The following is a 57671-nucleotide window of genomic DNA, read 5'->3' as shown; positions in this document are numbered from 1 at the left end:
ATTATTGTCTTGGCTAAAACAATTGCAGGTTTCTCAAGTTGAGCGAGAGCAGTATTCTTACAGTCCGCTAGTAGAAATTCAAGGTCAAAGTGATGTGACGAGGAACTTGCCTTTGTTTAGTAGCATTGTTGTGTTTTAAAATTATCCAATAGATTCTTCTTTATTAGAATCTCAAGGGGGTATAGAAATTAAGAATATTGGAGCTTTTGAAAGAACAAATTATCCTTTAACTGTAGGAGTTGTGCCTGGTGATGAGTTGTCTATTCAAATTAGTTACGATGCTAACCAATTTGATAATGATACTGTCAGCCGGATTTTGGGGCATTTCCAAACTTTGTTGTCAGGAATGGTTGCTCATCCGAATGGGCACGTTGGTGAATTGCCACTGCTGACTCTAAAAGAGAAGCAGCAGCTATTAGTAGATTGGAATAATACTTGGGCTGAGTATCCGCAGAATAAGTGCATCCATCAGTTGTTTGAGGAACAAGTCGAATTAACTCCTGATGCTGTGGCAGTGGTATTTGAAAACCAACAACTAACTTATCGAGAATTGAATGCAAAAGCTAACCAACTCGCTCATTATCTGCGTTCAGCGAAGCTGTCGCGTAGCGAATCACTCGGAGTAGGGCCAGAAGTTTTGGTCGGGATTTGCGTAGAGCGATCGCTGGAAATGATAATTGGTCTGTTGGGTATCCTCAAAGCAGGTGGTGCTTATGTTCCGCTAGACCCCGCGTACCCTAGCGAACGATTGGCTTTCATGCTAGAGGATTCAGCTGTACCAGTCCTACTGACTCAACAAAGGTTAGTTGATAGACTACCCCAACATAAAGCACAGTTAGTTTGCTTGGATACACAATGGGAAGCGATCGCTCAATATAGTGAAGAAAATATTGCCTGTGGCGTACACTCAGAAAACTTAGCTTATGTAATTTATACCTCTGGCTCAACTGGAAAACCAAAGGGAGTAACGATCCAACATCAATCTTTGGTGAATTATGTCAATGCTGTCACTATTGAATATGAGATAGACAGGTGCAATAATGTTACGCATCGCTGTCGCGACCGTATTCTCCAATTCTCCTCAATTAGTTTTGATGTTAGTGCCGAAGAAATCTATACCAGCTTGACATCAGGTGCAACGCTTGTATTGCGTACCGATTCCATGTTAGATTCAATTGAGCAATTCCTGCAAAAGTGTATTGATTGGGAATTAACCGTCTTAGTATTACCAACAGCTTACTGGCATGAACTAACAGCTTTTTTAAGTCAAGAAAAATTTGTTTTTCCTCCATCATTACGCCTAGTAGTTATTGGTGGGGAAAAAGCCTTGAACGAACGATGGAAAACTTGGCTTGAGTATGTAGGACAACGAGTACGTCTGGTCAATAATTACGGCCCGACAGAAGCTACTATAGGAGCCACAATATGTGAGTTATCAGCAGATAACACGATATTAAACCAGTTGCCGATCGGTCGTCCAATTTGTAATGTGCAGACATATATTTTAGATCGCTACCTCCAAGCTGTTCCCATTGGGGTTCCGGGAGAACTACACATTGGTGGTGTGGGGCTAGCACGAGGCTACCTCAACCGTTCCGATTTGACACAAGAGAAATTTATTCCCAATCTTTTTTGCAACCAACTGGATTCGCGCCTATACAAAACTGGTGATTTGGCTCGTTATTTACCAGATGGTAACATTGAATTTCTCGGACGCATTGACAATCAAGTAAAAATTCGCGGCTTTCCCATCGAACTCGGCGAAATTGAAGCAAAATTAATCCAACACCCAGCTATACGAGAAACTGTAGTTATTGCCATTGAAAATACCACAGATACCCAACAATTAGTAGCTTATCTCGTTCCCCAAACAGAAGTATCACCCACCGTTGCTGACCTGCGCCATTTCCTCAAACAGCAACTCCCCGATTACATGATACCCAGTGCTTTTGTCACACTGGAACACCTCCCCTTAACTCCAAATGGTAAAGTAGACCGTCGTGCTTTACCCGCCCCAGAAATTCGACCCGAACTCGAATTAACTTTTGTTGCACCGCGCACTCCCTTAGAAGAAATATTAGCGAACATTTGGGCAGAGGTACTAGGAATTAAACAAATAGGAATTAATGATAATTTCTTTAGCTTCGGAGGACATTCCTTATTAGCGACTCAAATTATTTCTAGAATTGGCACAAATTTAGCTGTGGAAGTCCCGTTACGCCATCTATTTGAATCCCCTACTATTGCTTCACTAGCAGAACAAATTCAAATTTTACTAAGTAACGAAAAACCTGTACAAAGACCGCCTATATTCCCAGTTCAACGCACAACCGAAATCCCATTATCCTTTGCCCAAGCTAGATTGTGGTTCCTTGACCAATTACAACCCGAAAGTGGATTCTACAACATCCCGAACATTTTACGGTTGAACGGTCAACTCAATATCAGTGCTTTAGAGAATAGTATCAATGAGATTATTCTTCGTCACGAAGCTTTACGGACTAACTTTACTACTCAAAATGGCAAACCCGTTCAAATTATTCAGGCTAATCTCAAGCTGAAATTGCAGATTATAGACTTAGAAAGTTTATCTGAAGAAGCGAGATAAATTGAAGCGAAAAGATTAATTACTCAGTTGGCAAATCAACCTTTTAACCTCCAACAAGAACCTCTACTAAGAAGTTCTTTGCTGAAATTAGGTAAGCAAGATTATATCTTTGTATTAGTCTTCCACCATATTATTGCTGATGGCTGGTCAATTTAGGTACTCGAACGCGAACTAAGCACAATTTATACAGCATTATGTAATAATCAAACTCCAGTCTTGCCAGAATTATCTATACAATATGCCGACTTTGCTGTTTGGCAACGCAACTGGTTAACTGGTGAAGTATTTCAAACACAACTTAACTATTGGCAGGAACAATTCAAAGGAATTCCCGCTTTATTAGAATTACCCACCGACCGGAACACAAGACCAGCGATTCAAAGTTACCGAGGCGCACACCAATCTTTTCAACTTCCTGTTGAACTAAGTGAAGCTATTATTTCACTTTGCAAACGCATGGGTGTTACCCCATTTATGTTGCTTTTAACAGCATTTCAAACGTTGCTTTATCGCTTATCGGGTCAGGATGATATTGTAGTAGGTACGCCTGTCGCTAATCGTCATTATCAAGAAACAGAACAGCTAATCGGATTTTTCGTCAATACTGTAGCTCTGAGAGCTACTAATTTATCGTTAAATCCCAGTTTTGAAGAGTTAGTACGTCAAGTCAGGGAAGTGACATTGGGAGCATACGCTCATCAAGATCTGCCTTTTGAGGAATTAGTAGAAGCATTGCAACCAGAGCGTTCTTTAAGTCATTCCCCTGTATTTCAGGTCATGTTTGGGGTTGAAAATAAGTCGATATCTAACTTCTCTTTACCTGCATTAGAAGTGAGAAAATTGATAGTAGAAACTAACTACGCTAAGTTTGATTTGGATCTATCGTTTCAAAATACTAATGATGGTTTTATCGGGGAATGGGAATACAACACTGACTTGTTTGATGGGTCAACTATCGCTCGGATGACGGGGTATCTACAAACATTACTATCAGAAATTGTTGCTAATCCCAAACTGCCTATTTCAGAGTTACCTTTGCTGACCGCAACCCAACAGCATCAGTTATTAATAGAGTGGAATCATACTCAGAAAAATTATCCTCAAGATCAGTGCATCCATCAATTGTTTGAAAAACAAGTGGAATTAACTCCTGATGCTGTGGCGGTGGTTTTTGAAGAGAAAAAACTGACTTATCGAGAATTGAATGTAAAAGCCAATCAGTTAGCACATTATTTGCAAACTTTAGGGGTAAAACCTGAAGTTTTAGTAGGAATTTGTGTCAAACGTTCCCTTGAGATGATAGTAGGAATATTAGGAATTCTCAAAGCAGGTGGTGCTTACGTTCCACTCGACCCGACATATCCAAAAGAACGTTTGGCTTTCATGCTAGAAGACTCCTCAGTACGAGTGCTGCTAACTCAACAAAAGCTGGTCGAGAAACTTCCTGCTAATTCGGCTCGTGTTATCTGCTTATATTCTGATTGGGAAGAAATCTCTTTACACAGTCAAGAAAATCCTTCAAGCGAAGTACAGCCAGAAAATTTAGCTTATGTTATCTATACGTCAGGATCTACTGGAAAACCTAAAGGTGTTTTAATTGAACACAAATCGCTAGTTAATTATACGACGGTTGCGATCGCTGAATATCAAATAGAGAAGTCAGATCGCATTCTGCAATTCTCCTCAATTAGTTTTGATGTTAGTGCCGAAGAAATTTATACCAGCTTGACATCGGGTGCAACGTTAGTATTGCGTACCGATACAATGCTGGATTCTTTTGAGGGATTTTTGCAGAAGTGCCAGAACAGGGAAATAAGTGTAATGGCTTTGCCCACAGCCTACTGGCATGAATTGACTGCTTTCTTGAGCCCAAAAACTCTTGCATTACCCCCTTCTTTACGTTTGGTCATTCTTGGGGGAGAAAAAGCACTGCCAGAACGACTGAAAACCTGGTTTGAATGTGTAGGACAACAAGTACGTCTATTGAATAATTACGGCCCAACAGAGACAACTGTAGGAGCGACGATATACGAAGTATCGGCAGCCGACGCTACATTGAGAGAGTTGCCCATCGGTCGTCCTCTTGGGAATGTCTGTACCTACATCTTAGATCGCAATGGACAGCCCGTACCCATTGGTGTTCCGGGTGAGTTATACATCGGCGGCGTTGGTTTGGCACGAGGCTATCTAAACCGTCCTGATTTAACTAATGAGCGATTCATTCGCAACCCCTTTAATGACTCTCCCACCGAACGCCTTTATAAAACTGGAGACCAGGTTCGCTATCTGCCCGATGGTAATATTGAATACCTCGGTCGGATAGATGACCAAGTGAAGGTTCGTGGTTTTCGGATTGAACTTGGTGAAATTGAAGCAGCATTGAGTCAACATCCGAACTTACTCTCTGTTGCAGTCGTACTTCGAGAAGATATTCCCAGCCAAAAAAGTCTGGTCGCTTACGCTGTCCCTTTTCAGGAAGCTGCGCCCACCGTTGGTGACCTGCGGCATTTTCTGAAAGAGCGACTACCAGACTATATGGTGCCTAGTGCTTTTGTAATTTTGGAGTCCTTGCCACTGACCCCCAATGGCAAAGTAGACCGCAAATTATTACCAGCACCAGACCTCAAAAGTTTAATTGAAAAAGCAGAGTTTATAGCTCCTCGAACTCCAACAGAAGAATTAGTTGCATCTATCTGGGCTGAAGTTTTGGGAGTCGAGAAACTCAGCATCCATGACAACTTTTTTGAATTGGGTGGGCATTCCTTACTGGCAACTCAATTGCTCTCAAAACTAAGTTCCCATTTGGGGTTAAATCTGCCCTTGTCTAAGTTGTTTGAGGCTCCAAGTGTAGCAGGTTTTTCAAGCTACATTGAAGCAATTTCTTGGGCAACCCAAAATATTGAAACTAACACCAATAATCTAGAGGAGGTAGAATTTTAATGAATACCATTCAGTTTATTAATCATTTACGCAAGTTAGATATTAATCTGTTTTTGGAAGGGGAACGCCTCCGTTGCAAAGCTCCTGAAGGGATTCTTACCCCGGCTCTCAAGTCAGAAATTAGCGATCGCAAAGCAGAGATTATCTCATTTTTGCAACAAGCTAATCTTCAAGCTAAAATCACTGCGATCACTCCGATATCCAGAAAAAAAAACAATACATTCCCTCTTTCCTTCGCTCAAGAGAGACTTTGGTTTCTCTACGAACTACAGCCTAACATCCCCTTCTATAATATTCCTCTGAACTTGCATTTTAGCGGTCAAATTGATATTGCTGCTTTAGAGTCAAGCTTGCAATTATTGATCGCCCGTCATGAAATCTTACGCACCAACTTTATTACCGTTGATGGAAAACCTGGTCAAGTCATAAATGCGACTAGAGATTTTACTTTACCAGTCGTTGATTTGCGTTCTTTGTCAGCTAGTCAACGAGATTTAGAGTGTCAGAAATTAGCTTCTCTTGCGATTAGCCATGTATTTAATCTGGCTGAAGATTCTTTAATAAGGGCAGAATTAGTTCAGCTTACCCCGACAGAAAATATTTTACTGCTAACAATTCACCACATTATCTTTGATGGTTGGTCTGTCAATATTTTTATTCAGGAACTTACGACTATTTACTCAGCTTTGGTTGAACAAGGTAAACCCCATTTACCTGAAATCAATCTTCAGTATGTAGATTTTGCTGTATGGCAGAAGCAGTGGATGCAGGGAGAAGTTTTAGAGTCTCAACTCGCTTACTGGAAGCAAAAACTAACAGGAATGCCAGCCGTGTTGGAATTATCAATAGATCGTCCCCGACCTGCCGTACAATCCTTTCGCGGAGAAACTCAATTTTTTACGATTGAACCAGACATTAGTGAAGCCCTCGTAAATTTGAGTCAGCAGCAGGGAGTTACACTCTTTATCTTACTCCTTACTGCATTTAAAGTATTGCTCTATCGCTACACCAATCAACCTGATATTGTTGTTGGTTCTCCATCTGCAAACCGCCAAAACCTTCAAACTCAGGGAATGATTGGATTTTTTGTTAATAATTTGGTACTCCGCACAGATTTGTCAAATAATCCTACTTTTCTAGATTTATTACAACAAGTAAAAAAAGTTGTTTTAGAAGCGTATGAGCATCAAGATTTACCATTTGACAAGCTGGTAGAAGCATTACATCCAGAACGGAATTTAAGCTACTCACCCTTGTTTCAAGTCGTCTTCACTTTAGAACATGAACCCGCCTCTAATATTATCCTCAAAGATTTAACAATTAACACATCTGAGCCTGGAGTTAATCAAACAGCTAAGTGAGATTTAAGCTTGTCGTTGTACAAAACTGAACAGGGATTAGTAGGGGAATTTGAATATAGTACAGACCTTTTTAATGCCACAACTATTACCCGAATGATAGAACATTGGCAAACGTTGTTGGCGGGTATTGTAGCGAATCCACAACAAAGGCTATCAGATTTACCCATTTTGACAGCAATTGAGGAACACAAATTATTAGTGGAGTGGAATCAAACGCAACAAGACTATCCGAATAATCTCTGTATACATCAATTATTTGAAGCACGGGTAGAACAAACACCAGATGCCATAGCAGTAATTTTTAAAGATGAACAGCTAACCTACCGAGAACTAAACATCAAGGCTAACCAATTAGCAAGCTATTTACAAAAACTGGGGGTAAAATCAGAAACACTCGTAGGTATCTGTGTCGAACGTTCCTTTGAAATGATCGTAGGAATCTTAGGCATTCTCAAAGCTGGTGGTGCTTATGTCCCACTCGATCCAAACTATCCGTCTGAGCGCATCGCTTATATGCTTGATGATTCGCAGCTACCAGTTCTATTAACTGAGAAAAAACTGATATCATCGTTACCACATTGTCAAGTGCAGGTAATTTGCTTAGATTCTGATTGGGAAGAAATCTCTAAGGAAAGTGAACTACCTCTCATCACTTGCGTGACACCAGAAAACTTAGCTTATGTTATTTACACCTCTGGATCAACAGGTCAGCCGAAAGGAGTTATTGTTCCTCACCAAGCAGTAAACCGTTTGGTATTGAATACAAACTACATTTACTTCCAATCTTCAGATGTCGTTGCTTTTGCCTCAAATTTCTCATTCGATGCCGCCACCTTCGAGATTTGGGGAGCCTTACTTAATGGAGCCTCACTCGCTGTCATTACTAAAGATGTAGCGCTTTCTCCTCATAATTTTGCCGATCAAATTCACTCACAAGGCATCACCGTATTATTCTTAACCACTGCCTTATTCAATTTACTTGCCAGGGAAGTCCCCTCAGTTTTTGAATCAGTGCAGTATCTTCTATTTGGAGGAGAAGCTGTCGAGCCTAAATGGGTCAAAGAGGTACTCAAGAAGGGTTCTCCTCAGCGATTGCTTCACGTTTATGGGCCGACGGAAAATACAACATTTACTACCTGGTACTTGGTAGAGGATGTTTTAGAAGAAGCTACAACTATTCCGATCGGTCGTCCTATTGCCAATACTGAGGTTTATTTGTTAGATACTCAGTTGCAACCTGTTCCTATCAGTGTTCCTGGAGAAGTATACATCGGTGGTGATGGGCTAGCTAAAGGCTATCTCAACCGTCCCGATTTAACTAAAGAAAAATTTATCCCTAATCCCTTTAGCAATCAACCGAGTTCTCGCCTCTACAAAACTGGAGACTTAGCTCGTTACCTGCCAGACGGTAACATAGAATATATATCCCGCATTGACAATCAAGTTAAGATTCGTGGCTTTCGCATTGAATTAGGAGAAATTGAGGCTGTACTGGCAAGACATCCGAACGTGCGCTCAGTGACAGTCATTGACCGAGAAGATGCACCTGGAAACAAGCGCATAGTAGCTTATCTAGTTTCTAACCTGATTCCAGAACGTGTCCCCTATCGCAGTGAATGCCAACTAGAACTAAACGGTAACATCATCACAATCCACACACAGGATATCTCCACAGGGGGCGTTGGTTTGGTGGAGATGCCAGCTACCGAGCCAGGTAAGAGTGTCCGTGTCCATCTGCAACTACCTGGAGAGAACGAACTTCGCTGGCTTTCTGGGTCAGTAGTTTGGTCACGTCCACCACAAGCTGGGATTCGCTTTCATCTTACACCCAGCGAGCAGGCTGAAATTGACCGAAGCGTAGATTATCAGTTGAACACTCAAGACTTGTGGAAAACTTTACAGCGCACAGTGACTCGCAACCTGCGCCACTACCTGAAACAAAAGCTACCTGATTACATGATACCAAGCGCATTTGTGCTGATGAAAGCACTACCACTGACACCTAATGGTAAGGTTGACCGTCGTGCCTTACCCACACCAGATAATTTCCACAGCAAACAAGAAGATAAATTCGTTGCCCCTCGTACCCCCGCTGAAGCCAAGCTAGCTGCTATCTGGGCAGAAATTTTGGGATTAAAAACAATCGGCATTAATGATAATTTCTTTGAACTGGGAGGACATTCACTCCAAGCTACTTCATTGGTATCTAAGCTTTCAGCAGAGATGAACCTTAAGGTTTCAGTCAAGCTTCTGTTTGAGCATCCCACTATAGCTGAGTTAGCCGTAGCAATTGAGCAATTACCCAGCCAAATACCGTCTTTTAAGGCAGAAGTACCAATAGCAACAGTTGATAAATCAGCGATAAAATTTCAAGCACCAACTCCAGATAAATCTTCATTTTTCCAACTAGAACAGCGTTCTTTACTCTCTCTGTTTGCTGTCGGAAAACTAGCACCCGTTGATTCAGCCGCTTTAGGTTATCTTCCCCTTTCCTTAATCAAAGAAACCAGCTTGAGTCGCCATCAAATCCTTCAAGATTGGTTTGATAACCTGCCGATGTGGGATGCTGTTATGGAGACTAAATGGGGTCGAATAGCGGGCTTAACTATTCCGATATTTGAGGATGAACTATACAGCGACCAAAACAAACTCGTGCAGTTAGTTGTTGAAGCGTTGGAAATGGCAGGACGACTCGGTGCTAAAACCGTTTCCTTAACGGGTTTAATTCCCTCAGCTACTGATTATGGTCGTGCCATTACCCAAGCTATTGAGGGGCGTAACAACTTACCGAAAATCACGACAGGACACGCTACAACCTGCTCTACTGTTGTTCTAACCATTAAGAAAATTTTAGAGGTTAGTCAGCGTTCTTTAGAGCAAGAAAAAGTCGCTTTCATCGGTTTAGGTTCGATTGGAATTAATAGCCTGCGCCTGATGTTAAAATGCTTGCCGCATCCTAAGTCGATTATTTTGTGCGATATTTATAGTAAACAGGAATCCCTCCAAAATCTTCAACGCGGACTGAGCGATGATTTAGGATTTCGAGGTTCCGTCCAAATAGCAATCTCTTCGTCTTCATCTAAACTGCCATCGTCCATCTATGACACTACCTTAATCATTGGGGCTACCAACGTCCCAGACATTCTCGACATTGATCGGCTAAAACCGGGTACTCTAATTGTCGATGATTCTGGCCCCCACTGTTTTTCCCCTGAACAGGCGATTAAGCGCTTTGAGAAACACAAAGATATTCTCTTTACCGAAGGTGGAGCACTTCACGCACCTGACCCGATAGAAACAGTCATCTACCTATCACAATTAATGAAGAAAAACATAGATGAAGATTTATGGTCAGACGAGTTTAAGCCTACCAATCCCCTAAACATTATGGGGTGCGTTATGTCCAGTCTCCTCTCTTCTCGTTTTGACAATATCAAGCCCACTGTAGGATTACCAAATCTGGAAACTTGCGTGCAGCACTATCAAGGTTTAGAACGGTTAGGTTTTCAGGCAGCCGACTTACATTGTGAAGGCTATGTGTTGCCAATCGAGTCAAACCAACCTTCTGTATAGTACGAATTAGCTATTATGCGTATTCTTAAGAATCTCCGATCCTTTACAGGTAAAATGCGGGTTTTTCTTATAGTCTGGTTCGGACAACTAATATCCCTGATTGGATCGAGTTTGACAAGCTTTGCATTGGGAGTCTGGGTGTACCAACGTACAGGTTCAGTCACTCAATTCTCTCTGATTTTGCTATTTGCTTTGTTACCGAGCATCCTAATTTCTCCAGTAGCGGGTGCAATAGTAGACCGTTGGAACCGACGCAAGTGCATGATTGTATCTGACTTTGGTGCGGGGATGACAACAGTGGCGATCGCCTTATTACTCGCTACCGGAAATCTTCAAATCTGGCACATCTACCTTGCTGTCGGTTTTAGTTCCATCTGCAAAGCATTTCAGCTACCTGCTTACACCGCTTCGACCTCTTCATTAGTCCCGAAGGAATTTCTTCCCCGTGCGAGTGGAATGGTGCAATCAGCAGAAGCGTGCGCCCAACTCATTTCACCGTTGCTGGCTGGAGTCTTACTCGGCATCATCCAGCTTCAAGGGATTATTTTAATTGATTTTGCCACCTTCCTCTTTGCTGTAAGCACTCTGTTACTCGTTCGTTTTCCCCATGCTAAAACCGTTATTGTGTCCCCAGATAAGAACCTTTCACTCTGGCGCGAAGCAATTGAAGGCTGGACTTATATTTATACTCGCCCTGGACTGTTAATACTGCTGATTCTATTCGCACTGGACAACTTTGTTACCGGATTAGTTGAAGTTTTACTGACTCCCTTGGTACTTTCTTTTGCTTCCGTTGCCGTTTTGGGAACTATTCAATCTATCGGCGGTGCGGGGATGCTATTGGGTAGTCTAGCGATGAGTATTTGGGGAGGGCCGAAACCTTTAATTCGGGGTATATTTGCTTTCGATCTCCTGGCTCACCTGTGCATTTTTGCATTCGGGTTACGCACAGATGCTGCACTTTTCGCAGTTGCTAACTTTATCTTATTCTTCAGCTTACCGCTCGTGAATGGTTGGTGCAATGCTATTTATCTGCGAAAAGTTCATCCCGATATTCAAGGCCGAGTTTTTGCCACCATCCAAATGATTTGTTGGTCATGTATTCCCGTCGCTTATCTTGTTGCTGGCCCTCTTGCTGAACGAATTTTTGAACCTCTCATGGCGGCTGACGGTTTACTAGCCGAAAGCGTCGGACAAATCATTGGTGTGGGGCCGGGTCGCGGTATTGGTCTGCTATTTATTACGATGGAAATTATCGCCATAATTGTAACTGTTGCCGCTTACCGATATCCTCGCTTACGCCGTGTGGAAGATGAACTGCCTGATGCGGTTTAGTACGGGTTAAAAACGTTAATTAGCAAATATTGTTTCTTCCAACTTACTGAAGTTTAGGCTAAAGATTGAATAATAGTCAGATTGAAACCAGAATCTGATAAAAGTTGAATAAAAATCCAAGTTATTTTTTCAATTTATTCGCTGCTTTCTTTTGACTTTCAAACTTTCCTCTGCCCTTTTTGACGGAACTTCCGTGTTTCTTTTGCTTAATGTCAGGTAATCGTTATAAATAAAATAGGGCGTAGCCATACGCCCTTACAAGCTCTTTTGGATCTCCGCTCTCTGTGCTTAATCAAAGGGCATATTTCATTAGGCAAGCATCAAGTTTCGTAGCTCTAGGCTGTTGTTTACGATCTGGTCAAAATATTTTGTAGGATTAGAGCTTAACTTAGGATGAAGGTATAAATAATTCTCTAATAACTCGTATTCATCCTTAATCGAAGTCACCTCTACCCCTTGCCCATCTGTTCCCAAAACAACTTTCACTTCTGCCAATAATAAATTAGCTAAACCATGATCTTTTTGGATAAGCTCGGAGGGGTTAAGATTCCATTGTTTATTCTGTTTCTTGATTCCCTCCATGTACTTATGTCTGGCTTGTTCTTTAGAATCGGAATCTTCATCGCTTGTGCCAACTATCTGCTCTTCTAGATATGCAATCGCCCCAGTCCTCAAGTTGCTACCTAGATTAATATCGGCATAAATACCAAGTTCTCTCATCCGTACCGCTTGCTCTGGAGTAGTGTGGGTAGCATGACCAAAACGAATAAGAATTTTATCTTGCAACCAAAGTTTTTTCTTGGCTTCAATCGCTTTAATGAAAGCATTCAAGTTATTTTCGGCTCGTTTAGCAGCTTCCTCAGATTGTTTTCCCGTCTATACGCCAACACATTGTGCATCAACTTCTTCTAATATACGTCGTATATATGTTCCGTCAATTTGCACGTTATTGGACTTTAATTTTAGTATAGTCCGCAAGACCCTCTTCACAAATTCTTGTGGATTTTTTTCAATGAGTGTAGTGCCAACATCAAGTAAAGACGATCCTTCTCCAACATGGGGACGAAAAATAACCCGCTTGACTCTTTCATTGCCAGATTTATTGATATACTCTTTCAATCGTTCGAGAACTGTGTGTACTAACTGTTTAGTTAGTTCGTAGTCATATGTGTAACCTTCCGGGCCTGCCAGGTCAATGCCTACAATCTTAGAAGGAAACTCCTGCATTTTCTGAATAGCATCATCTAAATCCTTATTAAAAGCATTTTCAGGCTTGTCTTTACCTGCTAAATAGCGACGGTGTGAAGCAACTAAAGCCAGCCAGCGCAAATTGGTCTTACTGTTTAGGATATGATTAGGAATCTTATCGCTAGGTTGAGACATTTCGCAATAATCAATGTTCTCGATTTCAAGAAAAGAAACAGATGCGTTAGTAAACAAAGACTCATAAGTAGAGTCAAACATTTTCAGAAAAGCACTTCGTGCTGTATAAGCATCATCAAAGGGGCTCATTTTTGTTGCTCTGAGCATTTTATTTACAGCTCTTGTACTTGCAGACTCGATTATCTTGACATTTTCTTTAGGTAAGCCCTCCAGAATTGCTAGATAGCATTGGCGTAGAAGATTTTTTGTAAATTCCTGAGCTACCACTTCATGTTCATTCTGCACAAGCTTGAGTATTTCAGCCTCCCAATTCACATTGTTCTTATCTACATAAACAGCCATAATCATCAAAAATACAAGGGCAAACATCATGGCATGAGCACCACGTTCTGGCTCGCGGTTGCGATGAAGACAATCATATTTAAACTGGTATTTTTCAAATACACGGTATGCAAGACGGACAGCAAGACCAGTATTTGTTTTAAACAACTTTTCAGTCTCCAAACCTCCATAAGCATATACTCCTAAGTCGTGGCACTCTTTATCTAAACTAGAAGTTGTCTGCTTGAAATAAGTCAAATAAATATTAATGAGTTCTTGTGGGGGTAAGACACCACCGAAATGGTTATGGAAGTCTTAATAAGTTTTTGGATGTGTAAATTGCATGATAATTGTTTCCTTTCTTACAACATTGTGGAATCAATCTTCTTCAGTTCTATAAAGAAGACGATATTGCTAGTTAAGTTGTGAAAAATCTTTTCGGAACTTAAGTAAAGCTCGATACGATCGCTCTATCGGATATTATTCTATTAATCCTTACGGTTGAAACAATCTGCCCCAACCTGTCCCCAGACCATCTGCTGTCCAGCGATAGGTCATTTCATTTTTGCTGTAAATTGCGCCTTTGCCATTTTCTACCGCACCCGTATAACGATCATTGAGAGAACCATAAGGGTCATTAACAATGAAATCTCCATCTTCAGTTCGTCCCCGCACAACTATCATGTGACCCCCACAAGGATGTTCAGTTGTCCCCCGGTGGTAAATACCAATTACAACGGGACGGTTTGCTTCTAGTTCTCGATAAACATCCTCAAAATCAAGATCGGTGTGCCAAGTGCTATTTAAACCAAAATGTGATAAAGCTTGAGTTTGAACTTGATGATCGGTGGTATCTCCATATTGAAAAACCACTTCCACGTATTTATCATCTCCACATTCTCCCGGTAAAGTTCCCGGTCGGAAATATTCTAAACACATGGCACAGGAAGAAGAATTACAGGTTCTTTCCGCGTCTCGATAGTTATCAGTTTGAGGAAACCAAGGAACAGGAAGTAAAATTTTCTTGGGTTTGATTTCAAGCCTTGATAATAGAATTAATTCAGATATTGGGAAGTTACTCAATCGACCACAAAGTGCTTTATCGCGAGCAATGATCCAAGACACAATTCGCTGTCTCACTGATTCAAAACGTTTGGAAGCAATTCTTGTCAGATCTGCTGGCGGAGAAACTTTATTAGGCAACAAGCAAAATAAGGAATCTATTCTGAAACGTTTTGGATTGCTTTTATTAGGGGTGAGAGCTCATGTGATTGGAGATACTTGGGCACACCAAGATTGGTGTGCTGTTGATAATGTAATAAACAGTTACTGGGACATTGACAATTCCGTGATCGCAAATTATACTTGGCAAGAGATTGAGTATCAAGATATTGGTCAAAACTGGAAAAAAGCCAAGCTTTCTGCTGCGTCTCACGAAAATTTGAAAGCAGTTCCAAATCAACCCGCCTGTTATGTAGGACATGGATGGATAGGACATTTTCCTGATTACAGCTTCGTTAAATATCGCTATAAACCCTGCTGGAGTTCAAAAAGCGCACAAGCATTAGAGCGTGATAATCCTACAGAATACAATTATGCGTTTCTGGAGTTATGTAGCTTATTTTCTCAAGCAAATGGCAGTAAGTTTCAGCCTGAAAATGAAAAAAGTAAACTAGCGGCCGCACAAAAGGCAATTTCTTCACCAGTTGAAATTGCAGATACAAAGAATTGTCCCCGTGTTTACTCTGCTGATCAATGGAGAACAGAAATGAATAAGGTGGGCATTCAAGCTCCCATCGATCTAATCGATACCCAAAAAGAACCTGATGAAAAAACCGTATTGAGTGGTCAGATTGACTATATACCACACTCACTTGATCCCTTGGGAAAAAGTCGCTACGGTACATTTTATATTAACGTTGCTAGCGATCTATATCTTTTCCAAATTGCGGCTGACTACCAATTCCATTTTGTAAAAAATTGGATTAAAACTTATAAGATAGGACCCAATGATTTGTTTGAAGATAGCTGGTCTAGACAGCTAGGACCTCTCTCCAATGAGATCCTGAATATTTGGGCTTAACAGCACTATTTTATAAGGTGATCGCACAGCCCTTATCCGCCGCATCAATCACCTCATCGCTGGTAATTCGCTCAATTATGACCTCATCTATACCCAGAGAGTCAGAACTAATATAGATAGGGTTCTCTCAGCCGATACTTTCCCATTTCTGCGTATATCGCCTTCTGGTGCGATCGCTTTTTGGTTAAACTTGACCAGAAGAGAAGCGATCGCACTTAATAGAGTTTGGAGAGGATGGATGTAATTGCTCCTTTGCCGCTTCTTTGATTGTTTTATAAAGTGCATCAAGTAAAAAAAATTTCTAGTTAAAACAATTCATAAATTGCTTCTGTAAATCGTCATTAAAGAGTAAAGACGAAAAGCAAAAATAAAATTTTGCCCGATTTCAAAATTTTGACTATAGTGAAAAGAGGATATCATGTCTATCGAGGAAACAGCCTAAACTGCTCTAGAAAGCCCGAAGTTATCTGAGGCAAAACTTGACCCAAACGAAAAGCCAAGCTATGTGGATACACCTAAAAAAACTCTGATCAATGATCAAGGAAGTTATACAACAGACGACAAGCGAGTTTATTTCGTACAAAAGTGGGATAACTTAAAACCACTGCTTGATACTTTGAAATTTCCTAAAGCTTTGAAGCTCACTTCGCAAGGGCTGGAGCCTGTTAATCGACCAGGGGTTAAATTAAGTAAAGCCATATCAGAAGAGGATGTGGTGAACGATTTTCAAACCAGCGATCAAAATGAGGCTTACTACACAGAATGGGAAAAACAAGCTTATAAGATGCTCTCTAAGAGTGTCAGTGCTTCTGTTGGAATCCCTATTCCCTGGCTGGCTACAACGCTTGGTTTAAGTGGTAGTTACGCAACCCGTTCAGAATCCCATTCGCAGAACAAAGAAACTCACTTGTTTATGGTAGCACAGCGGATCGTACAGAAGACTAAAGTGATTCTAAAAGAGCAGACAATACAGGTAACAGAGAAGTTTAAACAGAGCATTGAAGAAGCTAAAGACATTGCCCAATTAAGGAAAGTATTTCAAGAATACGGCTACTTTGTTCCAACCACCTATATCATTGGCGGTAAAATCATAGCCGAAAACGAGGAAACCTTTTCGGGGCAGGTGGATAAAACTGCTAAGGCTAAGGAATTTGGAGTAGGTGTTAAAGCGGAGTTGAATAAGTTAAACTTTACTGCAAGCGCAAGCGGTGCTTACAAAAGTGAAAACCAAGATCAAACTTCACAAAGTAGCTCTCAGACCGCCTGCAAATACTCAATGACGTTAAAAGGGGGAGACGAAGCACTAATTAACAATGGCACACAATGGATAAGCTCACTAACACTCGATAAGTGGCAGATAGTCGGGTATGAAGACCTTAAGCCGATTACAGATTTTTTAAACGAGGAACTGAAGAAAAGATGCGAGGAAATCCTTTCTACTCCCACTCCCATAAACAAGTTACCAATTCAAGTGGCTGAAGAGATCAAGTGGATGGCATGGAATGCTGCATGGTATGCAGCAAACACTCGTGCAGGGGACAAATATAAAGGGGATGCTGTAACGAATGAACTAGACTTCAAAAAACATTCCGGAAACGTGAGTAAAGCGATAGTCACTCTTGAACTTAAGTTAACCCAAAATGCACTAGACGATATCAAGTGGGGAGCATGGAACGCTTCATGGTATGCCGCAAACACACGTGCCGGATATCAAAATGATGCTGAAAATGATTTCAAACAATTTGAGCAACACTTTGAATCTCTGAAAAATTCTAAAGAGGTGACTGAAGAATTGGCTGGAAATCTAAAAGAGATGTGTTTGTCTGCTGCATGGCATACAGTAAATACACGCAAAATTTATAAGCAAGATGCGGAAAATGACAGAAAGCGATTTGAATTCTTTTACAGCCAAATCGTGGAATAAATTATTGCAAACACAAGTCCTCAAAAATGAGGATGAAGGTAGTATCTACGAAATAAGTATTCAGATAGTATCGTAGTCCGGGCTTACACACAAACACCACCAATTGTATGGACATGGTATATCGTGTTCCTAAAATTGGTGGTTTCAAGGTGAATGACATTAATATAGCGGAACTTCCGTTTTAAGCAATTAAGTGGTTCTCTGTCCGTTTATTAAATTTTATTTTTAGGGGATTTTTTTCCAGTTTGTGATATTAGAAATGCAGGAAATAAGTAGGTGGTCATAAATAGACGTTGAACCCGAAAACCGCGCATCCTTTACATTAAGGGACTTACAGCGTTTAGCATTGTTCGTTTAATTCCGCCCACCTACTTAGAGCAAGTAAAGTTGATTAACTATTCGGAAACCACCTGTTCAATGACTTGCCACACCCTGGCTCAAGATGATAATTTCAAAAAGGCAATCTGTTAGGATTCGGAGTCGGAACAGCTTGCATTCCGATTTGAGCAAGAGCTTCAATCACTTCAAACGGCAATCCAACTCGTTGTGCGGCTTCCAAAAAGGGAACATTCTGACGCGCCAGAGCTAGAAACTTTTGAATCTTCCCAACAACGGGGTCTGTGGAGGTGGTGTATCCTTGTGTTAAAGTGATCGCATAACCCCACTCAATATCTCGCCAACTCGCTCGTCTGCCATCAGCGAGAGTCAGCATTTCCTGGGCTTGAGATTGAGAATTTGTTGGAATAATAGCCACCCGATTAGAAGTATTGGATGTTTGAGAAAGGGATATTTTCAAATCAAAAGTGTAGGTGCGTTTTTCCCCCGCTTCATTAACCGTGACGACAACTAAATTAGTCGGATAAACCGTTTCATTCGGATAATCTTGACGAACAGTTCCCCTTGTTTGAGTTTCAACAACACCCTTCAACCGCAAAGGTTCAATCGTTCTCAACACAATCACGGAAGCCCGTCCACTGTCAATGGGGAGGTCAGTTGAAAAGCCTTATCATTTATCACAATTTGATGAGTGCCATCGGTACTGATTTTGGCTGTGTTTATGATGCCGTTCCTCTAGGTTAAGTTGATATTCAAAGCTTCTAACTGCTCGTTGATCCAATTCGTTGCTATCACTTCATCCGTCTCTATCGCCCGTTCTACTCCTGTTTTCGCAATTTCTAGCAGTTGTTTGGACTTGGATTGTTGATCAAAAAATATTTTTAGAAAATTTAATATACTATCTTGAACTTGTTTAACAATCAAAGGAATAATTAGGTTCTGGAAGTTTGGGATATTAACATAAGGTTGCACATTACCTGTCTGTTGCCTAATCAGCAAAGATCGACCAACGGATTTAATATAAAGAGCTAAAATATATGGATAAATTGCATTCTTGTCGCAAGTTAGTTTGACAATATTTTGATTGATAATTGCTTTGTCTTCTCTAGAATAAACTGCTACCTTTCCAATCGTTCCTGTCATTGAAACAAGAACATCATCTTTAGCAACAGAAATAGACTTATACTTCCTAAAAGTTTCCTCTTCAATTGAATATAGGCTTTCTTCGTGAATCTTCAGAGCCTGGTCAAAAGCTTCTGCTCTAACAAATTTTGGTTTTTCTGGCAAAAATTCTTGAATCACGCCTTCCGGTGTTGTTCCATTTTTAATATCTTGAGCTAAAACATTTCTGATATCTTTCCATCCTCCACTATAAGTCTTAATTTGCTTCTCAAGGTCATCATATTTTGGCTGATAATACTCAGCATCAAGACGACCGGAGGACAGAAACGACTCTGCAAAACTCTTGACCGCAACGGTTTCTTCCGTGGGTTGCCAGTCATTCAAGCCAAGCTCCAACAACAGCAAATCCTCAGCTTGTTGATAAATTACCTTTGCGCTGTCTCTAACTACCCCTGCTTGTCGAATAACTTGTTCTATTCTGTTCTGAAACTCTCGGTTAGGTTTTGCAATTAAAATATCGTCAAATTCTACTAATTTAATCTCAGGACGAGTTGCTTTGATTCCTCTCCTTCTAATCCTTCATCATCCAAAATTTGCCGCCATACATGAAAAATGGTATGGACTGGAAATCCAGATGAGCCTGCTGCTGTGTCAATCATGTACTCATCTTCTTGAGGATTGAGCATTTTCACACACATATCAATTACATACCGAGGCGTGAAAAACTGTCCTTTTTCGCCCTTACTACTTTGATTAATTAAATACTCAAAGGCTTCATCGATTACATCCAGGTTGGAGTTAAACAGCTTCACATTTTCTAATGAGGACACACAAACTGATAGGTGAGAGGGAGTGAGGCTAATTTTGGTATCTTCACTAAATACCCCTTCCCATTTTTTCTTAGCTTTGTCAAAAAGATCCTGAATTTTTTTCTTGAGTGCTGCTTCCGTTTGTCCTGTATTCCGAAATTCTAGACAACGGGTAGAACGCTGGTTGCCTTGTCCAGAGTACCACTCATCATAGAGTTTAGTAAAAATCAGCTTAAATAATTCCTCAAAAACATCAACTCCGGCATTGGCTAGTACCTCATCTTCCATTTCTTCGATTAGGGTTTTAAGAGATTTATTCTCTTTAACTAATTTGTCATTGGCAATCAAGTCTTCCAGAGTGAACCTAATCTGAAGAATATCGGCTAAAGTTTGATTGGCTTTGGGAAGATCAGGAATATCTTCAAAATAGTTGGGATCTTTCCGTTGATAATAAGAGATTTGATCCCCATTTGTCCAGACGGCGATTGGTGCCCCTGTAGCGTTGCAGTAGGAACGAAGCTGATTTTTACCATCCTTAAGATTAGGCTTTTTGACTTCTACAAGAATATAGACTGTATTAGGACGATCTTTGTCAATCACCACAATATCTGCCCGTTTCACCTCCCGCCCAAAATTCACCCCATATTCGACTTGAATGCGACTGAGAGGGTACTGGAGGCGTTCTGTCAAAACTCGTAAATATAGCTGCCGAATTGCCTCCTCTGGTGTAAGCTTGATTGCCTTTTGTCGCACCAAGCAGACTGTGTAGGGAACCTCACCGCTTTTCGTTGTCTTGAGAGTAATACTTTGTTCCAATTGCTCAATTTCAGCCGTCTTAAATTGTGACAGCTTATAATTTGAGTCTTTAAGGATATCAGCTAGTTTCATGGTTTAGACTTGATCACGATTATCTACAAATCTTAGAAATGGTTAGAGAGCCTGAATGAGTGTATACAAAATTTGATAGGCAGGTTCATAAACTTTATTGGTGTCACTGTCTGGAATGATTTCACCATGAAACAAGACATTCCTAAGCTTATACAAAATTTCTATAATTCCTTTGCAAAGATATTCAGAATTATTAATAAAATGCAGGTTTCCCATTTGAATACAATTACTGAGATCAGAACTTAGTAAATTAATAGGCTTTGATGGATTAATCTGTTCAGGTTGTTCGTTTTGAGGATGTCTAATAAAGGAGTCGTCCTGAATACATCCGTAAAACTGTGAAAGCGGTGTTGCTTCCATTGGTTTAGGTAGGCTAGTTTGATAGACAATGATCACCTCAATATCCATATTCTGTACATCGGGTAAATGAACCTTCAAAAGACCATCACTACCGATATGAGATTTTAACTTGATGCTGTGCATAATATGAAAACCTACCTAAAAGTTAATTTCCTCACCTAATTCTTGCAGAATTCCCTGCAACTCCGCTAGGGCAGCTTCCAATTCACCTATTGCTTCTTTGGCTAAGATAGCAGGTTCGGGTAAATCACTGTTATCATCTTCATTTTCATCCTTAAGCCAGGAGATATCTAGATTATCCCCTCGTTCAGCGATCCAGTCACGGGAAAATTTTCTAAAGCGTCCTTCCTCGAGCGTATCAGTACGTTTAGCCAAACTAGCCGAACTACCCAAGGGATCATCACCAAAGGCTGTTTCAAACTCCTCAAAATGTTGACGCATCAGGGATGTTCGCTTACCAAATTGGGGAGTATTAGCACGCAGGTCATACACCCAAACTTCTTTAGTATTACCTTTTTCTGTCTTCCCGCGAGTAAAAAACAATACATTAGTTTTGACACCCTGAGCATAGAAAATACCTGATGGCAACCGCAGAATTGTATGAAGATTGCATTTATCCATCAAGTCACCCCGGATCTGTCGTCCCACATTACTCTCAAACAGCACGTTGTCGGGAAATACAGCCGCAGCACGACCACCCGGTTTTAAGCCTAGATAAATGTGTTGCAAGAAGCAAAACTGTTTGTTGCTGGTCGGGAACTCAAAATCTTTTCGCTCAGGTAAACCCCCACCTTTTTTGCTCCCAAAAGGTGGATTTGTAAGAATTAGAGTTGCGGTTGGTAAGGCTTTTCCATCTGGTGAAAGCGTATCGCCATAACGAATACCTGTTCCTTGCGGATTAAAATCCAATCCATGCAGCATCAAATTCATTAATGCTAAACGGTGTGTGTCTGACACAAGTTCCATTCCGTAGAAAGTATTGGCGCGATATTTTTCTTTTTGCTTTTTAGTCCAACTATTCGGATCGCTATGTTCTCGAATATATCTATCAGCAGCAATCAGGAATCCACCCGTACCAGCAGCAGGGTCTTGAATGATATCTTCTAAGGTGGGACGCATGACATGAACCATACTGTCAATTAACGGGCGTGGCGTAAAATACTGACCTGCACCAGCTTTTGATTCATTGGCATTTTTTTCAAGGAGTCCTTCATATACATCTCCTATACTTTCCCGTCGCGCATTGTACCAATCAAGCTTGTCTATTTCACTAACAAGTGTAGAAAGGGTATTAGGTCTATTGATAGAAGATTTAGCATCCGCAAAAATTGCTTTGACTATAACAGAACCATCTTTCTCTAAGTGGTTCAGAAGCTGCTTATAAAATTCAAGCTGCTCAGATTCCGGCTTGGTTTTTAAATCGTCCCAGCGATAACCCTCTGGAATCAGGCTTTCAGTTCCCGTTTCCTTAGCCATCTTCAGAAACAGTAGGTAGGTTAGCTCGATCATGTATTGATGAAAGGATATCCCGCCGTCCTTGAGGACGTTACAGAGATTCCAGAGCTTGGCAACAATGTCGTGGGTTGCAGTATTCATAAGCAAACATCATACATCTTCTTTAGCCCAAACTCCAATATTGATTAACTGGAAAATGAAATGATCTCTACTTATTGTTGAGAAGCACTTGGAGTTCTCAATCCGTTGGCAAGTTCTGCGATCGCTCAAAACCTCGGCATTGGTGTAGCTACATCAGAAATCAAATGCCCAATTTGGCGAAGGATTGCTTCAATTAGTCCAACAGGTTCAAGATAAGCCTTAATCTCTCAGATAGGATTCTGATTGCCTCTCGATTGGCTTCTGCATCAGCAGCACTAGCCTCTAGGTTAACAGCTTTTTCTTGAAGGCTAGTAATTTGCTCTGTTAATAGATTAATAGCTCCTTGTATATTTTTTCTCACGAGTTGAGCTTTGCGTTCTTTCTCCGCTTGTAACTGTCCCTTTTTTGATTGATCTCCTGTATCAAGTAGGGCATTAACACCCATAAAAATGCCAGTACCCAAAAGAATAGCAACGCCAATACCAGGAATCATCCCTCCAATACCGATTAGCGCTCCAAGACCAGCTAACCCAGATGTAATTCCTGCTGCACTCAATCCAATAACTGAACCAGAAAACCAAACAGCCGCAACGGGAACCCCTACAGCAGAAAGACCTGCTGCCGCTGTTTTTATAGCATCAGCCGCATAGTTATCGTCTAAACCACGCTCCCGAATTTCTCTGACTTTATGAATAAATATTTGAATTGCTTTTAATTGTTCATTTGAGATTTTGAGTTCTTGCTGGGCTAGGGCAATTGCTTTTTCTTCATTGAAATCCAGTTCGTCATTTGCCCAGGCAGTATCTACTAAGTTAATCATAAGACCGTAGCGTAGTTGTTCATCTGCCGTTCGTAATGCTCTTAAACAAGCCGATAAAGAAGGAGGTTCAATGATATACGACTGTACTTTTCTTTTGGCAGATTCAGTCATTCCTTGCAAATCCATCAATCCGAATATTAATTCAAGCTCTTCTTTATCGATGGAATTGTCTGCAAAAGCAATCGCAAATAATGCTCCATAGAAAGCTAGGCGATCGCTTTCAGAAACTTTAGCTAAATCGAGTGATTCATTCATGGTTAACTGAGTGAGTAGGTTTTAATCAATCATGTAGATAATTCTTCTATTTGAGACTTGAGTGTTTCGGCAAAACATTTAAGCCTCTAAATTCAAGAATACACTGTAAAAACTTAGATAGCTAGGTGGAAAATACGGAACTTTCAGAAATTCCTTAGAATCATCTCAGTAGGAATACTGAGTCCCTAGCCGAACAGTCGATGGGGAATGACTTTCATTCACGAGTTGAATAAAAAATCATTAATTGTTGAATAAATCATTTCACACTGCTATATCATTACTTCCCATTAGTCCGATTGATTTATTCAAAACTAAAATGGAAGAACGGGGGTATTCTGTGGGAGAAGTCACGGGGCGTTCGTCGGGAATTGATTATATTAAAGAATCGGATGGTTCCTACCAGGCTTATTATAAAACCTTCAAACCGTTAAACAATGCCGAGATTAAACGGGCAACAACGGACGGGTTTAATTGTGGCGAAATTGATTGTTTAATTGGCAATCGAACGATGTCTACGGGTATTAGTCTTCATGCTTCTGAGAAGTTTGCAGACCAACGACAGAGACATTTTTTATTATTACAACCGGAAGGGGATATTAATATTGCCAAACAATTCTTTGGACGCTTTGATAGAACGGGTCAGGTTAATGCACCCAAAATAACAATTGGTGCGGCCGATATTCCCTATGAAAGAAGAATGCAATCGATTTTAATGGGGAAGTTAGCCGGACTCAGTGCAAATACCACCGCCAACCGAGAATCTCAGGTGGATTTTGGGGAAAGTCGGGATTTTCTCAACCGATATGGCGACCAAGTTGCCGAGGAGGTTTTAAAGGATAATCCTGAACTGAATTATCGCCTAAGTTCTCCTTATCAAGAAGAATTTGAATATGAGGAAGGGAGACTAATTTCTAAGTTAACGGGACGATTACCCCTTCTTTCTATCGATGAACAGGAAGAAGTCATGCAACAAGTTGAAATGGGTTATGACGCTTTAATGGAAGAATTGGATTCTTTGGGAATTAATACGTTAAAAACTACCACTCTAGACTTAGATGCGGTGACACTTTCGACGGTTGAAGTCGTACCCGCAAATGGTGTGGGAGATACCCCTTTTGCCGCACCCGTTGTTCTGGATATTTTAGATGTTAAATCCGGTCGTAAACCCTACACGTCGGGGCAAGTTTTGAACCGAGTTCGGCAGGAAATTGGTTTGGAGAAGTTAGGCCAACAAGTGTCAGTAAATCCAACCGATTTGCATGATTTAGGGATTCGCAGGGCTTCCTATCATCACGCCATCGAACAAATTTCTGAGTTGGAAAAGTTAAAGGAAAGCTATCAACAAGACCGTCAAAGTTTGTTTAAAACTGAGAGCAGTCTTCAGAATTTTATCGACACGACGAATAAGCAAACGGCAGTTATTACGGGGATGAGGAGGGCGTTTTCTGTTGGTACTCCGGTTGAAATTGAAACTCCCGAAGGCAGCGAGATGTATGGGGTGATTTTGGGTCATTATGCCAAGCCACCGGACAAGAGTGGCAACCCTTTAAGACCGAGTAATCATCAGATTAAAATTGCTGTGGCTGATGGAGCAAAAGAATTGGATTTGGCTTATTCTAAGTTTGGTTCTACCAAAGGAAAATACTTTATAAAACCCCAGTATTCGATTCTTTAACGGGACGAAGAAAAACCCGTTTTACAACTGTTTGATGAGGCTCAAAATGCCGACCGGGAACAGCGTTATATGATGACGGGGAACTTATTGAAAGCAGCCGATAAGTTTGGTTCTCAGGGGAAAATTGTTCATTACACCGATAGGGTGGGCGAACGTCATCCCGGTTTTTTGATGCGAAAAAGCTTTGAACCGACAAGGGATTTAGCCAACGCTCCAGTGCGATTAACTGAAGTTGAACACATTGAAGATTTTACCAAAGAACGGGGGTTAACCTTGCACACTCGCGATGCTCGGTTGAGTTTTTTCTACGATGAGGAAAATGAGGTTTATGGAATTTCTGTTCCCAAATCTAAGAAGGCGGGTGGGGAATTTTTCTTGGACAAAAAGCTGTTAGAAGCCGCCACATTAGAAGGCGTTGAACGCAATGAATTCTACAGTCGGGGCGATAGTTCTTATCTGTATTTTTCTCCCGATGAGTTGGAATCTGTGGTTGAACGTTTGGATGAAAAATGGGGGTTGTATGCGATTGGAAAAGAAGATGCGGCGATAGCCAGGGAATTGGTTGGGTTGGAAATTCCCGATTTTGAGGAGATTCTGGCGACGGCGTTTGAGGTTCAACAGGAACTTAGAGCATCAGAGGATGTTGAACCCAATATCGCCTCACCGACTTTATCGGTTATTGATGGAGGGAAATTATCAATTACCTCAGATACGGAAACTGTAGAGACTACCAATTCACCACAGGTTGAGTTAGAGGTAGAACCTGATATTACTCAGAACTCGGAAACGGAAACTGTACAGATTACCAATTCCCCACAGGTTGAGTTAGAGGTAGAATCTGATATTACCCAGAATTCGGAGATAGAAACTGTAGAGATTAGGAAGTTAGAATCTCAAAATTCTGAGCAAGCAACCACAGATTCAACATTACCAGAAGCGTCACCAGGAGAAGTTGAGTTTTTCAATTCCCAAGAGGATTTACAAGAACAACCCCTAGAAATTTCTGAGACAAACATCAATGAAATTGAGATTGAGCAATCGGAACTCATTCAACAGCAGCGAGTTCAAATTGTCGCCCCCATTACCAATGAGTTATTAAAATTTGTCGGGGAAAACCGTTATGAAGGCTCTCAGAATATTGCTTATCGCCAAGACGATACCCTCAATATTGAAACTTTGGAACATCGGCATTTAATGGGCGCTCGTTGGGATGAAACTTCCCGCAATTGGTACAACATTAACTCCAATTTGTCCGATGAAGATGTTTCCCATTTTCAAAGCATTCAGGCGGTTCTTGTTCAACGCATTGATGAATTAGAACGCAACAAACAACAGCAGGAATTTGTGGGGCGATTGGCTCCTTTGATTGCCGATTATCACGACTTAGCATCGGATGGGGAAAAGGCTAATTTGGGTTATTGCAGTACGAGTTGGGATACAAAACAGCAAGTTTTAACGCTAATCGATGAGGAGAAAGGCGAGGAAATCTTAACAGCTCAACTCACCGATAAAAGATGGAAAAATATCAATTCTCAGCTTTCTCGTTGGCAGGTTGATGAACTTGAAAATGAAATCATGTCTACTCTTGATTGTCGTACTGAGGAATTATTGGACGGTGTTACTAACGTCTAACGCTTCCTTATGGACTATGCTCGTAAAGCGTAAAGCGATAGGGATGAGTCAATCATCAAGGCTTATGAGAGATTTGAGATAAAAAGGGTATAATGTAAAAACTGTAGTTAAAACATTAAAAAAGAACACATTAGTAGGAACAACAATGACAGCAAAATATTTTTCACTATTAGACCATACTATTGGACTTTACAAACAAGCTTTCAAAATATTAGAACCCGGTGAAATAGACGACTTCACAGTAATTTCAGGATGTATATTACTAACTACAGGTTTGGAAAAACTTATAAAGTGGGCTTTATATAAGAAAAACCGTTTAATGATTTTAGATGAGAAAATAACATTTGAGACTTTAATTGACTTTGAAAATGGGAGTGATTTGAGTGGAAAAAGTACGGTTAGTATAGATAAAGCTAAGGATAATTTGTTTATACTATATAAAAATTTGAACCAACATGAAATACTGGAAGATATTAATTACTTGATAAAAACAAGAAATGCTTTAGCACATAACTTTGGCTACGTTAAGGTAGGTGAGCTAGAGAAACGTATTCAGACTAAAGTAATAAAGATAACAGAAATAATTTGTGAATTATGTCTTGATACAAATCCCAAAGTTATTTTCGGTGAAGAACTATGGAATCAGATGATAACAACTAGAGACGCTTATAGAAAAGCTGATATATTGGAACTAGAACAAAGAATTAAACATTTAAGACGAATGTATCAGCAGGGACTTGAACTGCCTTGTGAGAGAATAGAATTATCTGAAAAATTTGAAACTACCACTTATCCTTGTCCTATCTGTAGTAAAAATGCAGAAGTTGTTATAGATTATGATCTATTAACTGATGAGGATATAATATTAAACGTACATTATTACGTGAGCTTAGTACAATGCAAATGTGGATTCAGTATATCTGAAAAAACCATGAATGGATTTGAAGAAATTAAAATACTTTTAGGTAAAGATTATGAAAAACTTATAAAAAATGCTATTGACAAAAGCTCCGAATAATTCATATAAAGCCTAATAGATATAAGGATAATTCTGTTTACATTGAATAAAAAGTCTAAACTCCAAAGTGATATTTCCCGAAATTTATCTACACAAATCGGGGCGAGTGATAGATTTATGGTAGTCGCTCACCCCCCTTCGGCTCAGTTAATTATCAGATAATTGGATTACACGTTAGTCTTGTAAAGCAATTATTCTCTAATACCAAAACAAACGAAAGCTACTCATCTGGATTACAAACCTTATCTATAAACATACCAACTCCCAATCCAATCGCTATTGCACCCCCCACAACTACAGCAGATGGAAACATTGCTACTGTTGTAGTTGCTCCTAAAAGACCTAAAAGACCACCAGCAGATACTTGTGTAGTTACGCTTCCTAACGCTACAGCCGCCGCCGCCCCAGTTACAGGTGTAGTAATTTTTTCATTAAAACTACTAACCTGATATGAAACCTTTTTACCAATTTTGCACCAGTTTGCAAAATGTTCACAATTATTGCGAAAAATATTGTAATCAATTTCTCCTAACCGATTGACTGCTCTGTGAATGACTGTTTCTGGCGCAAAACAATTGTCATGTTTATGATCTACATAATAAATATCTTGATTGTTAGCAAAATTTTCATAAGAAACGCTTCTAATTTGTCCGCAATTATTCTTGCTCGTATAATGAATGACAACATTATGATAAATTCTGTTTTGCAAAGTAATGTCACCGCAATAAATACCATGATGCCAGTAATGCCCATCGTTTCGACAAATATGATCGCCAGGTTGAAAGATATGCAAATCTTCAGTCATTGATTCTCCTTTGCATTTATGCGATTAACTAGATTAATTTAAAATTAACCTTAAATTCCTTAAAATACAATACGAAAATTTACAGATAATTTTTATCTATGCAATCTTTTAAATACTAAAAAGATAACTCGTAAATATACCAATGTCGCTATCTTTATCTTTAAGTCTTGAAAGGTTCTCAAACCCCTACCGACCCATAAGTAGGGAATTTACTTAAGTGGTATCGCATGAATGATCGCTCCAGAGAATTGCAAGTTTCCACCGATTTAATTTTAGAAGAAATTGACACCGAAGCCAGGGAAACGGCGCGTACACTGAATACAAATCAGCCCAATTGGGAACCTATTAATCCTCCCACTCCCATTCGCTTTCAAACGACGGATACCGGACGGGGAGATAGCCATTTTTTAGATGCGGTTCATCAGTATGATTCGAGACTTTTAACTGAAGATACGGGTTTGTCTCCTTCTCAAGTTTTGGTCGATGAAATAATTCTACAAGACCCCAATATTTCGGGTCACTTAGAAACTCAGCAATGGGTTTACAATACCGCCCAAGAAATTCATCAAGATGTCTCTCAAATTCGTGACTCTGTTGTTGAGCAACAACAGGCGCTCGTTGAAGAAGTTGGTCAGACTATTAATAATCTTGAAGCCAGTCTCACCAATATGGATAAACGCTTCGATAAGATTGATCAGTCCCTCCATAAAATTATTGAATGTGGTAGACAAGGATAATAAAGTCTATCCAACCTGGCATCAAAATTCAGCCGCAACGGGTCGAATGTCTGCTACAAAACCCGCCATTCAAAATATCCCGGCTGAACTTAAACGGGCAATTATTCCCGAACAACAAGGAGAGGAAAGACGGGTCTTTGTCAGGGCGGATTATTCTCAACAAGAACTGAGAATTTTGGCTCAACTCACCGGAGATAAAATGTTAACGAGCGCCTATCAAGAGGGTAGAGATGCTCACAGGTTAACCGCTTCTTTGATGACGGGAAAACCAGAGAACGAAGTCACCAGCGAAGAACGACAACGAGCTAAACCCGTGAATTTTGGTAAAATTTATGGTCAGTCTCCACAGGGATTACAAAGTTATGCGATCGCTTCCTACGGAGTAGAATTCTCTATAGAAGATGCAATGAAGTTTCAAGCGGCAATGGATAAAGGTTATCCCTCAGTTGCCCGACACGAACAACAGGTTAGACAGGATTTTAAGCAACAGTGGAATGCTGCCTTATCTTCTCAAGATAATCAATACCCACAAACTCGCACATTATTAGGTAGAAAACGAGAGTGGCAACCTCAACCTCATCAATATCCCCCTATTAATGAAGCCTTGAACGCTCCCATTCAGGGTTCTGGGGCGGATATGAGCAAATTGGCTCTGGCTTTGTTACCGGATGCGCTGCAAGAAACGGGGGCAAAAATTACTTTAATTCGCCACGATGAGATTGTTTTGACGGCGCAAGAGTCTCAAGCTGAAAAAGTGGGGAAGATTTTGGAGAGCGTGATGAAGGTTGCTGGCGATCGCATAACTCCCGATATCCCAACTGTGGCAGAGGTGAGCATTTGTGATAATTTGTTGGGAGTTCGGCTAAGTGAGCAAGAGTTTAGAAACCGTGCAGAAAAATTGCCATCTCCAAGTAGAAAAGAACCCATCACTCAATTAAGAACTTACCCCAAACAAGCACCGAAACCTAGACCGAAACAGCAATTATTATCTTCTGAAAATACCCTAACCGATTTCGATATTCGAGATCATGTTAAATTCAGGAATGGTCGCGGGGAATGCCCCTGTTGTGGGTTAGAAGGAAAGCCCAATAACCTCAATTTAAGTGTTCGTGAAGACGGTTTATTTTGGTGTTTTCGTGGCAGTGGAGGGGAGGCTCCCAGCCGTGATGTTGAGCAACTCCATGATGAAAAAGCGATTCGTAAAGCGTTGGGACTTCCAGAAGTTGGGAAAGTTCAAGTCTTACCTGATATTAGAGAGTTTAACCAGTCCCAAAGTTCATCTGAGAATCTTACGCCCAGAGTTGCTACAGAAGAAGATTTAAAGATGTCACAACAGCGTCTTCTTTCTGCTGATGCCAAACACCATTCCCTTCAACAAAAGGCTTTGGACTATTTGGAACATCGGGGAATTACACCGGAAATGGCTCAACGCTATAACATTGGCTTGAACTTTGGTTTCCGCACTCCCGATGGGCGATCGCTTCCTGCATCCATTACTTTTCATCACCGGGATGCCGTTGAACCCGATAAGCTTTACCTTCGCCGCCGCTATGCTCCCTGGCTATCAGAAAACGAACTTGAACCGGGAACTCCCAAATGGGGACAGTCAGGTGTTCTGCCTTCGGTTTGGGTGGTACAGCAGCCCGAACAAAATGTGGAGAAAACCTATTTAACAGAAGGGCCTTGGGATGCGGTGAGGTTGGGTGAGGCGGTGCGTCAGTCTGGGGAAAGCATTGCGGTTGCTTGTACTTCGACAGGAGCCAGGGGCATTCCCCCACCTGAGCAACTGAGGGCTATTCCCGGTGATGAGGTTGTGATTTTCTACGATCGCTTTGATAGCCACAACGAGGGACAAATTGGGGCGATTAAAATGGCTAAGGCTTTACGGGATGTGGGAAAACGGGCAACGGTGGCGTTGGTTCCCCATCGAGGAGAAGTGAAGAACGGATGGGATATCGGCGATGCCTTCGATGCGGGGTTTACTCTTGAAGATATTCAGCAAGCCGAAGCTGACGCTAAACAACAGCAGCAATGGGCAAAACAGGTGGCTGAAGTTGTTTGTGATTGTTTGAACCAGGCTCGAACTCACCATCTAGAAGGTTCTCGGCATACGGCTCATTGGAGTAAACGCGATCGCCGTCTAACTCTGTTGGAAAATGACACCGAGCATAAGGTTTTGGATGTTGTTTGGGATGACGGTTGGGTAAATGTTGATAGTCGGTTGAATCGGGAGAAGGTGGATTACTTTTTGGAGGAGGTTCAGCCGAAACTTTTATCTGAAAATGGCTCCCCTTACCTAAACAGAAGGCTTGTGTTGCAATAATACCAAAATGTTGCAACGGCAAATGTTCCATTACAACCGAACTTCCGTTGAACTTAGCGTATATATTCTCGAACCCTAAAAATTTGTTGACTGGATTTAGGTTGATTTTGCTTCAAAACTCGAATTAATCGATTCTCTAATTCTGCCCCTTGAGTCTCCAAATAAATATGAAGTGCTTGCGCTTGCCCCAAATAGTCCCGATCCTCTTTACAAATAACGATACCATTATGATTAATTCCACTTCTATGTAGGGCTAGAAAATCATCTCGATTGAGAGTAATAACGCTCCGATTTTGAGCGGTTGCATAAGCTAAAACTTCTAAATCTGGAATTCCTTGATTAGCTTGTCCTGCTTCGGAGGATGTGAGTAGATCATCACCTAAATTGCGGAGAGCTTCTACCAAATCTAAGGGAAAGTTTTTATTGGAATAGAATCTACTCATCATCATGTTCTTCCCCAGCATGGGAAGCAATTAGGGAGTCAATTTCTGCTGTATGAGCGTGATAATAAATCCGTGCCGCCATCAAATCAAAAGGAGTTAATACCGGAAAATTTCGTAACAGTTCTTCTTCATCCGCCCCTTGGTTTTGGAAATAAATGATTGTCAAAACCGCGATTCGAGTATTACGAATCCGAGCGTGACCCTCACATATTCCCTCTGTTTTCTGAATGCTTCTGATGGTGAGTTGTTCTTGAAAAAGCACATAGTCATCTTGGGGTAGAGACTCAATCATTTGAACTAAAGATTCGACAAGTTTTGGATTCATAAAAGTATTTAAGTCTTCAACGTCAATTGATAAATATTCTCTGAAGTCATAGATTATACTCCTATTAATTTCCAAGCTTAAAGAGCGATTAAGCTTCCAGTTCCAGAGTGAGAATTCCCGCCCTATAATCGACAGTGATTCGGGCTTGATGCCATCTCAACCCCAACAAAATATCTGGAATCCCCCGTCCCACATGAACGGGAATCACGCAAGTTTTCCCGCCAATAATGACTTTTCCCTGATAAATATCAAACCGACTTAAACCATTGGCGGTGGCTAGTTCCACATCCGGTTGCAGCAAGCGCCAGCCCAAAGCGGACACATCTGCGGCGTTTAATGCCAAGTAACCATTGGAAAACCCGGAGTCAAACACCGCATCAACAGCTATAGGTTCTCCGTCGCTGGTAACGAGTTCAATCTCAAAAATCCACACTCCTCCCGGTCCAAATCGACCTTGAATAATCGTCATAGGCGACCGCAGCTTCCCGTGCGCGTTAATGCCAAAAATGCAGGTTGGACTTTGAGGAAAGTAGATCTGGGAACGCCACAGTAAAACTTCAAAGTCCGCTTCGACCAAATAAACCCCCGTTTCGGGTTCAATAGAAACATATTCGTCGGGATGAGATGACATCAACCTCAATTTCAAACACTCAAAATGTGTTCTGGCCCGTTGACGCAACTCGGTGCGTTTGCGTTCATATTCAAGTTGCTGTGGGGGAGCTTCAGTTTCAAAAATTCTTCCCCGTTTTGGGCTTGTATGCGATCGCTTACTGATAGTAGTGGTCATGGTTGTTAGGAGGTAATTTGTGCTTTATGGATTGAGGAAATCCGCGAGTCGGGGTCTTGATTCAATACACCCTGCGTAGTTTTCATAAAGTGTTCTAACATCGTGACCTGTTAATTCGGCGACCATCACCGGATTCATGCCATGCTCCAAAGCATGGGAAATAAACGTGTGACGGGTGTTGTAGGGCTTGCGATATTCCACTCCGGCTTCTTTGAGAACATTAATCCAAGCTCGGTTTCTGAAGTTATGGTCATCAATCGCAGCGCCCGTCTTCGATGTGAACACCAATTCATCGGGCTTGAATTTTGTAGCGCGACGGGCTAACAGGATTTGCTGAAGATGGGGAGTTAGGGTAATCGTCCTAGCTTTATTGGTTTTGGTGGCTTTTCGTTTTCCCCGACTCAACGACTCCCCGATCCACACGGTTGAACAATCATCGTGTTCCGTGCTTCCAACATAACCCAATCGCCTCGGCAGTCCGACAGCCCGTACCAAACAAAAATTCCACATAGTTGGTATAGTAGCTGTAATATGGACTATCTCTGAAGGTTTGAATAATTTTTTGAATCTCCGACAGGGTGAAGGGTTTGGGCTTTTGCTTGGGCGGGAGCTTGAAACGCTTTACCACATCAGTCCAGGGATTAACTTCTATCAAGTCTTGCTTGATTCCATAGTCAAAAGCCGCTTTCAGCAATGATAGATGCTCTTTTGCTGTGGGGGCTGACATCTTTTCTTGCAACCAGTGACTGAAGGCAATTGTCAATTTTTCGCCGATCTCGCTGGCTTTTCGTTCTCCGAGAAAGTCGCTAACATATCTTAAACAAGCTCGGTATTTTTCCAGGGTACGGGAGTCTAGGAATCCCGACTTGTACTCCATAAACTGCTCAAATAAAACGCCGACGGCAATTGATGAGCGATTGTCCCCCGTTTTGTAGCGTTTGAGGGTGGGATCAAAATTTTCTGAGAGAATATCCAACTCAATAGTCGTGGCCTTTCTTTGAGCGAGGGAGCGATTAATGGGGGTGTCCGGTAAGCCAACGGGCAAGAAATACCGCTTGCCCTGATATCGCCAGTAGAGTCTCAAAAATCCTTTATCAGCACCGATACTGACGGAACCTTTCTTAGAACGACTCAAAGCCCATGCCTCCGTTCAACTGATCTCACCAAGTTCTCACCAATAATAGCTATATAATGAGACATAATCAGCCATCAGTGAGAGACGGTGGAAGTCGTTTGCTGCTGTACTGTCACAGCAAAAACCTTCGGAAACTCCCTCTGTGTAAGGGTTTGAAATGAATCGGGATGACAGGATTTGAACCTGCGACCCCCTCGTCCCGAACGAGGTGCGCTACCAAGCTGCGCTACATCCCGTAGATAATATTATTGTACCACGTTAATCTAAAATCTCCTAATACAATTCCCGAAAAATTTCGGTTAGGATAGATCTAGCATACTGTTCAAGTCAAAGGAAGCAGAAAGAGCGTGGTTGTTAAGCCAGATTGGTTGCGAGTCAAAGCCCCTCAATGGGAACGAGTTGGTCAAGTTAAGGATATTCTCCGAGATTTGGGCTTAAATACAGTTTGTGAAGAAGCCTCTTGTCCGAATATTGGAGAATGTTTTCATGCGGGTACTGCAACTTTTCTGATTATGGGGCCAGCTTGTACTCGCGCTTGTCCTTATTGTGATATTGATTTTGAGAAGAAACCAAAACCGTTAGATGCGACTGAACCGGAACGACTCGCCGAAGCGGTGCGACGGATGAATTTGAACCATGTTGTCATTACTTCCGTCAACCGAGATGACTTAGCTGATGGCGGTGCTTCTCAGTTTGTCGGCTGTATCGAAGCGGTTCGCCGTCTATCTCCCAAAACCACCATAGAAGTATTAATCCCTGACTTGTGTGGGAATTGGGAAGCTTTGAACACTATCTTACAGGCTCAACCTGAAGTTCTCAACCATAATAGCGAAACGGTTCCCCGTCTGTATCGGCGAGTTCGTCCCCAAGGGGATTATCAGCGTAGTTTAGAACTGTTGAAGCGATCGCGTCAACTCTCGCCGGGAGTGTATACTAAGTCAGGTATCATGGTCGGACTCGGGGAAACAGATGCAGAAGTTCGAGCGGTGATGCAAGACCTACGAACTGTCAATTGTGATATCCTAACAATAGGACAATATTTGCAACCGAGTCCTAAGCACTTACCTGTTGTTGACTTTATCTCACCTGAACAGTTTGAGGCTTGGAAAACCTACGGTGAGTCTTTAGGGTTTTTACAGGTAGTTGCAACTCCATTAACTCGCAGTTCTTACCATGCCGAACAGGTGAGAACCTTGATCGAACAAAATCCACGTCCTATACTCTAACCTAAGAGAGAGGAAAAACTCTGTTATAGTCGCTAGAATAAGCTAGTCAAAAAGCCCGATTATGATCTGATCGGCTGGGTCTGTCGATATTGGTGAAAAATATAAACCTCCACCGTCTCAGAGAAAACTTAGGATTAACCAGAAGATCACGACGAACCCATCTACATGAAAGTGCATCTTCTGTCCGCATCAACCCAGTTAGGCTAAAACACCTTTGATATTGAATGAATGTTCTACATAAAAGTTCCCTGATTTTTCACTTGTGATCTGAAACCAGAGTTAAGAGTGATCGGGAACGTCAGCTTGTGGTGATGAAGATTAGTTGAACGTCTGATGACTATCACTTCTTTGTGATGGGTGTCTCCCTATACTAGCTAATGACCATGAAGGAGTGACTCATCTACTCGGGCTGCCATCCCACACTCACTGAGGACCCTCCCTTGAGGACATCTCAAATCCGAGAAATTCCCAAGATCAGGGGGGTGCGCCAACCTCAAAACTGATCGATCATCAGATCGCAGTGGGCATTCTCAGAGTAGACCCCGTATAAGTTCCAACCACCCAGAGAACATAAAAAATGACTAAGCCAGCCACCAACGTCTTAAATCATACCGAAAACGACTTTGACGATATGCCTCAACCTTCTGACCTCGAGATCGAGATCGAGATCGAGATCGAAGATGGAGAAAACACTCAACCGGAAAAAATTACTAACCGTCGAACCACTGACCTCGTTCGAGTTTATCTGCAAGAAATCGGTCGGGTTCGCCTACTCGGACGAGATGAAGAAGTAGCCGAAGCCCAAAAAGTTCAACGTTATCAACGTTTAATTCAACTGCGTGACAAAGCCGCTAATAAAGAGAAAGGAATTTTAGAAACCTTTACCCTACTGATTCAAACCCGAGATCGCCTAGCCGCTCAGTTAGGTCATCGTCCTTCCCTCGAACGCTGGGCTAATGTCTCTGGCGTGGAACTCTCTGACCTCAAACCCATTATAGCTAAAGGAAAACAGCGTTGGGCCGAATTGGCGAAACTGACCGTTGAAGAACTCGATCAAGTTCAAACTGAGGGTATACAAGCCAAAGATCACATGATCAAAGCGAACCTCCGTTTAGTCGTATCCGTCGCTAAAAAATATCAAAATCGCGGTTTAGAATTACTGGATTTAATTCAAGAAGGAACTTTAGGACTCGAACGGGCGGTTGAAAAATTTGACCCTACACGCGGCTATCGCTTCAGTACCTACTCTTACTGGTGGATTCGTCAAGGCATTACCCGCGCCATCGCCACTCAAAGCCGCACCATTCGCCTTCCGGTTCATATTACCGAAAAATTAAACAAAATTAAAAAAGCACAACGTAAAATCTCTCAAGAAAAAGGCCGGATCGCAACCATTGACGATATCGCCGCCGAATTAGAAATGACTCCCGCACAAGTTCGCGAAGTCTTGCTGAAAGTTCCCCGTTCTGTTTCCCTGGAAACCAAAGTCGGTAGCGACAAAGATACAGAACTCGGTGAACTCCTGGAAACTGAAGAAGTTTCACCGGAAGACCAGCTTATGCGAGAATCACTTCATCGCGATTTACAACAACTGCTAGCTGATTTAAGCGATCGCGAACGAGATGTGATTCAAATGCGCTACGGTTTGGGTAATGGTCATACTTACTCCTTAGCCGAAATTGGTCGGGAGTTAGAACTGTCTCGCGAACGTGTCCGTCAAATCGAAGCCAAAGCCTTACAAAAGCTCCGTCAACCCAAGCGTCGCAACCGAGTTCGCGATTACCTCGAATCTCTCACCTAAACGCTTAAAGCTCAATTTTAACGGTTAAATTCAAAAGTAGCGATCGGCGAGAACTGTTTCCCCGAAAACCCGGTTTCTGTGAGAAACTGGGTTTTAACTAAAGAGGGGGTTTGGGGGAGCGGTAAGTCCCACGCTGAATTTCTCCAAGCCCAAAAATAACCAGAAATAAGCGTGGGATACACGGACTCCCCCAAGTTAATTTGGTCGGTCAATCCTGACCAAATTAACAAGAATGTGTTAGATTATATCAAATATTTTGAAAGCGATAATGTTTCAGGCTTACAAGTACCGGATCTATCCAACTCCTGAGCAACAAATAGCCGCTTCTAAAAGCTTTGGCTGTTGCCGATGGTATTGGAATTACGCCTTAAACTTGTGCATTGAAACCTATAAAACTACAGGGAAAGGATTATCAAGAGCAGCCATTCAACGATTATTACCTCAACTGAAAAAGGAATATATTTGGTTATCTGATGCTTATTCCCAATGTTTGCAAGTTGTCGCACTTAATTTATCCACAGCTTACAAAAACTTCTTTGAGAAACGGGCAAGATTACCTCGATTCAAATCCAAACACGGCAGGCAATCAATTAGTTATCCCCAAAACGTTAAATTTGAGGGAGATTATCTAAAACTACCCGGTAAAATAGGGTTAGTTTATTGTCGTCGTCATCGAGAATTTGAAGGAACAATCAAAACCGTTACTGTTTCCAAGAATCCTGATGGAAAATACTATGCTTCTGTCTTAGTTGATGACGGCAAGGAAACGCCTAACCCATCAACGAATGGAAAAGCAATTGGGATTGATTTAGGATTGACTTACTTCGCTGTTACCAGTGACGGTTCTAAGTTTGAGAATCCTAGAATACTTAATAAGCATGAGAAGAATTTAAAAATTAAGCAGCAACAACTATCTAGGAAACAAAAAGGTTCTAACAACAGAACTAAAGCGAGATTAAAAGTTGCTAGAGTTCATAGAAAAATCACTAACTGTCGTGAAGATTTTCTGCACAAGCTATCGCGTAGGATAGTTAACGAAAACCAAGTTATAGTGCTGGAAAATCTCAATGTAAAAGGCATGATGCAGAATCATAAACTCGCCAAGTCCATACATCAAGTTGGATGGAGTATGTTCTGTATCATGTTGAAATACAAGGCGGAAATGGAGGGAAAAATTTATCTTGAAGTTGATAGATTTTTCCCCAGTTCTAAAACCTGTCATGTTTGCCTTAATCAAGTTGGTAGTTTGCCGCTTGATGTAAGATCCTGGACTTGCGATAAGTGCCAAACTAAGCATCATAGGGATGTTAACGCAAGTATTAACCTCAGAGATGAGGGACTACGGATTTTGACACGCCAGTCGCCTCAAGTCGGGAAAGCCGCCCACGGCGCTGGCTCCTCTGGAACGGGGGAAAAAGCGATGAAGTGTGGTCTTGGGGGTTTCCCCCATGAACAACTTGATCAAGAAGCCTGTCGCCCAGATGTAAGTCGCAGTAAGGGAGGACGCAAGAAATCCACTACTGCGCTTTCTGTTGGACAGGAAGCCTACACTGACCTGACGGTACAGTGTAGGTAGTTCACTGGAATCGTCTAAGATAGAATGAGATAACAACATCGATAGAATGAGATAACAACATCGCTTCTGGGATTTGTTCTACTACTTGCATCTAAAATATTATTGTTGAGTTGCCGATGAGCTACTGTCTCAATCCGCATTGTAAACAACCTCAAAACTCAGACAACAGTAAATTTTGCTTGACCTGTGGTGCTAAACTGTTGCTCAGAGAACGATATCGCGCCATCAAACCCATTGGTTTTGGGGGTTTTGGTAAAACCTTTTTAGCGTTAGATGAGGATAAACCCTCTCGTCCCCCCTGTGTGATCAAACAATTTTTTCCCCAAACTCAGGGAAGCCATAATGCAGCCAAAGCCGCAGAACTCTTTCAACAAGAAGCGGTTCGACTCGATCAACTCGGGAAACATCCGCAAATTCCCGACTTGTTGGCGCATTTTGAACAGGATCAGAATTTATATTTAGTACAAGAATATATTGAAGGTGAAAACCTCGAACAAGAATTGATTCGCAATGATACCTTTGATGAAGCCAAAATTCGCCAACTGCTGGATGATTTATTACCCGTTTTGCAGTTTATTCATCAACATCAAGTCATTCATCGCGATATCAAACCCGCCAACATTATTCGACGCAGTGCTTTATCAACCCATACTAGCAACATCGGCAGTTTTCCCGGTCAATTGGTCTTAGTAGACTTTGGCGCGGCGAAAGTTGTTACCACGACGCAACCCCCGATGATGGGAACGATCATTGGCAGTCCAGAATATATTGCCCCAGAACAAACTCGTGGTCAAGCGGTTTATGCCAGTGATTTGTACAGTTTAGGAGTGACTTGTATTTATCTGTTAACTCAAATTTCGCCTTTTGATTTATTTGACATCAACGAAGATCGCTGGATCTGGCGAGATTATCTCAAAGGACAACCGTTCACTGCTCAGTTAGGTCGAGTCCTTGATAAAATGTTGATGACCACACCGAACCAACGCTATCAAACTCCGCTACAAGTTCTCAAGGATCTTTACCCAGATCGTATCCCTGCAAAAATCCTTCGTAATATTCAACTCACTTCTCCGCCAAGCCCCCCCTCAAACGTTACCCCTAGACTATCCCATCAAACCCCATTATCCTCTGTTCCGCCTCAATCTAAAGCGACTTCTGTACAAAAAACTTCACCGCCTTTATCTCGTCAGACACCTGTTAAACCAACTCGTGTTACTCCGTTGCGATCGCCAACTTGGTCTTGTTTGTACACGTTAAAGGGACATCGAAATGCTGTCACTTCCATTAGTTTTAGTCCGACTGAAAATATTATTGCTAGTGGAAGTCAAGATCAAACCCTTGAAATTTGGCAGCTAGAACGAGGTAAACGTTGGTACACTCTTACAGGTCATAGTAACTGGGTGACGTCTATTGCGATCAGTCCCAATGGTGAAATTTTAGCCAGTGGAAGTCGCGATCACACCATTGAAATTTGGGATCTCAAAAAAGGCAAACGTTGGTATACACTCACAGGTCATCAGGATGGGGTTGAGGTTGTGGCGTTTAGTCCCAATGGTGAAATTTTAGCCAGTGGAAGTCGCGATCGCACCATTGAAATTTGGGATCTCAAAAAAGGCAAACGCTGGTATACTCTATCCGGTCATCAGGATCGAGTTTATGGTTTAGCCTTTAGTCTTGATGGTCGTCTGTTAGTCAGTGGAAGTCGGGATCAAACAGTGCGGTTGTGGGATCTGCAAAAAGCCAAAGCCTTGCAAATTGTTCAGGATCATTCCGACTGGGTGAGAACCGTTGCTTTGAGTTCAAACGGTCAACAGTTGGCAACGGGTAGCCGAGATGGCATGATTAAACTATGGCAGCTTCAAGGTGAAAGTTTGGTCATCCAACGGACGCTGAGAGCCGATCAAAGTGATGTGTTTTCCATCGCCTATAGTTCAGATGGTCAACTCTTAGCCAGTGGGAATCAGCATGGTATTGATTTGTGGGATGTGAAAAGCGGGACTTTGCTGGAAACCTTAACAGACCATTCGGGAGATGTGTTATCTGTAATGTTTTGTAAACAGAGTCTCAGATTAGCCAGTGGCAGTTATGACCAGACTGTGAAGATTTGGCAACCGCAGAGCTAGGTTGAGACCTTTTGAGAAAAATGATAAATAGAGTTGAGTTTCATCAAGAAGTGTAATATAATCGTTAAATAATTATAAAGATTGTGAGTTAAACCGTTAATAGATGCACAAAGATTATTACGGCTTGATGATTTGTGCGGTTAGCCTCCGAAATCGTTGGAAATGGCAAATTGCTTTACCCTACGGTGTGCAGCTTACCTCAAATGAAAATTATATGACAGCAGAAAAAGCGCTCAACGGGGGAACACGCTGGATAGAGACAGAAGCAACCTTCAACGCAGTCAATAGCTGTCTGTCTCAATTTTACGGTGCCGGAACATTAAATCAAACCGAATACAGCAATTTAATCGAATCACTACGAGGAATTACTCAACGCTGTTAATTCACTTGACGACGCCTAAAAAAGTTAGAAGAAAAACACCATTCGACACAGAGAAAACCAAGAGAAATCTTCGTGTCTTTGTGTCGAGCGTGTTTCTACAAAATACCGGTTAATTCCCTCCTCTATGAATCAAAAAAAGGGGGGAATTTAACATGAAATACTTAAATTGTTGCTACAAATGTTTCGAGGTTCTCCATCCCCCCTAGCCCCCCTTACAAAGGGGGGAATATGGGAGGAATTAGTTGGGGGATTAATGATCTGTAGCATTATTTTTTAGATTTCATATAACACCTTAATACTTGCGTTCTAAGGGTTCAAACCGAGTAATACTCACCGGACGATAAGACAAATCAATGCCAGCAGGTGAATAATAGGCTAACGTATGCTTGAGGAAATTAGTATCATCCCGTTTTGGATAATCCTCTCGACTGTGCGCCCCTCGACTTTCTAAACGGTTTAACGCCGAAGTCAAAATCATCTGACCCACTATCATTAAACTCCGCAATTCCAACGCCTCAATAATCTCCGTATTCCAAACATTATCTTGGTCATCGAGATAAATCTGTTGATATTTCTCTTGTAATTGCAGAATTTTAGTTAATCCTTCCTTCATTACCTCTTGAGTTCTAAATACCCCACAATGTTCGGTCATCGTATCTTGAAATTCTTGACGAATTTCGGCAATTCGATAACTCCCCCGTCGGTCTAATAACGCTTGAATTTGTTCTTTGGCATCCTGAAGATAACGCCCTTCATCAACATCCGGCAACTTCCGCCCCTCAACAAATTGAGCAATAGCCGCCCCCGTTCTTCGTCCATAAACCACACATTCAAGTAACGAATTACTCCCCAAACGGTTAGCGCCATGAACCGATACACAAGCCGCTTCTCCTGCGGCAAAAAAACCATCAACAAGATTATTACGAGGAGTCATAGACCCCGCTTTCGGGTCAAACTTAAAATCAACAGGCAACCCCGGCCCAATAATCACCTGACCATCGGTATTTGTGGGAATTCCCCCCATAGAATAGTGAACAGTTGGACGCACAGGCATCGGTTCATCAACTGCATCTATCCCCACCAACCGATGGGCTTCTTCCCAACAAAAGGGAATGCGACTCATAATTTTTTCTCGTCCGAGATGACGCAAGTCCAGGTGAATAAACGGCCCGCCAGCGCTGCCATCGGGATGAATGCCGCGTCCGGCGCGAATTTCTAGAGTAATTGCCCTAGAGGTAATATCACGGGGCGCCAACTCCATTTTACTAGGGGCATAATGAGCCATGAAGCGTTCCCCCTCGCTATTCCTCAAATAAGCCCCTTCACCCCGAACCGCCTCAGAAATTAGCACCCCTACCGGATATAATCCCGTTGGATGGAACTGCACAAATTCCATATCTTGCAATGGCACTCCCGACAGCGCAGACATCGCCAACCCGTCACCTGTAGAGGCATAATCATTTGACGTGGTGTTGAACGCTCGTCCATAGCCGCCTGTGGCAAACATTACCGCCTTAGCCCGCACAACCACAATTTCGCCAGTCTCGATGTTGTACATGACAACGCCTTTGGCTTGGGCGTCTTCTAAAATCAGACGCATAACATACCATTCATCGTAAATTTGCACCCCGTAGCGGCGTAAATTATTCACCAGTTCGTGGAGAATGGCGTGACCTGTTTTATCGGCGGCGTAACAGGTGCGATTATGGGTGTGACCGCCAAAAGCCCGTTGAGCGATGCGACCGTCTTCTAGGCGAGAAAACAGCACGCCCATGTGTTCGAGGTCGATAATCACATTTGGGGCTTCTTGGGCGAGAATTTCGACGGCATCTTGGTCAGCGAGGTAGTCTGAACCCTTGACAGTATCGAAAGCATGAGCTTCCCAACTGTCGGCGGTATCAACATTTTTCAAGCTAGCGGCAATTCCCCCTTGAGCCGCAACGGAATGGGAACGGATGGGATGGGTTTTGGCGACCATCGCAATGTTGAGACTGGGGTTTGTCCGAGCGATTTCTACCGCAGCCCGACTTCCCGCTAAACCCCCACCGACAATTATGACATCATGTTCTAACATAGTTGACGAATCGTTAAATAGAGTTCTCCTCGTTCTTCTATGTTGACTCACAGAAAAACCTCCCTATCTAAAAACAGGGAAGTTTTAACAAAGAAAAAAGATTGGCGCTCAGAATTGACCGACTGAATTACAGTTCCCCTAAAATGACGCTCAACTCTAGCCTGCGGCTTGTGCGGGTCGTGTCATAATATCTTGAGCTTCGGAGAGTTGTTCCTCGGTGGAGTCGATGGGGGTCATCTCAATATGGTTGAGTAGAGTGGTGACAAATGCAAACAGCAGGAACGGTAGAGAGAGGACTACAATTAAACCTACGGTTGCTAAGGCGTAGATTTGGCGAGAGGTACTCCACAATGCTAAAGCAGAAGCCAGGGTGAGAAAGATGACAATCAGCCAAATCATAATTTGACCGTAAATATCACCAAAGGTCAGGGTGCAACTGAAACGATATTTTTGCAGGTTATTCACTTTAGAACCTCCTTGTTACGATTCTTTTTTCCCCCCAGAGTTGGCAAGGGAGAATATTTGGGCAAATGAGTCTTTTTGTTGAGTCTATCGAGTTTTCGTTAGCACTCAAAAGACTTTCTTCGAGACGAAACTCCTTAAAAAGCCAAGGAGTTACACTCAACAATCTTGTACAACATTGCTTTAAATTTTAAGGGTAAAGCTCTCACCCGGTTTGGGGCGAATTCTAAACATTTTAATAAGACTTGTTACTAAACTTTACATCAAACGAGAGGTAAAATCAGATTTTTTCCCTCTATGCAGTTACCTATTATACAATTTCCCAATCGGCGATCGCAATACAACTCTGTTTAATGGGGTAGCGTTCTCAAGCGTTCAGGATCTTTTTTTGGAAATATTGGGGTTAGATAAAGAACCTGTTAAGACCCAATTTCGCACGATTAATCCCAGGGAAATTCCCGAGATAAATACCATCCAAAAAAGGACTGGCGATTGTGTTTCGAGTCCCGAAGACAAATTCATCCCAAACACACAGGAAATGGCGGTTAAAGGAAAGAAAATAGAGGCTAAAAGATTGAGTCGATTGGCTGAACGCAGGGATTCTAAACTTAATCGCGTTTGTTCTTCTGCTTTTTTTGCCATCGCAAAATCGAGAGCATTTTTAGAATTTTGATAGAGTAAATCTAAAGAACGTTCGATCTCGTAAGTTTCATCTCGGAAATCAATTAAATCGCGATCTTCGGGAATTGCTTCTCGGGCTGATTGTAATGTCGCGTGTAAATTTTTGGTGGCGAGTTGTAGAGGGGCTAAATTTTCTAAAATGTTAAAATAATCTTCAGACGTTCGGGCTTGACTGTATTGCTGTGTTAAGTTTTCTTCAGCTAAACTATAGGCTTTGAGATGTTGAGTTAAGAGTTGAAAACCGACACCGTTGACACTCGCTTCCCATCGTCCATCCGGTTGACGCCAAAAAAAGACGGCTTCTCGCTGACGATGCTCTAATTCGGGTACTTTGTGTAGAATCAAGACAAGATGACCATCGGCTATCATTGCTCGTTGTTTCCCGGCACTTTTTTGACCCAATCGATAGCGGATTTGATCAGGAACAGCCCAAGTCGCTGGAAGTTTCATCGAAAGTTTGGGGTCTGAAACCCCGTCCTAAAGGACGGCTTTATTCAATAAGTTTAACGTCTTCACAAGACATATGTAAACTATGAGGCATGACTGAGAAAGCCTATCGCTACCGTTTTTACCCTACTCTTGAACAGGAAAACCTGTTGAGGAGAACACTGGGATGCGTAAGATTGGTGTACAATAAAGCACTAGCTGCACGCACCGAGGCGTGGTATGAGCAGAAAAAACGAGTTGGCTATTCTCAAACTTCTTCGATGTTGACAAACTGGAAGTTTGAGGAGGAATTAGACTTCTTAAATGAGGTCAGTTGTGTTCCCCTTCAGCAGAGTTTAAGGCATTTGCAAACCGCTTTCAGTAACTTCTTTGCGGGTCGGGCAAAATACCCAAACTTCAAGAGAAAACGTAACGGTGGCAGTGCCGAATTTACCAAGTCGGCTTTCAAATTCAAAGCAGGTCTTGTCTACATTGCTAAGTGCTTTGAACCCTTGCCAATTCGATGGAGTCGTCAACTTCCTACTGGTTGTAGACCCTCAACAATAACGGTCAAATTAGACCCGAGTGGAAGATGGTTTGTTTCTTTGAGAATTGACGATCCAACCGACCACAAACTAAAACCCATCGATAAAAAAGTGGGAATAGATCTGGGAATTACCAGTCTGTTCACCACTTCTGACGGAGTTAAAGTTTCCAACCCCAAACATTTTGACAAGCTATACAAAAAACTCAGACGCGCTCAAAAATCTTTAAGCCGAAAAACTAAAGGTTCTTTGAACAGAGAGAAAGCAAGAATTAAGGTTGCTCGAATTCAAGCCAAAATTGCTGATTGCAGGCGCGACCAAACTCACAAGCTAACGACTCAACTAATGAGTGAAAATCAAACGATAGTTGTTGAGGATTTGGCTGTGAAAAACATGGTCAAAAATCACAAATTAGCTAGAGCAATCAGCGATGCTAACTGGGGAGAACTTGTCCGACAACTGACTTATAAAGCCTCGTGGTATGGACGAGAATTGATCAAAATAGATCGATGGTTCCCTAGTTCAAAGCGATGTTCCAATTGTGGGTATATCGCAGAAAAAATGCCGTTGAATATCAGGGAATGGGATTGCCCTAAGTGCAACTCTCACCACGACCGAGATATCAACGCTAGTATAAATATTTTGGCTGCGGGACTCGCAGTGTCAGTCTGTGGAGCGACTATAAGACCGGAAGAGAGCAAGTCTCGGAAGGCAGGTGCTAAGAAACAGAAACCCAAATCGTAAGGTTTGGGAATCCCCTTCGTTTACGGAGGGGAGGATGTCAACGGAATGTTTCTCTCTCGGCAAGGGAATGACTCAGAAAGCTTTAGCAAAACTTGAGTTAATTATAGACTTTCCCTAACCCAAAAATGGTAAACTGATTAAGATTGTAACCGAATCCAACTGATTTGATGAAAGAATTATTTCTCACTTGGTTAAATCGCTTGTTAGTGTTTGATGTTTTCCTGGTTTTATTCAGCTTTTTTTGGTTAGTGATCGCGGTTGTAGGACGTTCTCTAGATTTATCATTAGGTTTAGACCTCTGGTACAAACTCTGGGAACCTGTTTTTACCCCAGCTTTAGGGATTTTGATGGGGGGAGCGATTTTGAGTGGCATTATTAGTCAAATTTCTAAGCGACTCAACAGCCAACGCTAAATCGTCACTGACTTGATGTAGAGACGCGCTAAGGCGCGTTTTCTTTTCTTCGTTCAATTTTATTTTTTTGATTATAGCGTTTCTCAGAGGCATGAGGTACATATTTGTAATCTTATATTGCCTTTTACAAGAGTGCTGCGATTGCCTATTACCTCTTGCAAGATTGCCTTTTGCCTTTTGCCTTTTGCTATATAAAGTTTTATCAAAAATTTGTGATTTTAATTCACAACAATTTATTTATAGCAATTTTGAGCTTTTAATCTTTTCTAAAGAATTGATGACTCAAGCAGAATTCTGGGGTGTGGTATACTAACAATTAGTTAGAAATGAGGCAGTGAACGTGTTGAATTGAACCCCTTTGTTTTTCAAAACGTTAAATGACAACTAATTAAGATTTGAAAACACAGGGTCAATTTTGGAGGATTGCTCGGTATAAACTCACAGATAAACCCTCAGAGTTTGAAGACATTCATTTGTAAAAAATCTATAATTAAAGCTCTACATTGCATCCGTAATTAATTAATGCTGGAGGTGAATGATGACAGATCTCGATTTAGCATTGCAAGTTCAGAACTTAACTCGTTTGGATGAAGAACCGATTAAACATTCAGGTCAAGTTCAACCGCACGGTGTCCTTCTCGTCTTAGAAGAACCCCACCTCAAAATCTTACAAGTTAGTACAAATACTCGTTCTGTTTTTGGGATTTCTCCCGAACAGATGCTAGAGAAAACCTTAGATGATCTTCTTGATCCCTTTCAAATTGAACGGATTCAAGCCGGATTATCTCAAGAAAGCTTAGATTATATCAATCCTACCAAAATATGGATGAGAATTAAAGGCGATGATTACGTCGTATTTGATGGAGTCTTTCATCGCAACCCCGATGGTTTTTTGATACTGGAACTCGAACCTGCCACCTCTCAAGAAAACATTCCCTTTTTGAGCTTTTATCACCTGGCTCGAATGTCAATTAACCAACTCGAAGAAACCTCGAGTTTACATGAATTTTGTCAAATCATCGTTCAAGAAGTGCGAAAAGTAACGGGATTTGACCGAGTAATGCTCTACAAATTTGATGAAGAAGGACATGGCGTTGTTGTCGGCGAAGAAAAAGTAGAAGAATTAGAACCCTATCTCGGATTACACTATCCTGAGTCTGATATTCCCAAACCCGCTCGAAAACTCTTGAGTTCTAATTGGATTAGAATTATCCCAGATGCTCACGCCGAAGCTGTCGCCTTATTTCCCTATAAAAACCCCATCCTAGAACGTCCACTCGATTTAACCTTTTCTAGCCTCAGAAGTGCTTCAGGTTGTCATTTACAATACCTGCACAATATGGGGGTTGGTGCTTCTTTAACCATCTCATTGATTAAAGATGGTGAACTGTGGGGTTTAATTGCTTGTCATCATCGTACCCCCAAATTTGTCTCCTATGAACTGCGGAAAGCTTGCGAATTTTTAGGTCGAGTGATCTTCTCAGAATTGTCTTCACGCGAAGAAACCGAAGACTATGACTATCGAATGAAACTGACTTATATTCGGTCAGCTTTGATTGATTTCATGTCTCAAGAAACCAACTTTATCGAAGGTTTACTTCACCATCAACCCAATCTTCTAGACGTAACCAACGCTCAAGGCGCGGCGATTTACTTTGCGGGACAATGGACAACCCTGGGCGCGACACCGAAAGAAGAAGATCTCAACTATTTAGTTCAATGGCTGAAGAAAAATACCGAAAAAGAACTCTTTTTCAGTGATTCTTTGCCGCGTATTTATTCCGATGCGGAACGCTTCAAAGAAGTCGCCAGTGGGTTACTCGCCATTACCATTTCTGAACGCAATTATGTCTTATGGTTCCGCCCGGAAGTCATTCAAACCGTTAACTGGGGAGGAGATCCAGCCAAAGCCATTGAAGCGACTCACTCCGAAGGAATTGTGCAGTTATCACCGCGTAAATCCTTTGAACTGTGGAAAGAAACGGTTAAACTCAAATCTTTACCCTGGAAACCCGTCGAAATTAATGCCGCCTTAGAACTGCGAAAAGCGATGATTAATATCGTACTTCGCCAAGCCGATGAACTCGCACAACTGGCCCATGATCTCGAACGTTCAAACGCCGAATTGAAAAAGTTTGCTTATGTCGCCTCTCACGACTTGCAAGAACCGCTTAATCAAGTCGCCAACTATGTGCAGCTATTAGAGATGCGCTATGAAGAAGAACTCGACGAAGACGCCAAAGAATTCATCGAATTTGCGGTGGAAGGAGTGAGTCTGATGCAAACCCTAATTGATGATGTGTTAGCCTACTCTAAAGTCGATATTCAAGGCGTCGAATTTGAACTCACCTCCGTCGGAACCGCCCTAGAACGCGCTCTGAGCAACCTGCGAGGACGGATTAGTGAAACCCGTGCAATTATCACATCCGAACCCATGCCAACGGTAATGGCGGATAGAACCCAGTTGATGCAGTTGTTTCAAAACTTAATCGGTAACGCCATCAAGTTCCGCAGTTCAGTTCCCCCGGAAATCTATATCGGAGCGCAACGACTTGAAGATGCTTGGCTGTTTTCAGTCAAAGATAATGGCATAGGTCTAGACCCTCAATTTGCTGAACGCATCTTTATTATCTTTCAACGTCTGCACACTCGCGATGAATATCCCGGTACCGGGATGGGTTTAGCGATTTGTAAAAAAATTGTTGAATGTCATCGAGGTCGAATCTGGGTTGAGTCTGAACTCGGTCAGGGTGCTACATTCTACTTTACCATTCCAGTGGGAGGACAAGCGCGTGAGCGGCGAAGCGCAGGAAAGACCCAAAATCATCTTTTTAGTTGAGGATAATCGAGGCGATATTCGCTTGATTCAAGAAGCCTTAAAACGCAGTACCGTTGCTCACGAAGTCGTGACGGTCAGAAATGGGATGGATGCGATGTCTTATCTGCACCGGGAAGGGGAGTATAGTGATGCTCCCCGACCTGATTTAATTCTGCTGGATTTGAATTTGCCTCGTAAAGACGGGCGGGAAGTGTTAGCGGAAATCAAAGCTGATCCCAGCTTAAAACGCATTCCGGTGGTGGTTTTAACGACCTCTAAAAATGATGATGATATTTCCCAAAGCTACAACCTGCACGTCAACTGTTACATCACAAAATCTCGCAACCTCAGTCAGTTGTTTGAGATTGTTAAAGGGATTGAGGAGTTTTGGCTAAAAATAGCGACTCTTCCCCCTGAATAGGGTATTTGTTAAACAAAGAAGCAGATCTTAAGGGGATTAATCAGGGAAATCAAACTTTTCCTATTTCTTTTTTGAAAAAAACCCTTTAAGATCAACGCTTAAGGGGTAAATTCTCAAATCTTGTCCCGGCTAGAATAAGGAGCATGAGGGGAAAAGAAAGGAAATTATGCCTGCAAGTTCGGTAAACATCCTGTTGATAGAAGATAGCTTGGCCGAAGCCCGCTTGCTGCAAGAATTGCTCAGAGGTTCCAAGCTAGACCCCTGTAATTTAGTTCATGTGAAGCGACTGACAGAGGGAATCAATCTACTGACTCACCCACAAGCCCTTTGCTATGATGTCATATTACTCGACTTGACTTTACCAGACAGCCAAGGACTTAACTCACTAAAACCCTTGCTGAGTAATGCTCCTAGCGTTCCGATTGTCGTGCTGACCAACAATAACGATGATGAACTCGCCCTGGAAGCTGTGCGACAGGGAGCGCAAGATTATCTGGTGAAACGACAAGTGAGTGTCGAAACATTGGTTCGTTCTCTACGTTATGCGATTGAACGAAAACAAGCAATGGAAGCCCTACGGGAAGTCAATCAAACCTTATCCCATCGGGTGAAAGAACAGACGGTAGAGTTGGTGAAAGCCAAAGAACAACATCAACTCACCTCAGAATTTGTTTCGATGATGTCTCACGACTTTCGCAACCCCTTGAGTACCATTTTACTCTCAACAGAATTGCTCCGAGATTGGGAACCTAATTTAACGAAAGAGCAAAAACGCTCGATTTTTCAACGCATTCGTTCTGCGGGTAAAAATTTAGTACAGTTGTTAGATGAGGTGATTTTAGTCGGTCGAGCCGATGTTGATCGATTAGAGTGTTTACCCACTTCTTTGGATTTAGAATCTTTTTGTCAACAATTAGTCGAAGAAGCCCGACTCGAAGTTAGTTCCCTGCATCAAGTTGAGTTGAAAATTCTAGGCGATTTTTCAGAGACGCTTTGGGATGAAAGCTTGTTACGACATATTTTTAGTAATTTGTTCGCCAATGCGATTAAATATTCTCCTCAAGGTGGTATCATTCGGTTGGAAGTGATTGCTCAAGATAATTTTGCTATTTTTAATCTGATTGATCATGGCATTGGTATTCCACACCATGATTTGGTTAAATTATTTCAGGCTTTTCATCGGGCGAGTAATGTTGGGAAAATTTCCGGTACAGGTTTAGGATTAGCGATTGTTAAACGCTGTGTAGAAGCGCATAAGGGTGATATTTCCGTTGAAAGTGAGGTGGGAGTTGGCACGACTTTTTCGGTAAAATTACCCTTGATTTATGCTTCAAAAATTTAATTCTTTCACCCTACACCCAGCTTGACTCTCAATCTAAACGATTAAACCAAGTTGTATCTAAATAATCAATGCGAGCGTATGGACTCAACGCGGCTAACACCTGTTCACCATAGCTGCGATGCAAAACTCGACTATCAAATAACGCCACAACCCCTTGACAATCTCGCACAGGTGCAACAGCCCGTTGTAACTCATTTAAAGCCGTCGGAAGTAGATAAAGCCGAAACCAGTCGAGACGGTTTTGTTTGTAGTGAGAGACTCGCCCTGCAACCAGGGGATGTTCTAATGAGGGTAAAGGTAAAGTGGCGATCGCCAGTAAATGAGGGGAGGGAAGTTTTCCCTGATGTTTTCGCCAAAATTCCCAACCTGTGACTAAAATTCCCTGCTGATCCAGTTTAGTCGTTTCAACTTGCACTCGTGAACCAAATTCCGCCGCAAACACGGCTCCGATCTGAGTTTTCAGGGGTGTATCTTCAATCAATAACACCGTTAATCCCTCTATTGCAATACTCATACAAAGTAAGCCGCGAATTTCCTCAATTAAAGCCCCTTGAAATCCAGGGGTATTGGGTAAAGGGAGGCGTTTGGGTAAATAAAGTTGAATCAATTGGGAATTGCGATCGGGTGAAAACTTCACACAAGTGATCTCCCCGAGTCCCACTAACTGACGATAGGCGGGGGCGGTTTTCTGTAAATCTAGCGCTCCCCCAATCAAGACAACGGGCTGTAAAGGCCAAACGGAACTGAGGAAAGAACGAACTTCCACCGGACTACAGTATACAGAGAAAGTCCCTTGATCGCGATCGACTTGTACCCATCGTAATTGTTCTTCGGTTTGCCATTGCTGCCAAAATTGATTCCAAGCCTGGGGATATTGAGGCGTGAGGCTGTCGTTGGGGGAAATTATAGAGGATTGCTCAATATCAACCCAATCCTTGTACAGTGGCTCTAGAATGGCTTGTTCTGAGTGATCCAATAAATGACAGTGGTAGGGATTGGGGGGACGTTGAAAAATGGCTTTTGTCAGGTGAATTTTCGCGTCGCGGATCTTGTCTGTTTTTTGGGGTTGGGCTTCTAAAAGTTCGGTCCAATCCTGGGGTTGAATACAGGCGGTGAGTTGTTCACGAGTCCAAGCTTCTAAGTCATCAACCCCATCAATAATGGTTGGAATATCCGTCGGAAACTGTTGTCTTTCCCCTAAGCGATCGCTTAACCATTCCTGGGGAGTTGTGAGTAAAACCCCCTGAAAGTTGGATTCTTCAGGCCAGCGATCGCCCCGAATGATCGATTGCTCAAGCTGAGAGTGGTCGATTGCTTGCGATTGAAACAATTGGGGAATTTCTTCCTGTTGTAGCTCCGTTAACAGCCATTCTGGTGCAACAATCAACACGGGTTCAGACCAAATCAAGACGGGAATCAGATAACTGAAGCGATAGGAATGATGGTGACTCCCTGGGGCTACACCCGTCTGAATTAAGGCACTCCGGCCTAATCGCAAGGCTCTAGCCACTAACCTGGCCATTGTCAGATAATGAGGCCACGCGGCTCTGCCTTGCGATCGCAGAAAATTTTGCAATAAATTATGAGCTTCTACCTCAATCAAGAGATTGCCAAGAGACTAAGCAAGAGCAGTATCCCTGAATTAACCTTGACTTCTAACTAAGATAGTCAAAACTATCGATAAAATCAATCACCTGTTCGACATCGAGTAACAGGGGTTCAAGCTGTTTGCTGTGATGATTTTCCATTTCTCGATCAGCGACGGAGGGTTTAAAGCGTTTCCCGAAATCGCTATGAGTGTAGACGATTAACTGTTTTTGACTGGAATTAGTTAAAATCGTTTGGGTGGGACGGTGGAAAAATTGAGGAATTTGCTCCGATCGCACAGAACGTACAACCTGTTTGAGATCGTGAGCTTTAGAAATCACTTCACCCATCGCGGCTAAAACGCGCAGTTGGTTTGGATTTTTTTCGCTGAAATCTTGTAGATTCCTCACCAGATTGACAATATTTTTTTGAGTCTTGTTGGCATCATCAAAAGGAAAAATTGCCAAGCATCCCATTGAGAATAAATATTCTTCGTGATCGATGCGAAAAGTAATCACAGTGCGGCGGATGTCGGTGTCAATACTGGGGGGATGTTTGAGAATCGAATATTGTTGGGCGATGCAATGGTAAGTTTGAGCAAGTCGTAAATTCGCCTCAATATCTAAGGGAGCATCAACAATCACCTGCACAGTGGGGAGAACTTGATTAAAAAACTTTTTGAGGGTTTCAGGTGTAAAGTGATAAACCAGGGTATGATCACCGTTAGGACTGAGATCAACCCATTCACAGGTGATATCTTCGGCTTTTAAATTAAATCGAGGAACTTCATAAAGTTTCGCTCCGGTTAAGGTGGCACCGGAAATATCAGCGCCCATCCAATCGGCTTTAATTAAATTCGTTTGGGTTAAATCCACATGAACGAGACTGGCTTTGGCTAAACTGACTCGATGCAAATTCGCCCCGCTTAAATTCGCTCCAGATAGGTTCGCCCCGTTTAAATTCGCCCCTGTTAAATTAGCGCCGCGTAGATCAGCCCATCGTAAATTCGCCCCTGTCAAATTGGCTTGTCGCAAATCAGCATAAGTTAGGTTGGCTTGTCGCATCTCAGCGTGACTGAGATTGGCTTTGGGTAAATTGGCTTTGACCAAATTGGCTCGGCGTAAGTCGGCTTTTTGCAGATTGGCTGAGACGCCTGACACCCCTCGCAGGTTCGCCCCACTGAGATTAGCTTGAGAAAAGTTTGTCTGTTCGACTCGGGCTTCTCGCAAGTCGGCGCCGTTGAGGTTGGCTTTGGTGAGGTTGGCGTTGTTGAGTCTGGCTCGAATTAGTTCTGAGCGAATGGCTAAGGCTTCAACCAAGATAGCATCGCTTAAATCGGCTCGGACTAAGTTAGCCACATTTAGGGTAGCTCGAGTCAGGTTCGCATGGCTGAGGTTAGCTTGACTCAACCGAGCGACATTAAGATTAGCCCGACTCAAATTGCTCCCGGTGAGATCGGCGGCGCTCAAGTTGGTCACACACAGGGACGCATCGCTCAAATTAGCTTGACTGAGGTTTATTCGGCTCAAATTGGCTTCGTTGAGGTTGATACCCGTAAAATTCCGTTCTCCTTCCTTATATTTTTTGACTAAGCTATAGATTTTTACGAGTTCCTGTGCCATAACCACCCATTTATCCTGTACTAAATTGGTTCAACGGTTGAAGTGTTAATTTCATCAGGGTTCTTCTGTCCTCCTCACATCTCAACTTGATTGGAGAAGGTGAGAAAGTCGGCGAGATTTTCTAATGAGGGAGCCATCATCTCAAAATATTTCTCTTGGGAGTATCCCGAGGAGTTGATGAGTTCTGGCACATTAAGTAAGCTTCGTCCAAATTGAGGATGGCTATGAATTTTGAGGGTTCGATTGTGAAAGTTTCTCAGGGTTGTCCGAGTGGGAGAAGCAAAGAAAGCTTGGGTACTTTCTGGTTGGGATAGGGATTGGGAGCGTAATTTTAAGTCGGAGATCTGATCGAGTTGTTGTTTGATTTCGCTCACCAATTTTCCGATTTGATGGGAGTGTCGAACGCTCAAGCTGATGAAATTTTCAGAGCCGAGCATCTGAACCAGATTCCGAATGCTTTGTTGAGTAGGAACTGCATCTTGAAAGGGAAGAATGACAACATAAGCGGTGGGGAATAGTTGTTCGTCCCTTTCTATCCTAAACGATAAAGTTGTTCGCCTCGAACTCACCTCTATACTAGGAGGGCGATTGATCATTGGGCTATGGCGGAAAATGTAGCGATAAGCATCTGCTAGGGCGCAGTGAGTATCCGCATCGAGCGCCGCATCTATGCTAATTTCTACCATTGGGGAAGTGGCGTTAAAAAATTGGTAGGCTTCTTGAGCGCTAAACCGAAGAACTTGACTTCCGTCGCCGTTGGGACTGACGTCTACCCAATCACAGGTGATCTCGTCGGCTTTGACTTCAAATCGAGAGACGTCGTAGAGTTTTGCGCCTGTAAGGGCGGCTCCGGTGAGATCGGCTCCTGTCCAGTCTGCTCCGGTGAGGTTGGCTTGGGTGAGATCGGCATGAATTAAGTTGGTATAGAGTAAGCTGGCATGGCTGAGATCGGCTCCATATAAACTTGCTCCACTGAGTCGCGCTTGTTCTAGGTTGGCACCCCGCAGATCGGCTCCGTTTAAGTCTGCCCAACGCAAATTCGCGCCTTTGAGGTTGGCTCCGCTTAAATTGGCTTGGCTGAGGTTCACCTGGCGGAGTTCGGCGTTGACGAGATTGGCGCCACGCAAGTCGGCTCGACTGAGATCGGCGGCGTGGAGGCTGGTTCCTTCTAAGTTGCTGGCGATCAAAACGGCATCTCGCAGATTGGCGTTGTTGAGGTTTGCCTGTCGCAGATCAACTTGTCGCAGGGTGGCTTCGCGCAGATCGGCTTCACTGAGGTTTGCTGCGGTTAAAATGGCGTAACTGAGATCGGCGCGGATCAACTCTGAACGGATCAAAGAGGCATTGATCAGGGTGGCGTGACTGAGATCTGCTCGAATCAGATTGGCAACATTCAGGACTGCGCCATTGAGATTGGCTTGGGAAAGGTTGGCTCCGCTTAATTTGGCGACGTTGAGTTTGGCTCTTGAGAGGTTGGCCTCAGAGAGATTAGCGCCGCTGAGATTGGTAATGCTGAGGACGGCTTGAGAGAAGTTGGCTCCCGAGAGAACAGCACGACTGAGATTGGCTTCACAAAGCAGGATCGCACTAAAATCTCTTGCCCCGGATTGATAGCTTTGAATCAGTTCTTCGGCATTCATGCCTGAAAGTTTTCCGAGTAAAAAACAGGTTGTCATCAAGTATCTATTATATCAAAAAAATTTGACTGCCTACGGGGAGACTACAATTCAGGATTATTCTTGATAATTGAGTTGAAATATGAGTTAAATTAAAGACTATAAATCTTGATGAAATCTGTACAGTCTCAAATGAATATTGGCATTGTTGGCTTGGGTTTAATTGGCGGTTCAATGGGGTTGGATTTATGTTCGATTCAACCCAAATTGATACAATTGCAGGCTGACAATTATCCCTCACACGGGCAAGCGTATCGGGTTTTAGGCGTGAGTCGTCATTCTAGCACTTGTGAAAAGGCAATCGCGATGGGTGTTGTCGATGAGGCGAGTGTCGATTTGTCTTTGATGGCTCGTGCTGATGTTGTGTTTATTTGTACGCCGATTGCGGCGATCGCTTCCACACTTGAACAGTTAATTCCCTATCTTAAACCGACCACTATTGTAACAGATGTCGGTTCGGTTAAGCAGCCCATCGTTGAAACTCTTTCTAAACTTTGGCCCCATTTTGTGGGCGGACATCCAATGGCGGGAACGGCTGAAAGTGGCATAGAAGCTGCTCAAAAAAATTTATTTTTGGGGAACCCCTATGTGATCACGCCGACGGAAACGACATCAAATTATGACTTGGAAATTGTGACTCAAATTGCTCATTTATTACAAGCAAAAGTCTATCAATGTTCACCCCAAGATCATGATCAAGCGGTGGCTTGGATTTCTCATTTACCTGTTACTGTCAGTGCGAGTTTAATTGCGGCTTTAACCGCAGAAGAAGATGTCAACGTTCAACAACTGGCCCAACAATTAGCGAGTTCCGGCTTTCGGGATACCAGTCGTGTGGGGGGTGGAAATCCGGAGTTGGGGGTGATGATGGCGCGGTATAATCGAACGGCTTTATTGCGATCGCTTCAAGCTTATCGGAGTAGTCTAGATGGATTGATTCACCTGATCGAACAAGAAGATTGGGACAGTCTAGAACAACAACTGATTCAAACTCAAAAAGATCGAAGGAAGTTTAATTTTTAGTACAAATAATATTCAATCCCTGGTTGCACAAAAGTGACTGGGGATTTATTTAACCCCTATAAATAAACGACAGAGGAGTCAGGAGTCACCGAGTCAGGAGTCAGGAGGAAATCAAGAAGAAGAAAGAGGAGGAGG

The 57671-nt window shown here is 42.2% G+C and carries 41 protein-coding genes, 1 tRNA gene and 3 pseudogenes (1 of these 45 only partly in view); 23 read left to right on the top strand and 22 right to left on the bottom strand.

Annotated elements, in window-relative coordinates:
• The 5 genes and pseudogenes from VB836_RS13865 to VB836_RS13845 form a co-directional block, all read left to right on the top strand.
• Positions 1 to 5140, top strand: a pseudogene (locus VB836_RS13865) (amino acid adenylation domain-containing protein) (its annotated part extends 167 nt beyond the left edge of the window); the annotation flags it as partial.
• Positions 5141 to 5143: 3 nt separating this feature from the next.
• The gene (locus VB836_RS30505) at positions 5144 to 5548 is read left to right on the top strand and encodes a phosphopantetheine-binding protein (RefSeq protein ID WP_419776270.1); all 405 of its coding nucleotides are present in this window, start codon (positions 5144 to 5146) and stop codon (positions 5546 to 5548) included.
• Positions 5548 to 7047, top strand: a pseudogene (locus tag VB836_RS30360) (condensation domain-containing protein); the annotation flags it as partial. The gene VB836_RS30505 and the pseudogene VB836_RS30360, both read left to right, overlap by 1 nt.
• Positions 7048 to 7107: 60 nt before the next feature.
• The gene (locus tag VB836_RS30355) at positions 7108 to 10482 is read left to right on the top strand and encodes an amino acid adenylation domain-containing protein (protein ID WP_456085763.1); all 3375 of its coding nucleotides are present in this window, start codon (positions 7108 to 7110) and stop codon (positions 10480 to 10482) included.
• 15 nt (positions 10483 to 10497) lie between these two features.
• The gene (locus tag VB836_RS13845; RefSeq protein WP_323219877.1) at positions 10498 to 11817 is read left to right on the top strand and encodes an MFS transporter; all 1320 of its coding nucleotides are present in this window, start codon (positions 10498 to 10500) and stop codon (positions 11815 to 11817) included.
• A 309-nt stretch (positions 11818 to 12126) separates the two neighbouring features.
• Here VB836_RS13845 and VB836_RS13840 read toward each other — a convergent pair whose 3' ends face one another.
• The 3 genes from VB836_RS13840 to VB836_RS13830 form a co-directional block, all read right to left on the bottom strand.
• Positions 12127 to 12648 carry an amidohydrolase family protein gene (locus VB836_RS13840; protein WP_323219876.1) on the bottom strand — a complete coding sequence of 174 codons (522 nt, stop codon included), beginning with the start codon at positions 12646 to 12648 and terminating at the stop codon, positions 12127 to 12129.
• A 45-nt stretch (positions 12649 to 12693) separates the two neighbouring features.
• Complete coding sequence (locus VB836_RS13835) at positions 12694 to 13779, bottom strand: amidohydrolase family protein (protein WP_323219875.1); 1086 nt, start codon at positions 13777 to 13779, stop codon at positions 12694 to 12696.
• A 237-nt stretch (positions 13780 to 14016) separates the two neighbouring features.
• Positions 14017 to 14646 (bottom strand): C39 family peptidase, encoded by a 630-nt coding sequence (locus tag VB836_RS13830; RefSeq protein WP_323219874.1) that lies wholly within the window; start codon positions 14644 to 14646, stop codon positions 14017 to 14019.
• Between VB836_RS13830 and VB836_RS13825 the strand changes: the two genes are divergently transcribed.
• Together VB836_RS13825 and VB836_RS13820 are read left to right on the top strand one after the other, a co-directional pair.
• On the top strand, positions 14633 to 15604 hold the full coding sequence (locus VB836_RS13825; protein WP_323219873.1) for a DUF6765 family protein: 972 nt from the start codon (positions 14633 to 14635) through the stop codon (positions 15602 to 15604). The genes VB836_RS13830 and VB836_RS13825 overlap by 14 nt on opposite strands.
• A gap of 505 nt (positions 15605 to 16109) precedes the next feature.
• Positions 16110 to 17528, top strand: coding sequence for an MAC/perforin domain-containing protein (locus tag VB836_RS13820; RefSeq protein WP_323219872.1), 1419 nt, complete (start codon positions 16110 to 16112; stop codon positions 17526 to 17528).
• A 451-nt stretch (positions 17529 to 17979) separates the two neighbouring features.
• Here the strand turns inward: VB836_RS13820 and VB836_RS13815 are convergent, their stop codons facing one another.
• From VB836_RS13815 to VB836_RS13790, 6 genes are all read right to left on the bottom strand, one after another.
• Positions 17980 to 18489, bottom strand: a complete 510-nt coding sequence (locus tag VB836_RS13815; protein ID WP_323219871.1) for a hypothetical protein — start codon at positions 18487 to 18489, stop codon at positions 17980 to 17982.
• 110 nt (positions 18490 to 18599) lie between these two features.
• Positions 18600 to 19370, bottom strand: coding sequence for a restriction endonuclease subunit S (locus VB836_RS13810; protein WP_323219870.1), 771 nt, complete (start codon positions 19368 to 19370; stop codon positions 18600 to 18602).
• Between the two features lie 146 nt (positions 19371 to 19516).
• The gene (locus VB836_RS13805; protein ID WP_323219869.1) at positions 19517 to 20683 is read right to left on the bottom strand and encodes a type I restriction enzyme HsdR N-terminal domain-containing protein; all 1167 of its coding nucleotides are present in this window, start codon (positions 20681 to 20683) and stop codon (positions 19517 to 19519) included.
• 42 nt (positions 20684 to 20725) lie between these two features.
• Positions 20726 to 21166, bottom strand: a complete 441-nt coding sequence (locus tag VB836_RS13800) for a hypothetical protein (protein ID WP_323219868.1) — start codon at positions 21164 to 21166, stop codon at positions 20726 to 20728.
• 15 nt (positions 21167 to 21181) lie between these two features.
• The gene (locus VB836_RS13795) at positions 21182 to 22639 is read right to left on the bottom strand and encodes a class I SAM-dependent DNA methyltransferase (protein ID WP_323219866.1); all 1458 of its coding nucleotides are present in this window, start codon (positions 22637 to 22639) and stop codon (positions 21182 to 21184) included.
• A 193-nt stretch (positions 22640 to 22832) separates the two neighbouring features.
• Positions 22833 to 23714, bottom strand: a complete 882-nt coding sequence (locus VB836_RS13790) for a hypothetical protein (RefSeq protein WP_323219864.1) — start codon at positions 23712 to 23714, stop codon at positions 22833 to 22835.
• A 247-nt stretch (positions 23715 to 23961) separates the two neighbouring features.
• On the opposite strand from VB836_RS13790, the gene VB836_RS13785 reads away from it, so the two are divergent.
• The 3 genes from VB836_RS13785 (at position 23962) to VB836_RS13775 (ending at position 28039) form a co-directional block, all read left to right on the top strand.
• Complete coding sequence (locus VB836_RS13785) at positions 23962 to 25389, top strand: strawberry notch C-terminal domain-containing protein (RefSeq protein ID WP_323219863.1); 1428 nt, start codon at positions 23962 to 23964, stop codon at positions 25387 to 25389.
• A gap of 69 nt (positions 25390 to 25458) precedes the next feature.
• The gene (locus VB836_RS13780) at positions 25459 to 27021 is read left to right on the top strand and encodes a hypothetical protein (RefSeq protein WP_323219861.1); all 1563 of its coding nucleotides are present in this window, start codon (positions 25459 to 25461) and stop codon (positions 27019 to 27021) included.
• Positions 27022 to 27166: 145 nt separating this feature from the next.
• Positions 27167 to 28039, top strand: a complete 873-nt coding sequence (locus VB836_RS13775; protein WP_323219860.1) for a hypothetical protein — start codon at positions 27167 to 27169, stop codon at positions 28037 to 28039.
• 220 nt (positions 28040 to 28259) lie between these two features.
• Here the strand turns inward: VB836_RS13775 and VB836_RS13770 are convergent, their stop codons facing one another.
• Positions 28260 to 28844, bottom strand: coding sequence for a lecithin retinol acyltransferase family protein (locus VB836_RS13770; RefSeq protein ID WP_323219858.1), 585 nt, complete (start codon positions 28842 to 28844; stop codon positions 28260 to 28262).
• A 227-nt stretch (positions 28845 to 29071) separates the two neighbouring features.
• On the opposite strand from VB836_RS13770, the gene VB836_RS13765 reads away from it, so the two are divergent.
• Together VB836_RS13765 and VB836_RS13760 are read left to right on the top strand one after the other, a co-directional pair.
• The gene (locus VB836_RS13765; protein ID WP_323219856.1) at positions 29072 to 29581 is read left to right on the top strand and encodes a hypothetical protein; all 510 of its coding nucleotides are present in this window, start codon (positions 29072 to 29074) and stop codon (positions 29579 to 29581) included.
• Positions 29565 to 31904 carry a DNA polymerase gene (locus VB836_RS13760; RefSeq protein WP_323219854.1) on the top strand — a complete coding sequence of 780 codons (2340 nt, stop codon included), beginning with the start codon at positions 29565 to 29567 and terminating at the stop codon, positions 31902 to 31904. The genes VB836_RS13765 and VB836_RS13760 overlap by 17 nt, the downstream gene beginning before the upstream one ends.
• Before the next feature lie 53 nt (positions 31905 to 31957).
• Here the strand turns inward: VB836_RS13760 and VB836_RS13755 are convergent, their stop codons facing one another.
• From VB836_RS13755 to VB836_RS13730, 6 genes are all read right to left on the bottom strand, one after another.
• A complete protein-coding gene (locus VB836_RS13755; RefSeq protein ID WP_323219853.1) occupies positions 31958 to 32353 on the bottom strand; it encodes a DUF5615 family PIN-like protein in 396 nt (131 codons plus the stop codon).
• Positions 32340 to 32672 carry a DUF433 domain-containing protein gene (locus tag VB836_RS13750; RefSeq protein ID WP_323219851.1) on the bottom strand — a complete coding sequence of 111 codons (333 nt, stop codon included), beginning with the start codon at positions 32670 to 32672 and terminating at the stop codon, positions 32340 to 32342. Before VB836_RS13750 ends, VB836_RS13755 begins: the two co-directional genes overlap by 14 nt.
• Before the next feature lie 88 nt (positions 32673 to 32760).
• Positions 32761 to 33459, bottom strand: a complete 699-nt coding sequence (locus VB836_RS13745; protein ID WP_323219849.1) for a hypothetical protein — start codon at positions 33457 to 33459, stop codon at positions 32761 to 32763.
• A gap of 24 nt (positions 33460 to 33483) precedes the next feature.
• Positions 33484 to 33882, bottom strand: coding sequence for a site-specific integrase (locus VB836_RS13740; RefSeq protein WP_323219847.1), 399 nt, complete (start codon positions 33880 to 33882; stop codon positions 33484 to 33486).
• Between the two features lie 10 nt (positions 33883 to 33892).
• Positions 33893 to 34594 (bottom strand): phage integrase SAM-like domain-containing protein, encoded by a 702-nt coding sequence (locus VB836_RS13735; RefSeq protein WP_323219845.1) that lies wholly within the window; start codon positions 34592 to 34594, stop codon positions 33893 to 33895.
• A gap of 162 nt (positions 34595 to 34756) precedes the next feature.
• Positions 34757 to 34830: transfer RNA gene (locus VB836_RS13730), tRNA-Pro, on the bottom strand.
• Positions 34831 to 34926: 96 nt separating this feature from the next.
• On the opposite strand from VB836_RS13730, the pseudogene lipA reads away from it, so the two are divergent.
• The 5 genes and pseudogenes from lipA to VB836_RS13705 all read left to right on the top strand — a co-directional run.
• A pseudogene (gene lipA, locus VB836_RS13725) lies at positions 34927 to 35820 on the top strand (lipoyl synthase); the annotation flags it as partial.
• A gap of 577 nt (positions 35821 to 36397) precedes the next feature.
• A complete protein-coding gene (sigC, locus tag VB836_RS13720; RefSeq protein WP_323219843.1) occupies positions 36398 to 37621 on the top strand; it encodes an RNA polymerase sigma factor SigC in 1224 nt (407 codons plus the stop codon).
• Positions 37622 to 37889: 268 nt separating this feature from the next.
• On the top strand, positions 37890 to 39197 hold the full coding sequence (locus VB836_RS13715; protein ID WP_323219841.1) for an RNA-guided endonuclease InsQ/TnpB family protein: 1308 nt from the start codon (positions 37890 to 37892) through the stop codon (positions 39195 to 39197).
• Positions 39198 to 39313: 116 nt separating this feature from the next.
• Positions 39314 to 41320, top strand: a complete 2007-nt coding sequence (locus tag VB836_RS13710) for a WD40 repeat domain-containing serine/threonine-protein kinase (protein WP_323219839.1) — start codon at positions 39314 to 39316, stop codon at positions 41318 to 41320.
• Positions 41321 to 41423: 103 nt separating this feature from the next.
• Positions 41424 to 41702 carry a hypothetical protein gene (locus VB836_RS13705; RefSeq protein ID WP_323219837.1) on the top strand — a complete coding sequence of 93 codons (279 nt, stop codon included), beginning with the start codon at positions 41424 to 41426 and terminating at the stop codon, positions 41700 to 41702.
• Positions 41703 to 41994: 292 nt separating this feature from the next.
• On the opposite strand, the gene VB836_RS13700 is transcribed toward VB836_RS13705, so the two are convergent.
• The 3 genes from VB836_RS13700 to VB836_RS13690 form a co-directional block, all read right to left on the bottom strand.
• Positions 41995 to 43776 (bottom strand): succinate dehydrogenase/fumarate reductase flavoprotein subunit, encoded by a 1782-nt coding sequence (locus tag VB836_RS13700; protein ID WP_323219836.1) that lies wholly within the window; start codon positions 43774 to 43776, stop codon positions 41995 to 41997.
• Positions 43777 to 43932: 156 nt separating this feature from the next.
• Positions 43933 to 44241 (bottom strand): hypothetical protein, encoded by a 309-nt coding sequence (locus VB836_RS13695; RefSeq protein WP_323219834.1) that lies wholly within the window; start codon positions 44239 to 44241, stop codon positions 43933 to 43935.
• Positions 44242 to 44613: 372 nt separating this feature from the next.
• Positions 44614 to 45369 (bottom strand): CorA family divalent cation transporter, encoded by a 756-nt coding sequence (locus VB836_RS13690; RefSeq protein ID WP_323219832.1) that lies wholly within the window; start codon positions 45367 to 45369, stop codon positions 44614 to 44616.
• An 89-nt stretch (positions 45370 to 45458) separates the two neighbouring features.
• On the opposite strand from VB836_RS13690, the gene VB836_RS13685 reads away from it, so the two are divergent.
• From VB836_RS13685 to VB836_RS13665, 5 genes are all read left to right on the top strand, one after another.
• Entirely contained in the window at positions 45459 to 46634 is a 1176-nt protein-coding gene (locus VB836_RS13685) for an RNA-guided endonuclease InsQ/TnpB family protein (protein ID WP_323219830.1), read from the top strand.
• Between the two features lie 167 nt (positions 46635 to 46801).
• Positions 46802 to 47047, top strand: coding sequence for a hypothetical protein (locus VB836_RS13680; RefSeq protein ID WP_323219829.1), 246 nt, complete (start codon positions 46802 to 46804; stop codon positions 47045 to 47047).
• 535 nt (positions 47048 to 47582) lie between these two features.
• On the top strand, positions 47583 to 49886 hold the full coding sequence (locus VB836_RS13675; protein ID WP_323219828.1) for an ATP-binding protein: 2304 nt from the start codon (positions 47583 to 47585) through the stop codon (positions 49884 to 49886).
• Positions 49840 to 50286 (top strand): response regulator, encoded by a 447-nt coding sequence (locus VB836_RS13670; protein ID WP_046279214.1) that lies wholly within the window; start codon positions 49840 to 49842, stop codon positions 50284 to 50286. Before VB836_RS13675 ends, VB836_RS13670 begins: the two co-directional genes overlap by 47 nt.
• A 166-nt stretch (positions 50287 to 50452) precedes the next feature.
• A complete protein-coding gene (locus VB836_RS13665) occupies positions 50453 to 51628 on the top strand; it encodes a hybrid sensor histidine kinase/response regulator (RefSeq protein WP_323219825.1) in 1176 nt (391 codons plus the stop codon).
• A gap of 28 nt (positions 51629 to 51656) precedes the next feature.
• Here VB836_RS13665 and VB836_RS13660 read toward each other — a convergent pair whose 3' ends face one another.
• The 3 genes from VB836_RS13660 to VB836_RS13650 all read right to left on the bottom strand — a co-directional run bounded on the left by VB836_RS13660 (position 51657) and on the right by VB836_RS13650 (position 56477).
• Positions 51657 to 53231 (bottom strand): ATP-dependent DNA helicase, encoded by a 1575-nt coding sequence (locus VB836_RS13660; protein WP_323219823.1) that lies wholly within the window; start codon positions 53229 to 53231, stop codon positions 51657 to 51659.
• 52 nt (positions 53232 to 53283) lie between these two features.
• Complete coding sequence (locus VB836_RS13655) at positions 53284 to 54837, bottom strand: pentapeptide repeat-containing protein (protein ID WP_323219822.1); 1554 nt, start codon at positions 54835 to 54837, stop codon at positions 53284 to 53286.
• Between the two features lie 74 nt (positions 54838 to 54911).
• Positions 54912 to 56477, bottom strand: a complete 1566-nt coding sequence (locus VB836_RS13650) for a pentapeptide repeat-containing protein (protein WP_407659669.1) — start codon at positions 56475 to 56477, stop codon at positions 54912 to 54914.
• 168 nt (positions 56478 to 56645) lie between these two features.
• Here VB836_RS13650 and VB836_RS13645 point away from each other — a divergent pair, with 168 nt between their 5' ends.
• Positions 56646 to 57536, top strand: a complete 891-nt coding sequence (locus VB836_RS13645; RefSeq protein ID WP_323220072.1) for a prephenate/arogenate dehydrogenase — start codon at positions 56646 to 56648, stop codon at positions 57534 to 57536.
• Positions 57537 to 57671: the final 135 nt, after the last annotated feature.

It is taken from the genome of Limnoraphis robusta BA-68 BA1, assembly GCF_034932365.1.
GTDB classification, from domain to species: domain Bacteria; phylum Cyanobacteriota; class Cyanobacteriia; order Cyanobacteriales; family Microcoleaceae; genus Capilliphycus; species Capilliphycus robustus.
The sequence above is the reverse complement of the archived record's forward strand: the minus strand, read 5'-3'. Positions and strand labels throughout refer to the sequence as shown.

Bases quoted from the DNA above. Each gene is read 5' to 3' on its own strand.
- VB836_RS30505 (WP_419776270.1), top strand. From the start codon at position 5,144: ATGGTGCCTAGTGCTTTTGTAATTTTGGAGTCCTTGCCACTGACCCCC.
- VB836_RS13845 (WP_323219877.1), top strand. From the start codon at position 10,498: ATGCGTATTCTTAAGAATCTCCGATCCTTTACAGGTAAAATGCGGGTT.
- VB836_RS13825 (WP_323219873.1), top strand. From the start codon at position 14,633: ATGATCCAAGACACAATTCGCTGTCTCACTGATTCAAAACGTTTGGAA.
- VB836_RS13805 (WP_323219869.1), bottom strand. From the start codon at position 20,683: ATGAAACTAGCTGATATCCTTAAAGACTCAAATTATAAGCTGTCACAA.
- VB836_RS13800 (WP_323219868.1), bottom strand. From the start codon at position 21,166: ATGCACAGCATCAAGTTAAAATCTCATATCGGTAGTGATGGTCTTTTG.
- VB836_RS13795 (WP_323219866.1), bottom strand. From the start codon at position 22,639: ATGAATACTGCAACCCACGACATTGTTGCCAAGCTCTGGAATCTCTGT.
- VB836_RS13790 (WP_323219864.1), bottom strand. From the start codon at position 23,714: ATGAATGAATCACTCGATTTAGCTAAAGTTTCTGAAAGCGATCGCCTA.
- VB836_RS13780 (WP_323219861.1), top strand. From the start codon at position 25,459: ATGATGACGGGGAACTTATTGAAAGCAGCCGATAAGTTTGGTTCTCAG.
- VB836_RS13775 (WP_323219860.1), top strand. From the start codon at position 27,167: ATGACAGCAAAATATTTTTCACTATTAGACCATACTATTGGACTTTAC.
- VB836_RS13770 (WP_323219858.1), bottom strand. From the start codon at position 28,844: ATGACTGAAGATTTGCATATCTTTCAACCTGGCGATCATATTTGTCGA.
- VB836_RS13765 (WP_323219856.1), top strand. From the start codon at position 29,072: ATGAATGATCGCTCCAGAGAATTGCAAGTTTCCACCGATTTAATTTTA.
- VB836_RS13755 (WP_323219853.1), bottom strand. From the start codon at position 32,353: ATGATGATGAGTAGATTCTATTCCAATAAAAACTTTCCCTTAGATTTG.
- VB836_RS13750 (WP_323219851.1), bottom strand. From the start codon at position 32,672: ATGAATCCAAAACTTGTCGAATCTTTAGTTCAAATGATTGAGTCTCTA.
- VB836_RS13745 (WP_323219849.1), bottom strand. From the start codon at position 33,459: ATGACCACTACTATCAGTAAGCGATCGCATACAAGCCCAAAACGGGGA.
- sigC (WP_323219843.1), top strand. From the start codon at position 36,398: ATGACTAAGCCAGCCACCAACGTCTTAAATCATACCGAAAACGACTTT.
- VB836_RS13715 (WP_323219841.1), top strand. From the start codon at position 37,890: ATGTTTCAGGCTTACAAGTACCGGATCTATCCAACTCCTGAGCAACAA.
- VB836_RS13710 (WP_323219839.1), top strand. From the start codon at position 39,314: ATGAGCTACTGTCTCAATCCGCATTGTAAACAACCTCAAAACTCAGAC.
- VB836_RS13705 (WP_323219837.1), top strand. From the start codon at position 41,424: ATGCACAAAGATTATTACGGCTTGATGATTTGTGCGGTTAGCCTCCGA.
- VB836_RS13700 (WP_323219836.1), bottom strand. From the start codon at position 43,776: ATGTTAGAACATGATGTCATAATTGTCGGTGGGGGTTTAGCGGGAAGT.
- VB836_RS13690 (WP_323219832.1), bottom strand. From the start codon at position 45,369: ATGAAACTTCCAGCGACTTGGGCTGTTCCTGATCAAATCCGCTATCGA.
- VB836_RS13685 (WP_323219830.1), top strand. From the start codon at position 45,459: ATGACTGAGAAAGCCTATCGCTACCGTTTTTACCCTACTCTTGAACAG.
- VB836_RS13680 (WP_323219829.1), top strand. From the start codon at position 46,802: ATGAAAGAATTATTTCTCACTTGGTTAAATCGCTTGTTAGTGTTTGAT.
- VB836_RS13675 (WP_323219828.1), top strand. From the start codon at position 47,583: ATGATGACAGATCTCGATTTAGCATTGCAAGTTCAGAACTTAACTCGT.
- VB836_RS13665 (WP_323219825.1), top strand. From the start codon at position 50,453: ATGCCTGCAAGTTCGGTAAACATCCTGTTGATAGAAGATAGCTTGGCC.
- VB836_RS13655 (WP_323219822.1), bottom strand. From the start codon at position 54,837: ATGGCACAGGAACTCGTAAAAATCTATAGCTTAGTCAAAAAATATAAG.
- VB836_RS13650 (WP_407659669.1), bottom strand. From the start codon at position 56,477: ATGAATGCCGAAGAACTGATTCAAAGCTATCAATCCGGGGCAAGAGAT.
- VB836_RS13645 (WP_323220072.1), top strand. From the start codon at position 56,646: ATGAATATTGGCATTGTTGGCTTGGGTTTAATTGGCGGTTCAATGGGG.